This window comes from Chromatiales bacterium (assembly GCA_014323925.1).
Taxonomy (GTDB): Bacteria; Pseudomonadota; Gammaproteobacteria; order Poriferisulfidales; family Oxydemutatoraceae; genus SP5GCR1.
This window is the reverse complement of sequence record JACONC010000007.1, coordinates 1-57671: the sequence shown is the minus strand read 5'-3', so window position 1 is coordinate 57671 and position 57671 is coordinate 1. Positions and strand designations below refer to the sequence as shown.

Here is a 57671-nt window from a genome sequence, read left to right as displayed (position 1 = left end):
CACCCTTGAACAAGTCCCACTGGCGAACAAACGCGTGATGATGCGCGTTGATATGAATGTTCCTCTACACAATGGTGTGGTGAGTGACGATTTAAGAATTCGTGCCAACCTGCCTGATATACGCACCGCTTTAGAGGCACCGGCGGCGCTGATGCTAGTCTCTCATTTGGGACGGCCTGAAGCAGGTCAAGTGGATAGCGCATTTTCTTTACAGCCGGTTGCAGATCGCCTGTCGGAATTATTGGACAAAGCTGTGCCGGTAGTCACTGATTACCTAAGCGGTGTTGCGGTTGAACCGGGAGAGCTGGTGATGTGCGAGAATATCCGCTTTCAAGCTGGCGAGTTAAGCGACGACGACCAGCTGGCAACCGGCTTAGCTGAGCTTTGCGATGTTTATGTGATGAACGCTTTCGGCTGTGCACACCGCGCCCATGCATCAACGCACCAAGCGCTCGCCCATGCTAAAGTCGCTTGTGTAGGCACATTATTTGCCCAAGAAATAGCCGAAATTAGTAACCTATTAGATAACGATGCGGCAGACTATTCGCCTGACTTACGGCGAGTTGCAATCGTCGGTGGTGCTAAGATAGCAGGCAAGCTCGAGTTATTATCCGTTCTCTCGGAAAAAGTGGATACGCTGATCATAGGGGGTGGTATCGCAAATACTTTTATTGCAGCAATGGGCTACGACATAGGACAATCTTTATACGAAAAAGAGCTTATCTCCTTTGCGATTGATCTGCAGGATAGAATGACAGCAAAAAATAAACAATTATTATTGCCATCCGATGTAATATGTGCCAAAGAATTATCGCAACATGCGCACACAGTGTGCAAAGCTATAGACAACATAGAAAAAGACGAGATGATTTTAGATATTGGGGTGAAAACTCAAGCGACTTATGCCGATGCGATAGCGGCGGCTGATCTTATACTCTGGAACGGGCCGCCCGGTGCGTTTGAATACACACCCTTTGCCGCCGGCACTGGCGCAGTTGCCGACGCTATCCAAAAAACGAACGCGCATATCGTGGTCGGCGGTGGAGATACCTCGGCGGCGATTAAGAAATTTGAACTGCAACACGATAATATGTATATCTCTACCGGCGGTGGTGCTTTTCTACAATTTGTGTCGGGACAAGCATTACCGACATTGACAATGCTGGAAAGCAAAATGCAAAACAATCAAAGCGATGCTGCGGAGAATTAGAGATGACTGAAATTAACCCGAGTAATCATCAATCCAGAACGACCAAGATCATTACGACCTTAGGTCCCTCTACTGACAGCGAGGAAACGATTGTCGAACTGATTGACGCAGGTGTTGATGTCGTGCGCATGAATTTCTCGCACGGCGATGCCGAAGACCACCTGCGGCGTGCACAACTGGTGCGCAAAATTTCGCAGGAAAAGAAATATCATATTGGCATCCTCGGTGATTTGCAGGGTCCTAAAATAAGAATACAACGTTTCGTCAACGGACAGATAGAACTCAAAACCGGGCAACGATTTATATTGGATGCTAATTTAGATGCCAATGCCGGGAACGAGCAACAGGTAGGCGTGAGCTATGCCGAACTCTATAAAGATGTTAAAAAAGGAGATGAATTGTTGCTTGACGATGGGCGCATCACCTTAGAAATAGAAAAGTCAGAGGATTATAAAATCAGCACGATCGTCAAAGTCGGCGGCGTGTTATCCAATAATAAGGGAATTAACCGACGCGGCGGTGGCTTGTCCGCACAAACGATTACCGAAAAAGATAAAAAAGATATTAAACTTGCAACGCAAATAGGTGTTGATTATCTTGCCGTGTCGTTTCCTAAAAGCCCTGAGGATATGCTCTATGCAAAAAAGTTGATGCGACAAGCAGGCAATGACGCCGCGTTGATAGCTAAAATCGAACGCAGCGAAGCACTCGACTGTATAGAAGATATCATGGAGGTCGTAGACGGCGTGATGGTTGCTCGCGGCGATCTCAGTATAGAAATAGGAGATGCATTTTTAACCGCAGTGCAGAAAAAGCTCATCAACAAAGCGCGCGCCCACAACTGTATCGTTATCACCGCAACCGAAATGCTGCAATCTATGATAGACAGCAATGTCCCGACCCGTGCGGAAATATCAGATATTGCAAACGCTGTCTTGGATGGTTCCGATGCACTGATGCTGTCAGCAGAATCAGCCATCGGCAAGCATCCAGCACTGGCAGTCAAAACAATGAGCCGTATATGCCAAGGGGTTGAACAAGGCGGTATAGAACAGCACAACAATGAATATTTACTCAATCAACAAGTGGTTAAATTCGACCAAGCTATCGCACTGTCGGCAATTTATACCGCAACCCACTTAAATGTCTCGGCAATTGCAACGATGACCGAATCAGGTTCTACATCCAAGTGGCTGTCGCGCCTAATCTCTACCATACCTATTTATGCCCTCACCCGCCATGTTGAAACCTGCCGCAAAGTAACGCTTTATCGCGGGGTCTACCCAGTGTTATTAAAAGATGATAAAACCAAAGATCTCAATCTAGAGGTTATCAACGCGTTAAAGCCTTATCATCATTTTGATAAAGATGCGGTGATTATCATTACTAAAGGAGATAAAAAGGGACAACTCGGCGGCACCAATGGTATGAAAATTATTCGCGTCAATAGTGAAAATTGAAAAACTTTTTTAAATTCGTATAATCGCTGCTTATGAATTCAAAAATACTTCAAACAACGGCTCAAGCGATGGTCGCACCAGCAAAGGGGATTTTGGCGATGGACGAGAGCAAGCCGACCTGCGACAAGCGATTTGCAGCATTGGGTATTCCCACGACTGAGGAGAACCGAAAGAGCTACCGCAGTATGTTGGTCACCACCCCGGACATAGAACAACATATCTCCGCTGCTATTTTGTTTGATGAAACCATACGCCAGGAAACTAACGACGGTATCCCTTTTGCCAAACATTTAGAAGCGCGAGGCATCATACCCGGCATCAAAGTAGACCAAGGTGCCAAAGCACTCGCTGGCTACGAAGGCGAGAAAGTCACCGAAGGCTTGGATGGGCTAAGAGAACGACTGCAAGATTATGCCGCTATGGGTGCGCGTTTCGCAAAATGGCGGGCAGTTATCACCATCGGCGGTGATATGCCGTCTGCAGCGTGCATACAGGCAAATGCGCACGCCTTAGCACGCTACGCAGCACTATGCCAAGAGCAAGATATAGTACCAATCGTGGAACCCGAAGTATTGATGGACGGACACCACAGCATTGACGATTGCTATGAAGTGACCGAAAGCACACAGAATGAAGTATTCAGCCAACTACGCATGCAAGGCGTTCAACTCGACGGCATCGTTCTAAAACCTAATATGGTTATATCGGGAAGCGATTGCCCCGACCAAGCCGATGTTTATACGGTTGCCAACCGAACCCTCGCTTGCTTAAAATCTACCGTGCCGGCCATCGTGCCGGGCATCGCTTTTCTATCCGGCGGACAGAGCGACGATAAAGCAACGGCACATCTAGACGCAATCAACAGATTGGCTGATGCCGAAAACGCACCCTGGCGACTCACCTTCTCTTACGGCCGTGCTTTACAGCAACTGGCGATGAAACTGTGGGGAGAGTCGCAAAGCAGTGATGCTCAACAAGCATTTAGAAAACTGGCATACGCAAACGGCAAAGCATCGATCGGCATTTATCAAACTGCTTCCTAAGCTCTCGCTATTGAGGCATAGCGGCTAAGCCTGCTAAGCCTTGTCACATCACAGTTCGGACATGATCGACATTTTAATTGACTCTTCCCTTGCCGTATATGGCGAAGGGCAGTTAACATATTATTTATCAGTTGCGCGATCCCGGTGCTTGAGTATCTTGTCAACAATACCATAGTCAAGTGCTTCTTCGGCATTCATGAAATTATCGCGTTCGGTATCGCGACGAACTTTAGCAATACTCTGCCCACTGTGTTTGCCAAGTAATTGGTTTAATTTTTCTCGTGTTTTAATAATCTCTTTGGCGTGTATGTCGATATCGCTCGCTTGTCCTTGAAAAGCGCCCATCGGCTGGTGAATCATCACTTTGGAATGCGGCAACAAATAGCGTTTGCCGGGTGTGCCGCCAGCCAATAAGATAGCCGCCATACTTGCCGCTTGCCCTATACACAAAGTGTTGATCTGCGGGCGAGTAAACTGCATGGTATCGTAGATTGCCAGACCTGCCGTCACCGATCCACCCGGCGAGTTTATATAGAGAGAAATCTCCTTATCGGAGTTCTCCGACTCCAAAAATAATATCTGTGCAACGATTAAATTAGCCATTTGATCACCAATAGCACCGACAACAAAAATCACCCGTTCTTTGAGCAACCGCGAATATATATCGTACGAACGTTCACCGCGAGCAGTTTTTTCAACCACTATAGGCACTAAATTCAGTGCTGTCTGTTCACCATCTTTCATCTTTGCTCTCCTTTATCTTCCTAATGCTTGATCGGTTTTGCCGACTATATCGTAAAAAGAATACTGCTTCTCACTCGGATTAACTTTCTCTGCCAACAGCTCAACCACTTTATCCTCCAGCACCATCCCCTGTATCGATTGATAGGCCTCGGCATTGTTGTTATAGTAATTGGTTATTTTGCTAGGGTCTGCATAATCAGTAGCAAGTTCGGCAATTTTGACATCGCACTCTCGGCGACTCGCTTTTAAGCTATATTTATCCGCAAGGTGGATGAATATTACATTGAGACGAACTTGTTCAGTTGCATGCTTTTCAAAAAACTCTTCGGGCATCTGATTGCTGGCGGAATCTTTATTGGGATTGTTTTGCATCAGTCTCTCTTTCATTGCCGCGATGCGTTCTTTGAGCATAGCCGGAGGGATGTCTACCTGGTTATTTTCTATGACTGTATTCTTTATGTTGTCTGCATATAAATTCTTTAAATTGATATCTAGTTGCCGTTCCATGCCCTCTTTTAATAAGCGACGCAAAGTCTCCAAACCACCTTCTTTGATCTCGCAGGCTCTGAAAAAATCATCATTCAGTTCTGGCAAAATAGCCTCTTCCACCTGCTTGACATGCACTTTACACTTCTTGTCATCGGCATTTTCATCGCTATTCTCACCAATGCCAAAAGATTCCATCACGACCTCTCTGCGTTCACCAGCGCACACATTTTCTAATTGACTATCAAAGTTTTTACCCAAAAAATTTGATCCCAATACAATGCTCTTATCAACGAGAGGGTCTGGCACCACACCTTTTTCTGCAGGCATCTCAACATCCATCGTTAATCTATCGCCATCAGTAGCGCCTTCCGTTTTAGGTTGCCATTTTGCATGACTCTTGCGTAATCTTTCGACCATAATATCTATATCAGCTTCCACTATCTCGCATATCGGCTTCTCAGGCGCAAGACCGTCAATGTTTAACTGCATATCGGGTATCACCTCTATGTAGGCAGTGTAATGAATGCCTTTATCCTTATCAAATGCTATATCGTCAAACTCAGGGGTCGCCATTGGCTTAAAAGAATATTCCATAATCGCCTCTTGATAACTTTTAGCCATTAGGGTGTCTGCAACTTCTTTTTCTATATCGGCACCGTAATAGCGTTTGATTACATCTACCGGCACCTTGCCTGGTCTAAAACCTTTCACTTTAGCCGTCGTAGACAGCTTGCGGATTTTTAGATTAAGCTCGGCATTATAATCCTCCGCCGATATATCGATGTGGAGTTTGCGACCGAAAGTGTTTGTTTCTTCTACTCGACAGTTCATTGATCTATATATTGTTGCACGCTTATTATAGTCTTAAAAAATCCATCACTGATATGCGGAAGGAGAGACTCGAACTCTCAAGGGAATATCCCACTGGCACCTAAAGCCAGCGCGTCTACCAATTTCGCCACTTCCGCACGACATTCAACGCATGGTATTAAAATAGTCTATTATAATGGATTTGCCCAATTAAAATAATTAAGTCATGCGCCTGTTTTTGCTTTTTCTATTCTCCGTAGTAGCAGCGATTTTAATCAGCAGTTTAATCGCTACACCGTTATATCAATTATTCGGTGTCGACCGGTTAACCGATTTCGACAACTTCGGCAAACGGTTAGCAATGTTGGCAATTCTGTTGACGATTGTTGCAATCCTCAAATATAAAGGATTGCTACACTATAAAAATGTCGGTTGGTCGGTTGCATACCGAACACACAGCGGGAGTCAGTTGCTAGGCTACGGCTTTATCGTTGGTATATTAATGATGCTACCAGTTACACTGTTGTTTCATTTCTCGGAGCTACGAGTGCTAGATATATCGGGATTTGCTTGGTCTAGCTTTATCGCTAAACTTGCATCGCTATTGCTTGCTGCGTTTGCTGTTTCTTTAATAGAAGAAACTTTCTTCAGAGGTGTTTTGTTCGATGGTTTTTTGAGAGAAAAAAGACCGACGACTGCGCTATTTCTCTGCGCATTATTTTTCTCAGTGATACACTTCGCTCGCATCAAAGGAGCCGAACTACCAACCGATGCACCTTGGTACCACGGCTTGATAATACTCACCGATAGCATAGCCGACCACTGGCATAGCGATTATCTAGCCACTGCGGTGAGTTTATTTCTAGCGGGTGTATTGCTCGGCATAGTACGACTGAAGACAGCGAGCGTGTGGGCTTGCATAGGCATACACAGCGGCTGGATACTGACGCTTAAAGTAGATAAAAAACTCTCCGACTTCAACGCGCAATCGGATTGGAATTTTCTGGTCGGACCTTATGACTCTTATAACGGCTGGGCGACCAGTGCTTGGCTAGCGATTATTCTGGTCGTCTACGCCACCGTCACCGCGATGCGCAAAAAAGCTAGCGGTTGATAATATTGACTTTATAAAAATACCACCGTTTGCCGATTAGCTGCATCATTCGGTCGTCGCCACGATAACGTCGGCGCATTAATCGGTATACAAAATACGGAATGTTGAAAAAGATGAATGCTAATAAAATCATCACCAAGCCGACTGCGATTTTATATTCGTCAAGTAACGGAACTTCTGCCCACCACAACCCAAGCCCGACCAAGCCGATGACGGCAGCCAACGATAAAGTCAGGCAACGATTGTAGTAGTCGTGCTGATGTTTAATCTTCTGCAGTAATTCTATAGAATCCATCTCTAGGCATCGGCAGTCGGTTTAGTAGCCATCAAGGTTATCTGCAACTGCGTCAAGCAGGCGGTCAATAACGCTTTGGTGTAAGCATATGCAGCGGACTGTTTACTCGCCCTAGGACCGGCGATATTTAAGCGGTGCGGTTTGTAGTCACGAATAAAATCCAATAGCCTATCAACAGCAACCGAAAATCCCTGTGCATTGGCGTCAATCAATAACATCGGTTTGTGCGCTTGATGACAGAACTCAACCGTTAACTTGGTGCCACCTTCCAATTGGTCGAAATAAACGACTACGGTTGCATCACTATCCTCAACATTGCACTGCGTGCGCTGAGTATAATCGGTGGTGGCAGTTTCTTTTAGCGGATAGCGTGCGTCGATAGTACCGTCTTCGGCTAGTCTGCCTTGTGGGCACCATCCACCGCAAGGCACTTCCAATTCCATAGCAACATCCAAAGCGGCCCGATCAACACCGCTTTGCCCGCCTGAGATGATGCTTAAACTTTGCACTGGCTACTGTTATCACCGTTATCTATCTTGTTCTATCCGATGACGGTGATTCCTTATACGACATTCGCTTCTTAAACAATCTGGTAAGCCATAAAAATAAACCAGAGCATAAATACAATATGGATATGAGCAATAGAAACTTAGGAATATCTAAAGCGGCTATAATCAGCACACTGATCGCTGCCAACACGCCAACCAACGGCACTCTTCCTACTTCTATTTGCTTGAGACTGAAGTAGCTTAGGTTGCTGACCATCGCAATACCGCTGACAATGAGAATGACACAACTCATCGTTATCGCTTCGGCACCGCTGTAGCCAATGTCTTCGTATGCCCAGATAAAACTCATTATCAAAGCTGCTGCCGCTGGACAGGGCATTCCTCTGAAATACTTCTTTAGCGTATCTTGTTGTGCGTTGAAGCGCGCCAACCTTAAAACGGTTGCCGAGATATAAAAAAATACCGACAGCCAGCCTATCTTAGCGAGCAGCCAACCGGACTCATTAATATGAACAAACGACCACTGATAAACGATCAGCGCTGGGATGCAGCCGAATACGATGGCATCGGTTAGGCTATCCAGCTCAGCACCGAAACGACTAACCGTATTGGTCAAGCGAGCAATGTTGCCGTCTAATCCGTCGAGCAAAACACAGAGCAACCCGAAAATCGCCGCCGCTTCGTAATTGCCAGCATACGCTTTGGTCATCGCATAGACACCGCTGAACAATGAGGCCAGCGTAATCACACTAGGCAGTAGAAAAATACCTTTCTTTGATGCCTTGCCTTTGAATTCTTGCATTGTATTGAGAGTTAGTTTTTATCCTTATCGACCAACCGCTGATCGGCAATCCACGACATCATACTGCGTAAGGTCTTGCCGGTTTTTTCTATAGGATGCTCGGCTAGGCGGCGACGCATTGAAAAAAATACCGGCGCACCGGCTTTATTCTCGCTGATAAAATCTCGTGCAAACTCGCCACATCTAATCTCTTCTAGTATCTTTTTCATCGCTTGCTTGCTTTCCTCTCCTACGACACGCGGGCCGCGTGTAAAGCTACCGTATTCGGCAGTATTGGATATAGAATAATGCATATTGGCAATACCGCCTTCGTACATCAAATCAACGATTAACTTCATCTCGTGTAAACATTCAAAATAAGCCATTTCCGGAGCATAACCCGCTTCCACCAGAGTTTCAAAACCATTTTGTATCAGCTGAACTAAGCCACCGCACAGCACTGCCTGCTCGCCAAATAAATCAGTCTCAGTCTCCTCTTTGAAATTAGTCGCAATCACCCCGGCTCGCGCGCCACCAATCGCTGCGGCATAAGACAGCGCTAACTCCTTGGCGTGACCAGAATTATTCTGATGAACGGCTATCAAGGTTGGCACACCTTGTCCAGATAAATAGGTAGAGCGAACCAAATGCCCAGGACCTTTGGGCGCGGCCATAAAAACATCATGATGGGCTTGGGGTTTTATTTGTCCGAAGTGTATATTGAAACCATGTGCAAAAGCGAGCGCAGCATCGGCTTTTAAGTTGGGTGCTATGCTTTCTGCATAGAGGTCGGGTTGGAATTCATCGGGTACTAAAATCATCACTACATCGGCTACTGCAACCGCTCCTTCAACCGATTGACAATCCAAACCGGCAGCTTTAACTTTAGTTTCGGATGCCGAACCTTTGCGCAAACCAACGACTACATCAACACCTGATTCCTTAAGGTTGTTGGCGTGGGCGTGCCCCTGAGAGCCATAACCTAAAATCGCGACCTTGTTAGACTTTATTAAAGATAGATCTGCGTCTTTATCGTAATAGATTTTCATTGATTACCTCCTAATATATGTGCACTTCTGCTCAATGTGATCGCACCGGATCTGGCAACTTCCAGAATCCGATGATGCTGTGCTTTTGCTTTGTTTATGAAATTATCTATCTGCGAACCTGCTGCCATCATTTGTACCACGCAAAATTTATCCAAACATTCGATAACCTCGGCACCACAATCTTGCGCTAATTCATAGATAGTTTGAGTACGCTCTTCATTATTATCGTTGGCAATTTTAGCCAGCAACATTTCCCTTTCTACATGTTTCTCGCCGGAGAAGTCCGACACCTCTATTACATCAATCAGCTTGTGTAGCTGTTTGCCGATTTGCTCAGCGACTTTATCCTCGCCAGTGGTGACGATCGTCATGCGAGACAACGATTTATCAACCGTCGGAGCAACCGTTAACGACTCGATATTATATCCACGCGCCGAAAAAAGCCCCGAAACACGCGTTAACACACCCGATTCGTTAGCCAGCAAAATAGAGAATATGTGCCTTAGTGATGTGCTCATGCACGGTTATATTGCGCAATATATAAGGATAAATTTACAGTCATACTTTTTTCATCAAAAAATAAAACTTGCCGCTCTCTTCCTTAGATTCGAGCAACTCGTTGCCAGTCTGCTTGGAAAATGCTTCAAAATCTTTGACCGAACCAGCGTCGGTCGAAATGATATGTAATACTTTCCCTTGTTCCATCTTCGCCAACGCTTTTTTAGCATGCAATATCGGCAACGGACAATTCAAACCACTGGTATCCAACTCTTGATCAAATTCAGCCATACTCACCTCCATGTTGTAAAAAATAATATATTGTCCATATTATACGGGATAAAGCAAATTACTAGACTCGGATACACTGGGTGCAGGTACACAAAATGAGTCTTTTATAAAAAATTTAATTTACAAAAGCATGTTAGTCATAAAACTAATAATCGCAGTGTATATCCCTATTGCTATTACCAGATGCCATGTCAATCTAGCATCTTGTTTTGCTATAACCGCGTCTAGATAGTCTTTTGTCGGCAAGTCTTTTGTGCTGGTAACATCGGCAACTGCTTTTTCTATTTCCTCATCAGTCGCATCAGGTATCCGTTTTAATAAATTGTATAAAGTAATCCCCAACATTTCTATTTACTCTTTATGCTTTATGGCAAAATATACTATAACCTGCTCCAGTAAGTTTTGGAATCTTTTCTCTCAGCCCACGCAACCAAATCAAGCATCAATTAAAGCTAGTTTGGCATTATTTATTCTTTGAGCTTTGAGTGAAACATCCGAACTACAGCACTAAACCAAGCGTTGAACAGATGGGGACGAGCCAAAGCTCATCCGCATTACCGCACCATATTCAGGGTTGGCAAGATGCAAGTTGGTTCTCGCAAGTGGCGACAACCAATGCCTAACTTCTGATAAACTAGGCGTTGGCATATTACAATCTATATTTTTACCGCTCAAACAATGAATTTTACCGTCGTCGGTCTTGATCACCTTACCGCTCCATTTGCACTACGCGAGCGGTTGAGCCTGACGGAAGAGGCTATCCCGCATACACTGTCCGACCTTGAAAAGCAGCTGCGGATCAAACACGGGGTGGTACTATCGACCTGCAATCGCTGCGAAATTTATACGCAAACAAAGAGCGCAGAACAAATGCAACAGCTCAGCAAGTGGTTGTGTAGTTTAGGAGACATTGATTATGCCGATAACGCCGAGTATTTTTTTCAATTAGATGGAAGTGATGCAGTACGCCATTTATTCTCCGTAGCCAGTGGTCTTAAATCGGAGATTATAGGTGAACCGCAAATATTAGGGCAAGTCAAAACTGCGTATCGCATCGCGCTTGCCAACAAGCGTAGCGATGCCGAGTTGAATAAATTATTTGAACACGCACTATACACTGCAAAGCGAGTGCGCAGCGAGACCGCTCTGGGGCAATACAAAACCTCTTACGCATCGGTTGCAATAGCGGTAGCACAGAAAATATTTGCTGCGCTATCTACTCGACAGGCATTGATGATCGGCTCCGGTGATATGATCAAAGCAGCAGCAATACAGCTCAAAAACAGAAACATCGGCTCGTTAACCATCGCCGGTCGGTCACCCCAAAATACCCAAAGACTAGCATCTGAAATGGATGCGAACACGCTCTCTCTAGACAAGCTTGCGCCATCACTCCATCATTTTGACTTGATTATTAGTTGCACAGCGAGCAAGCGCACCATACTCGCTAGATCTGCAGTCGAGCAGGCGTTAAAGGCGCGCAAGCAGAACACAATTTGTATCATCGATCTGGCTTTGCCACGTGATATACAATCATCGGTCGGCGAACTTGAAAATGTCTATCTCTATAATTTAGATAACTTAAGCCGCATCATAGATATCAATAAAAACCACCGCTTGGATACCGTCACTGAAGCGCAAACAATCATCGCTACAGAAATAGAACACTTTATACGGTGGTGCAACACCAGACAGGCTGCACATTTGATCGCACGCCTGAAAACCGACACTGACGAACAAGCCGACGAGGTGTATAGAAAATCGCTTGAGTTAATCAGCCAAGGCAAAGAACCGACACATGCCCTAGAATATCTAAAGCATACGCTAAGTGCCAAACTGATGCATCGCACCATTGAAATGCTCAACCGAGCTGCCGAGTACGGCGATGCAGATTTGATTGAAACGGTCAGCCAATTGTACAGCAACGACGAAGATAAAAAATGAAAGCATCAATACTTAAAAAATTGGAAACTGTAGCCGAACACCATCGGCAAATAGCATTACAGCTTAGCAAACCAGAAGTGATGCAAAATCAGGAAAAATACAAAAAACTTGGACAAGAATATGCGCAGCTAGATCCGATAGTAAAACTCTATGCGACATACCAAGATACCGAAATTAAAATAACCGAAGCCGCAGAGTTACTCAACGAGCAAGACGAGGCACTGCGCATCGTCGCTCAGGATGAAATTGAACACCTACAACAAGAACAGGCGGTATCAGAAAACAAACTAATGCAGTTACTGATTCCACAAGATCCGCACGATCAAGCCGACATATTTTTAGAAATCCGTGCTGGCACTGGCGGCGACGAGGCGGCTATCTTCGCCGGGGATCTGTTTCGCATGTACAGTCGTTATGTGGAACGAAAGAGATGGCAAATTGAAATACTCAATTTGAGCGAAGGTGAACACGGTGGCTTCAAAGAAATTATCTCCAAAATCAAAGGCAAAGCAGTATACTCTCGCCTAAAATTTGAATCGGGTGCGCATCGCGTGCAGCGCGTGCCAGAGACCGAATCACAAGGACGCGTCCATACATCTGCGGCAACTGTTGCTGTGATGCCCGAAGCGCAGGAGATCGATCATATAGAAATAGATATGAGCGAAGTGCGCATAGACACATTCAGAGCATCGGGTGCAGGCGGACAACATGTCAATAAAACCGACTCAGCAATACGGCTCACACACCGCCCTAGTGGTATCGTTGTTGAATGTCAAGACGAACGATCTCAACATAAAAATAAAATGCGCGCTATCTCATTGCTGCAAGCCAAGCTATTGGATGCGGAAAGGCGTAAACAAGAACAAGAACATGCCGAAAACCGCCGCAACCTAGTCGGTAGCGGTGACCGTTCCGAGCGTATACGCACTTATAACTTCCCGCAAGGTCGGGTCACCGACCATCGCATCACTTTGACGCTATATCAGTTGTCGCAATTAATGGAAGGCGACTTGGATATGCTTATTACTCCCTTAGTCAACGAGCACCAAGCCGACCTGTTAACCGAACTCAGCAAAGAATAAACCCGATGGATATACAAAGCGCACAACGCTATACACGCCAAACACTTGCCCCATACTGCACCGACGACAGTGACTATCTATTAGCTTATAGCTTGGGCAAGGACCGTGCTTGGCTCTATGCGCATTCGGAATATAGGCTCGGCAGCAAACAAATCAGCCGCTTGAAGCAGCTGATAGAAAGGCGCAACGATGGCAAGCCGTTGGCTTATTTGAAAGGACAGCAAGAGTTTTATGGTCTCAATTTCTATGTCAATGAAGCGGTATTAATCCCTCGCCCAGAAACCGAAGTTGCAGTGGCTTATGCAATTGATTGGCTACCGCAGGGCGGCCGATTGTTGGATCTAGGTAGCGGCTGTGGCAACATTGCGATCGCGATTGCTTATCACCGTCCCGACCTACATATCGTGGCAAGCGATGTCTCGTTGCAAGCGCTGGATATTGCCCGAAAGAATATGCAGCTACACCGCTGCAATATCACTCTAAAGCACAGTGATTGGTACCAAAACATAGATGAGCATTTTGATTGGATTATTAGCAATCCGCCGTATATAGCCGCTGGTGATGTAGATGCCGATGATCGAGAGATTTCGGCTGAACCCGAACTTGCCCTATACGCCGAAGACAACGGCTGCGCCGCGTTAAAGGCAGTGATCGCAGGTGCCAGAAATCATCTTAAGCGGCAAGCGACATTGCTGATCGAACACAGCCCAAAACAAGCTACCATAACCGCACAACTCATGCAAAGCGCTGGCTTCACATCTGCGCATTGCTTAAAGGATATTGCAAGTCTCCAGCGTTACACGATTGGGCGATAAACTTGCCGAATTAAGATGGTGTGTTGGAAGATGGTTGTAGGGGGGCGCTAGGCCTTATAAGATATTTTTAAGATATTTTTCGACTAAAATCCTCTAGATATCTAGACTAAACGACCGCAGCAGTTCTTATATCTTTTACCGCTACCGCAAGGGCACATTTGATTGCGCCGAACCATAGTCGGTGAGCGCGGCGAGGTTTTTTTCTTATTCGCTTGTTCAACATAATCGATACCGCCTAGCGATGGTACGCGAAAGGAAAAAAATGTATTGCCATCACTATGCGACAAGCTACAATCCCCCAGAGAGATAATATCCATGCCGATGATACATCCAATATCGGGATGTGGCAACGGCTGACTTATCTCAGTCATCTCAACTTTAGCCATACGCACTCTATTCGGGAGATAAACATCAAGAACATAAAATAACTGTTGCTTATTGCGCTCTTCTTTGACGATTGCTTCAAGCGAGAGCTCTTCTATCAGGCGTCTGGATAATTGCGAGCGTACCGCACCAGTACTCCACATCACCCTACATTTGCGTCTGATAGGGCTATGATAGTTCCTATCACTCAGCGTTGCTGGGCTTAGCTCGACATCAAACATAATTGTCGGTAGCTTGCCGTCGGCTCGCACCGTAAACGACGAACTTTGCGGTTCTTGTTTTTGGCTTGCCTGAGGTTTATTGCCTTTAGTCTTTTGCTTCTGCATAATCGCTCAAAAATTTTTTCAGCCCAGTATCAGTCAACGGGTGCTTAAACATGGCTTCAAGCACACCATACGGACAAGTTGCGACATCGGCACCGACTTCGGCACACTGCTCTACATGTTGTAGGCTTCTAATTGACGCTGCTAATACTTGGGTAGTAAAACCGTAATATCCGACGACATCGCAAATCTGTTCTACCAGCTGCATGCCGTTACCAATTTGTCCAGCATCGTCTAACCGACCTATAAAAGGCGAAATATAAAAGGCTCCCGCTTTGGCTGCTAATAAGGCTTGCGAGACTGAGAATATCAATGTGCAATTGGTGCGTATGCCAGCTTCTTTGAGCGTGCCTATCGCTTTTATTCCGGCTTGTGTCATCGGCACTTTGACGACAATATTTGGACTGATGTTGGCTAATTCTCTACCTTCTTCAACCATCGCCGAATAATCAGTTGCAATGACTTCCGCCGACACATCGCCACCCACTAGGGCGCAGATTTTCTCATAATAATCGTGTACGCTTAGCTTATTTTGTCGAGCAATTTTGCTTTTTGCTAGCAAACTTGGGTTTGTAGTGACACCATCAACGATGCCGGTATCAACCGCTTGCTTAATTTCTTCTATATCTGCGCTGTCAATAAATAGCTTCATTGTTTGTCGTGGTCAGCCACCAAATCAAAGCGGACCGGATGTGTTGCTCTCAATGCACGCCTGCGTATAGGCGAGTGCCCCAACTGCTTGTGTCCGAATGCTGAAGGCATGCATTGTACACCATTTTGCAGATCTTCCAACGACGCGCCGCTAAAGCGACAATAAGAACTATCGGTCTCGTAAATCAACAACTCGGATAAGTTAGGCAAATAGTCTATCAATTGTTGCCAGATAAATGCACTCAATAGTTCCGTTGACGAGCGCCAGCTCAGTGTCGAGTCACTAAAATTGAGACTTTTATGATCGAGCTTTTTAATCACCCGTTCGGTAACAACCGCTTTAATATAACCGTAGTCCATCACGAAGCCGTTATATGGGTCTATCGAATCGCAGATAGTCACATGCAGGTTGTAGCGGCCACCGTGCAAATTGGCGCAGTTGCCAGTGTGGTCGGTGATAAAGTGAGCAGCATCAAATACCAATTCCTTGGTAACCGATGCCGGTGGTGTTTTTCGATAAAAACGCTCACGAGTACAAGGCATCTCGTCCAGTATTCTCTCAACAAGATGTAGCAACGCATTACTGTCGGCATGCGTTTCGCTACGCAATAGGACCTCCGTGCCACCTACCGCAGCCAATTTTATCAATCGAATCCCAAACGACTCATCCAATCGGCTGGCAATCCAATCGGCATAGCGGTCTTCACTATAGCGTAAAAATAGATAGCCACCGTGTAACTCGGCTTTAAGCGCAATAGTGATGGCAACGAATCTTAAAAAATTGTCACTGCTTAATTTTTTCAGTTCAGCTAGTTGATAATTATCCAGTGGGCGCGCCGGAGTTTTCAATCGGTTTAGTGCAACGACGCGATGGGTAGTGTCGTTGTAGATATATTCTTGTTTAAACTCAAAGCCGTAATCGGTCAGCGATAGTTGTAGCCAGAATAAAAAATCTAGTCGGCGCACTTCTCCGTTTATCAATAAAAAATTTGCATCACTTTTGAGCATACCACTTGCGGCGAGTGCAGCGAGGACCAATTTTGCGTCATCCGATGCCGCCTTTTTTTTATAGCTGTAAGCTGCTGGGTCATCCGTTTTATTTAATAGTGTCGGTGGCACGAGTATATCCAGCGGTAACTTATGGCGTAGTGCGTACTCGTGCAAGGTCAAACCGCAGCATTGCACTAAGTGTTCGTTATCTAAATAGGGAGTGTCTTTCCCACATTCTAAACATTGCATCGTATCAGCTCTTGTTAAATTATTTAGTTCATTATATCAGGCAACTATAAAATCAGTGCTGTTAATCGGCGCATACCACAACGACAAACCTAATCTTTGGTAAATATTTTTATAAATAAGATACATAGGTGGCGACATTTTCAATATTTTGCTATATCATAGCAGTTAGATATGAATGAACGCACATGACCAAAGATGTGAAAAAGAATAGCAAATCTAGTGACCAATTAATACACTGTTCTTTTTGCGGTAAAGATCAACGCGAAGTAGAAAAATTAATCGCCGGACCGTCGACATATATCTGCAACAAGTGTATAGAACTCTGTAACGATTTACTGGATGTAAAAGAAGAACCGCAAATAGTCGGTAGCAACAAACAAATCCCTAAGCCACAAGAAATTAAAAACACTCTAGACCAATATGTGATTGGTCAAGACCACGCCAAAAAGGTTTTATCGGTGGCGGTCTACAATCACTACAAACGTTTAAGCCAACCCGACAACGATAAATCAGTAGAAATTGCTAAGAGTAACATTCTGCTGATAGGACCGACTGGTTGCGGCAAGACCTTGCTTGCTCAAACGCTTGCCCGAATATTGAATGTACCCTTTGCCATCGCTGATGCGACCACCTTAACCGAAGCCGGTTATGTCGGGGAGGATGTGGAAAATATCATTTACAAACTTTTGCAAGCGTGCGACTACGACATAGAAAAAGCCGAACAAGGAATCGTCTATATTGACGAAATAGACAAAATCTCCCGCAAATCAGACAACCCTTCAATCACCCGCGATGTATCCGGCGAGGGCGTGCAACAAGCACTGCTTAAGTTGATAGAAGGCACCGTTGCAGGAATACCGCCGCACGGTGGGCGCAAACACCCGCAGCAAGACCTCGTACAAGTGAATACTCAAAATATACTATTCATCTGCGGCGGTGCGTTCGCTGGACTGGATCACATCATCCAGCAGCGTACTGATAAAAGCGGTATCGGTTTTGCAGCTAATATTCTTAGTGCTAGCGATGATCGGACACTGAGTGATCTATTAAATAAGGTGGAAGCTAGAGATTTGATCGGCTACGGCTTGATACCTGAGTTCGTTGGACGGCTGGCGGTGTTCTCGGTATTAGATGAGCTCGACGAAGAGACCCTGGTGCGCATATTAACCGAGCCTCGCAATGCCTTGGTGAAGCAGTATCAATATCTGTTTAGTATGGAAAATGTTGAGATAGATTTTCATCCTCAAGCACTCAATACGATTGCCCAGAGAGCGATGACAAAGTCTACTGGTGCGCGTGGCTTGCGCAATATTATAGAATCCATGTTGCTGAATACGATGTACGATTTACCGTCAATCGATGATGTCCAAAAAGTCGTCATTAATAAGAGCGTCGCCGCAGGTAAGACACCCCCATTATTAGTGCATAAAACATCGCCACAACGCAAGAAAGCAGGATAATTTACCTTGAAATATAGCCAATGGACCTTATAGTAAACTGAACATACGGAGTATTCTTATGAAAAGCAAAGTAAAAACTGAAATCCCCGACTTGATATTACCAGTTCTCCCGTTGCGCGATGTAGTGGTTTATCCGCACATGGTTATTCCGCTATTTATCGGGCGAAAAAAATCTATCAATGCAATTGAATTCTCTATGGAATGCAACAAACAAATTATGCTGATCACCCAAAAAGAAGCCGATACCGACAATCCTACAACTAAGGATATCTATACGGTCGGCACCATGGCGAATATCTTACAGTTGCTCAAGTTACCCGACGATACGATTAAACTGCTAGTAGAGGGTACCGAACGCGCCGAAGTTATTAGATATACTAAGGATAAAAAATTCATCGGCGCCGAGTTAAAGATACGAGAAACCACATCTAGTGCCAATGAAAAGAAAGTTGAAACCTTGGCGCGTCTGGTTTTGAATCAATTCAGCCAATATGTCAAACTCAACAAGAAAATACCATCTGAGGTGTTGCAAACACTCACCACAACCGAAACCTTAGATAGGCTCGCCTATACAATTGCCACACACACAACTTTAAGTATCGAGAATAAACAAAAGATTCTAGAAATCAACGACATCTACCAACAAATGGAATGTCTGATGACACTATTAGAAGAAGAACTGGATATTCTGAAAGTCGAAAAGCGCATCCGCGGTCGCGTGCAACAGCAAATGGAAAAAAGCCAACGAGAATATTACCTCAACGAGCAGATGAAGGCGATACAAAAAGAACTTGGTGATATAGACAATATAGACAGCGAAACACAAAATTATCGTAAAAACATCTCTAAAGCCAATATGCCAGCCGAGACTGAAAAGAAAGCGCTCGTAGAATTAGGGCGATTGAATATGATGGCACCGATGTCCTCCGAAGCAGCGGTCGTTCGTAATTATCTGGATTGGCTAATTGGCATGCCGTGGACTAAAAAATCTCGCACCAAAAGAAGTTTAGGTGAAGCTAGCAAAATTTTAGAAAAAAACCATTACGGTCTAGAAAAAGTCAAAGAGCGAATCATTGAGTATCTCGCCGTCCAACTCCGCACCAAGAAAGTGAAAGGTACGATACTATGTTTAGTCGGACCACCAGGTGTAGGTAAAACTTCTCTGGGTAAATCAATCGCCAGCGCAACTGGGCGTAAGTTTACCCGTATGTCTTTAGGTGGTGTGCGCGACGAAGCCGAGATCCGCGGACATCGCAGAACTTATATCGGTGCGCAGCCCGGCAAGTTCATCCAAAACCTATCAAAGATAGGCGTGCGTAATCCACTATTCCTGCTTGACGAGATTGACAAAATGTCTACTGATTTTAGAGGTGACCCCGCTTCTGCTCTGCTTGAGGTGCTAGACAGCGAACAAAACTCGACTTTCACCGACCACTATATAGAAGTTGAATTCGACCTCTCCGATGTGATGTTCGTTTGCACCGCAAATAGTTTGCTCATACCACCGGCGCTGCTCGATCGTATGGAAGTTATCAGAATCCCCGGCTATACCGAGGATGAAAAACTCAACATAGCCACCCAATATCTCATGCCAAAAGCAATGGCAGAAAACGGCTTGGCATCAAAGGAGATGCAAATATCGGAAAATGCGATACTCGATACCATACGCTACTATACCCGCGAAGCGGGGGTGCGTAACCTGGAAAGAGAAATTATGAAGATTTCTCGCAAAGTCGTCAAATCTTTAGTTTTGAGTAAAAACAAAGCCAAAAAAGCGACAAAAGTAGACAGCAAAGGCTTAGAGCAATACTTAGGCGTGCGAAAGTTCCGCTATGGTATAGCTGACGAAGAAAACCGTGTAGGTCAAGTCAATGGGCTGGCTTGGACTGAAGCGGGTGGAGAGCTACTCACGGTAGAAAGTGCAACGATGCCGGGTAAAGGTAGATTATCGCATACCGGACAGCTTGGTGATGTTATGAAGGAGTCGGTGCAAGCAGCCATGACGATTGTTAGAAGCCGTAGCGAAGTTTCCGGAGTTGCAGCTGATTTCCACGAAAAACACGATGTCCATGTACATATACCAGAAGGTGCTACACCTAAGGACGGGCCTAGCGCAGGTATTGCGGTTTGCACTGCAATTACATCGGCTATTACCAAGATACCGGTACGCTCTAATGTAGCGATGACTGGAGAAATTACACTGCGCGGTGAGGTTTTGGCTATCGGCGGGCTGAAAGAAAAACTTCTAGCTGCGCAAAGAGCACATATTAAAACCGTGATTATCCCTAAAGACAATGCTAAAGATCTAAAAGAGATCCCAAAAAATATAACTGCTAAATTAGATATACGCCCGCTACAATGGATAGACGAGGTGTTAAAAGAAGCCTTGACAGAAATGCCCGTGCCGACACAATACAAGGATAAATTAACCGAAAAAATTCCTGCTGGTAAAAGAATCCCCAGCAAAACTGGTCGGACAACTAGGGTTCATAGACATTAAAAAAACGGCGATAGATATAAAAATAAGAAAATTTCATCATATTCTCTTACTTTTTTAGATTTTTGTTGCTAAAATTAGCACTTATACTTCTATAGAATATCCTGATAGCAAACAAAACAGCCGGGATAGTTTCTATCTTCAAAATTATTTGTTAACCATCATTTATAAGGAGACTAAACGAAAATGAATAAATCTGAACTCGTCGATCAAATCGTAAGCAATACCAGCCTAACTAAAGCAGACGCAAGCAAGGCGTTAGATGCAACTATATCGGCAATCACCAATAGTTTGAAACAAGGACAATCTGTTACTATCGTAGGTTTCGGAACTTTTATGGTACGGGAAAGTAAAGCGCGTATGGGGCGTAATCCTCGGACCGGTGAAAGCATTCAAATTAGCGCTAGTAAAAGACCCTCTTTCAAAGCAGGTAAAGGATTAAAAGACAGCTTAAATTAATCTATCCTGACGGAGTAAGGGGTGCTTAGCTCAGTGGTAGAGCGTCGCCCTTACAAGGCGGAAGTCGGGGGTTCGAATCCCTCAGCACCCACCACTGGGTAACTGAGTGATTTCGTTATGCTATGGATACTAATGAATATACTAGTATCCATAGTCATAAAAAAGGAAAAGCAATTAACAGAACTGTTGGAGTGGTAGTTCAGCTGGTTAGAATACCGGCCTGTCACGCCGGGGGTCGCGGGTTCGAATCCCGTCCACTCCGCCATATCTTATCAACCGAATGATACTTTGATTGCTAATAGAAAATGCTGACGAAAATTAGAGATAAAGCGACTGGCTGGATTGCTTATGCAATCGTTATAGTAATCTCCATTCCTTTCGCACTATGGGGCATACAACAATACTTTGGCTTAGATAGTTCCCCTACCGCTATTGCGATAGACGATCAAGAAATTAGTGAGTTTCAATTTGAACAAGCAGTTATAGAGAAAAGAAGACAATTAGAACAAACTCAAGCTAATGTTAGGTTTGACGAAGATGAAATCAAAGATAGCGTCGTCAGTGAAATAGTCAGTCAGCAGTTGATGATCCTAGCAATCAACAAGTATAACCTGCAAGCTACCGACGGAGATCTCGCAGAGTTTATCAGGAACAGACCAGAATTCAGGCAAAACCAAAGTTTTGACGCAAACCTTTACAGGGATTTGCTCGCCCGTAGCGGCTATAGCGTAACCGATTATGAACGGATACAAAGAGAAGACCTAAAAAAAGAACTATTTATAGACATGCTACAAAGTAGTAGCTTTGTGTTACCCAGCGAACGCGAGCGCTACATACAGCTTGCAGATCAGAGTAGAAAAATACGCTACCTCACTATGAACTATAGCTACTTCGTTGAACCCGACAGCATAGACACTGACCAAGCGCAAGCACACTACGACGCCAATATGGAATTATATCAATCACCCTATAAGGCGAGATTTGATTACTTAGAAATAAGTATGGATAAACTAGAAGCCGAAGAGATTGTAACGCCTGATGAAGCTCGACAGTACTACGAGGAACGCGCCGGTGATTATCTTTATCCAGAGAAATTCGACTTGCGTCATATTCTCATATCTACCGATGAACGTAGCGCTGACGAAGCACGCTCACAAGCCGATGAATTATATCTAGAGCTTTTAGAAGGTGCTGACTTTGCAGACCTTGCCCGCACCTATTCCGACGATATCTTGACTGCCGAAAGCGGCGGCATCCTCCCTGAATTGACTGCCGACGAACTGGACAACGACGAAGTACGCGATGCGGTCTTGCAATTAGCTGAAGGAGAATACACCAATCCCATATCTACCCAATACGGCATCCAAATCTTTGAGTTGCTCAAACTCACTGAAGCCGAACAAAAACCATTTAAGAAAGTTCGCAAGGAATTAATCAGCGATATAAAATATCAAAGAGCTAGTATACGCTACGCCGGTTTGATTGAAAGATTAGACTTGCTTTTGTTTGAAGATGAGCCTGGCTTTTTCAGTACGGTGAGAGCGAATTTGGGCTACGAGAAGCAAAGCACTGGTTTCATAGATCTCAACAAGCAAGAGAGCATCCTGGCAGACCCAAGCATCAGAGCCACAGTAATCTCGGAAATAATACAAGGTGGAAGAACCAACACTGGATTAATAGAGGTAGAGCCAGGAAGAAGAGCTTTCTTCGTCGGTATAACGGGTACTCAACCCTCAGTACAATTATCGTTTGAAGATGCACTGCAAGATGTTATTACCAATCTGATACTACAACAAGCTTATAACAAAATTCGTGAAAACACTGCTCAGTGGATTCAAGAGATACAAGCTGGCAACACAGACTTAGATACTCTGGCTACCGAAAATCGCTGGACAGTTGAAGACCCCGGCTATATCAAACGCAATGAGACTTCGATACCTCGCCCTATCGTAGAGAAAAGTTTCTCAGCACTACCTTCTAGTGAACTTCCTCTATACCAATCTCTGCAGATGGATTTTAACTATAACAATGACCATGCTCTGATCGAGTTGCTTGATATTCAAGCAGGCAAAGAAACCTCTCAAACTACCGTCATATATTCGTTAAAAAATCGCGAAGCCGTTGCGCTATTGGAAAGCCTGCAAGACTTCCATGATGTGGAAATCAATGTAGGGAAAGACGAAGACGAAGAGGAAGAAAATGAAAGCACTGAGACAAGCAATGAGGAAGAAACCGACGAAAGCGTAAATACTGAGGAAGACAGCGAAACAGATACCGTCGAAGATGAAAGCACTCAGCAACGCAACGCAAGTAGCGATAGATAACAACAAGCAATGAAAGCACCAGCTTTACATATACAGATATTTATTGCGCTAGCACTTGCCGTAATCCTAGGCTCGCTGACTAATGAACAAACCGAATTATTCGGCGTTGTCATACACGACATACTAGATTTTTTCGGTAAGCTTTTCTTAAATGCCCTGAAAATGATTGTCGTACCGCTGATATTTTCTTCGATCATAGTCGGAGTTACGGGTGTTGCAGCCAAGAATAATTTCGCTCGTATGGGCGTCAAAATCATGGTCTACTATGTATTTACCAGTACTGTATCTATACTCGTAGGGCTCATGCTGGTTAATCTTATCCAGCCCGGATTGATCGATGACGGTCTTGCTAAACTGGGTGACCTATCCGCCGAGCACGATGCTGTCGTGCGTAGCTTAGAAAAACAAGAGGAAACGAGCTTATTTGGTATTTTTCTACGCATGATACCGACCAATATCGTCTTGGCAGCCGCCGAGGGACAGTTATTAGGCATCATATTCTTCGCCGCAGTATTTGGTATTTTTCTAGCTAGATTAAAAGCTAAATTACGATCCCCTATGTTGAATTTCTGGACCGCATTCAACGAGACTATGATGAAAATCACATTATGGATTATCAAATTCTCACCTTATGGCGTTTTTGCACTGGTCGGAAAAGTCGTTATGACATCGGGACTTGGGGTCTTTGTACTACTGCTACAATTTTTCCTAACCGTGCTAGGTGGACTAGCTATACATTTTCTAATAGTACTGCCGCTGATACTCTATCTCGTCGCAGGAGTAAATCCCTATTTATATTTAAGAGCTATGATGCCAGCAGTATTGATGGCATTTTCTACCGCCTCATCATCATCTACTCTGCCACTCACTATCAACTGTGCAAGAAATAGAGTGAAAGCCTCCAAAGAGGCTAGCAGTTTTGTATTACCTCTGGGGGCTACTATTAACATGGACGGCACCGCACTCTACGAATGTGTTGCAGTGATTTTTATCGCTCAAATGTACGGCGTAGATTTAAGCTTCACTGCCCAGTTTACGATAGTGGTGCTAGCACTAATGACCTCTATAGGTGTTGCTGGGGTGCCAGCTGCAAGCCTAGTTGCAATCACCCTGATTCTGACTGCACTTCAACTACCCATGGAAGGCATAGCATTGATACTTGCGGTAGACCGAGTGCTTGACATGTGCCGTACCAGCGTCAATGTTTATAGCGACTCCACTGCGGTCGCCGTGTTAGCAAGAAACGAACCGCTCAGGCCAGTTCGCGCCTAATATTAATGCGCCGTTGTAGCGCCATTCCCACCATGCATTTATGCACACCTCTAGCACGCAGCTATCTGCGGCTACCTTAGGCTACTATAGTATAGGGATTGATGATAGTGATTTTTACTGCACTGATAATTCTTGTCACCGCACTTGTCACTGCATAGGCACAAAGTGTAGAGTAGCTTAAGGTGTGCGGTGCATACCCAACAAATGATAGCCTGAATCTACATGTATCACTTCACCAGTTATAGCGCGTGCCATCTCGGAGCATAGAAATGCTGCCACATCGCCGACTTCTTCAATGCTTACATTGCGGCACAGTGGGGCATTCTTTTCTACATAATCCAGCATTTCGCGAAAGCCCGCAATACCGGAAGCAGCTAAAGTTTTTATCGGACCTGCAGAAATCGCATTGATGCGTATACCGTCCTTACCTAACCCTACTGCAAGATAGCGCACCGCTGCCTCCAAACTCGCTTTCGCCAATCCCATAACATTATAATTCGGCACCACCCGCTCGGCTCCTAGGTAGCTCAATGTTAACATTGCACCCTCACCACCTTTCATCATTGCTCTTGCGTGCTGCGCAAGAGCAACCAAGCTGTAGCAACTTATTTCGTGAGCGGTATTAAAGCCATCTCTGGTACTATGGTCAAGAAACTCACCGTTTAATTCTTCGCGTGGCGCATAAGCAATAGAATGCACCAATATATCTAGCTTTGGCCAGTTTTGTTTTAAGCTGCGAAACAACTCTTCTATCTCGGCGTCGTTCTGAACATCGCACGGCAGTATCATCTCGGCATTACATTCGGCAGCGAGCTTTTCGACTCTGCTTTTAAGTTTTTCGTTTTGGTACGCAAGCACAATGCGCGCCCCTTCGCGAGCAAGGCTACGAGTAATACCCCAGGCGATTGAATGTTTAGTCGCCACTCCAGTCAGTAACGCACATCTGCCATCTAGCATTCCCATTTTTAGCCTTTAGTCAGGGTCCTGGGCTATAGATAGAGTGATCTTGAAACCACATTTTCGCAACCTCACGAGCTGCCGCCATGCTTTTGATATCTTTATAAAACTCGTCGAGCAAATCGTAATCACCGTCAAACTTCCCGGCATAAACCGCAAAATTTATCTGTCCGTCCCAAGTAATCAATATATCGCTTTCTTTATCAAGGAAGAGAATAGCACCCTTCTCTACTATTTCACTAATATGCATACTACATCCCCCAAAAGCCGCAGAATATTCACTATTAAATAGCGAGTAACATACCATAATTACCAGCCAAACCCTAGTAGATTTACAAATCGTACGACTCCAGTAGCAGATTTATCACACTGTATAATAAACAACTAAGTTTTTAGCTTGCATCATGTATCTATATATACTACTTACCATTGCGACTATTGTCATCGGGTTGTTATTGATCCGTTGGATTAGACTACAACCTAAAGAAAATCGCTTACGTTATTATTTATATCTGATAGCTGCCCTACTCGTAGGTATGGCTGCCACTGGCAGACTACACTGGTTCGTTGCAGCTGGCGGAGTAGCGTTGCCTCTTCTAATAAAGCTATTTTCCTTTTTACGTTGGACACCCTTGCTCCTGGGTCTGTATCAAACGATAAAACGCGGCGGCGCCGGCTTCTCTAGACATAATTCGGCAAATGCCTCGCCAGAGATGGTGCAAAACTTACTCTACCGTTTAGCTTCACTCAACAATCAAGAAATGCGCAAGCTGATAGAAATTTTGAAACAACGAGACCCGCAGGCAGCGAGCTTCGTTGAAGCGTACTTCAATAGACGACCTCATAGCACGCAACAAGGTGGTGCGCCTAAAAATATCACTAGCAAAGAAGCATATAAAATTTTAGGTTTAGAAGCGGGTGCTTCGCGCGAGCAGATCACACAAGCACACCGTAAATTGATGCAAAAATTCCACCCTGACCGTGGCGGTACTCCTTATATGGCAGCAATGATCAACGATGCCAAGCGGATTTTGTTAGAGGAGCTATGAACGATGCGCTATCTTAAAAGAGCACTAGACTACCTATCAGCACGATATCACGGTATCAATGCATCGCACACCGTGGTGCGCGCCGCATCGTCGACCGACTATGGTGGAATGGGTGAGCGAGAAATACAAACTCGCTTGGAGATTCTGATAGATTTACCAAACAAAGATTTATCCGAACTATTTCAAACTGCAAAAGCACTCACCCACTTTGGCATGAGTGATCAACTACGTTTACTAGAGGCAGCCGAACAACTGAGCAATATATCAACCGAACTCACCCACGAGTTCTGCTGTAAAGCAGTTGTTGCGTTAAAAGATCTAAATGAGAAAAATTGGCAAGTGTGGGTTAACGATATCAAATCGCTTGCGCAACAGAAGAGTATCACTGAGGCGATAAAATATCTCGCGCAAACCGAGGATTATGTTTCATCGCTTCAACCTGAACCTAGCGCAGTAATGCTTGAGCAAGTACGCCCAGTGATAGAGCATTTAATTACCGGATACGGTGGTGCCAAACTGAAGGTCACAGCAGATAGCGAACTTTATACCGATACTACAACCCTCTATTTGCCTGAACAATATGCTGCTTTTAATAGCACCGATCAAAACTTCAGCTTTTATAAATTAGCGGCGACCTATCTTTGGGCACAAAGCTGGTTCGGCACCTGGCGTATAGATATACCGCAACTACTCTACGAACACCAAGACCCCGAACACGCAGTCGCCTCATTCCATGCTTTAGAGACTGTTCGCTTGACACACTGTCTAAAAAGTATGCTACCTGGCATTATACGATTGGAAAGTAAGCTCTACGGTACGCTTTGGCAACCACCCGACACACCTGCCTGGCAAGCTGCACAAACACGACTGGCGCAAGACAATGCCCGAGCCGAAGACAGCATCGCTTTAATAGATGAAGTTTACCAAGAGCAGCTTCCTAAACTATACCCTTGCCATGGCGTTTTCAGACCCAGTCGAGTCTATAAGGCGATTAAAACTCGTGTTGATGACAATCAAAAACATCTGGCGCAGATGCTCGACAAACTGCGTAGCCAGCTGCAAAAGCAAAATAAAATCCTACCTAAAACTTCCAGCCCGTTCACCTTGAAATTCTACGAACAAGCGCTAACACCTGATGAATACGGTTTCGTGCTGAACTTAGATGGTGAAGATATAGAGATTCCAGAGGACTTGCTTGAAATGTTTGAACAGCTAAGCCAAGATTTAGGCAAGATACCTGAACAGCTACTAGCAGAATCTGAATCCGAAAATGCAACCACTACCACCACTGACACTCCCACTGAGGCAACTGCCGGTGGCATCGCCGATTTGATGTTACCCGAATGGGATCATGCAGTACAGAAATATCGTAAAGATTGGTGCCATATTTATATCGCATCAACCGATGAAGGTGAGCCTGATTTTGTCAAGCAAACATTGAACAAACACTACGGCATAATCCGCCGCTTGCACCGCACCTTTGAAGCATTGCGCAACGACGATCGGCTATCGTATAAGCAAACTCACGGAGACGAAATAGACCTTGACGCGGTAGTTGAAAGTCTAGTAGATACACTGGCAATAAAATCGGAACTCAACGACCATATTTTCATTAAAACCAACAAAGAGGAACGTGATGTAGCAGTGTTGTTCCTAATAGACATGAGTGCCTCAACTCGCGGTTGGATTAATCGGCTTGAAAAAGAGGCCTTGCTGTTACTGTGCGAGTCATTACAGATTTTAGGTGACCGCTATGCCATCTACGGTTTTAACAGTCATACCCGTAAGCAGTGCAAAATCTACCCCATCAAACAAATAGATGAAGATTACAATGCTGCGGTACAAAAAAGAATTAGCGCACTCAAAGCCGAACTTTATACACGGATGGGTGCGGCGATTCGTTATATCGGAGAACACCTGCAACGCTATGATGCCAAAACCAAAATACTTATCGTGCTGTCCGATGGCAAGCCTGACGATGCCGACGGCTATCGCGATAGCTACGGCGTGGAAGATACTCGTAAAGCTCTGATTGAACTGCGTCGATGCGGCATACACTCGCACTGCATCACCATAGACAAAACAGGTCATGAATATCTACCTTATATGTATGGTCATACCCGCTTTTCAATTATCAACGATATAGAAAAATTACCGTACCGAATGGCTGAAATCTACCGTCAAATTACTTGCTGATCACTCAACGATGATAAAAACCGAATCGCAACGAATGGCAGTCGTAGAAGATGCTGTTATCCCGCAAGTCAATGCACTGGTGCGTAAACATCGCGGCACCATCTCCTTAGGACAAGGTGTTGTCTACTATCCACCACCACCCAATGTTATGCGAGTCGCTGAAAAAACGATGTCCGACAAAGCATACCATTTATATGGTCCGGTTGCAGGATTGGACGAACTGCAAACGGCATTAGCGGAAAAATTAAAAAGCAAAAATAATATCGTGCTAAACGACGAGCAATGCTTATACATAACCGCTGGTGCAAATATGGCGTTCAACGCCGTGGTGTTGGCATTGTGTGATGTAGGCGACGAAATCATCCTACTGGCACCCTATTATTTCAACCACAAAATGACCATAGAGATGTGTAACTGCAAAGCAGTGATAGCCGATACTGATGCAGACTATTACCCAGTGATAGCACATATAGAAGCTGCGATTACCGACAAAACCCGAGCGGTCGTTAGCATATCACCGAACAACCCCAGCGGACGCATCTACTCAGCACAGACACTCAGCGACATCAACGCGCTGTGCGCCGAACATCAGATCTATCATATCAGCGACGAGGCGTATGAGGAGTTCGTAGACCAGCAACATCCCCATTTCTCACCCGGTTCATTGCCCGACTCAGCCGCCCACACCATCTCCATGTTCTCCTTTTCCAAAAGTTACGGTCTCGCCTCGTGGCGCATAGGCTATGCCGTCGTGCCGCGCACACTGGAGACCGCCATCGACAAAGTACAAGACAATATATTAATATGCCCACCTACCATCTGCCAATTCGCCGCATTAGAATGCCTCAGATCGGCAACCGACTATATCAAAGCGCATATAAAACAGATCGCCTACAACCGTCAGCTATGTCAACAGATGCTAAACGAACTCACCCATCAAGAAATAATCACGCCTCCGATTACAGAAGGTGCACTCTACACCTTCGTTGCTTTACAAAACCGAGACTGCGACTTTGCCATGATCGAAAAGCTAATTACTGATTACCAAGTCGCTGTGATACCCGGCAATGCCTTCGGCGCACATTACAAACACTGCATCAGAATCTCGTATGGCGCACTGCCTGCTACGCAACTAACGGTAGGCTTGGAGCGATTGGTGAACGGACTCAACAGATTGGGACTATAGAATTTTATTATTACTCAGAGCATGATGATGCCTCATCCCTAATGGAGCAAAAGTAGTAGATATGTGCCGAGAGCTAGGTATAGTAGAGCAGACATTCTATAGATGCCGAGCGAAGTATAGTGGTATGGAGGTATCAGAGGCGAATCGTCTGAATACATTGGAATTTGAGAATAACAAGCTGAAGAAGATGGTAGCCGAATTGATAATGGATCCGTGCGAGCTTGAAGGAGGCATTATCAAAAAATTGGTAAAGCTAGGACATTGTCGTGAGTTAGCCAAAGCTCTGATGAAGAGCGTGTGGGCTAGTAAGCATCACCTGCAGTGTCTACTGTTATCGTAGCAGGTGCGCTGATAAAGATGAGCAGCTCAAGCAGCGACTACTCAAACATGCACAGACTTATCCTCGCTATGGCTATTTGATGTTGCACGGCTTATTAAAGAGAGAAAGGCTGATGGTGAATAAGAAACGAACCTATTGTCTGTATACACAGGCAAAACTCCAACTCAGGACTAAAAGACGCAAGAAACTGTATCATCCTCGTTGCATTATGCCAACACCGGCCACAGTGAATAAGCGTTTGTCAATGGATTTTATGCATGACTAACTGAGTGATGGTAGACGATTTCGCGTACTCAATAGAGTGGACGATTTCAGTTGCGAATACATCACTCAGATCTGTGATGTTTCAATCAGCACCATGCAGGTAGCACAATCTTTATCTCAATTTATAGACCTGCGTGGCAAACCAGACAGTATCGTTTGCGATAACGTTACCCAACTTACCTCGAAAGCTCTGTTTTACTGGGGACAGGGTCAGCAAGTGAAATTGACATATTTAGCTCAGCAAACCGACTCAAAATGCTTTTGTAGAAAGCTTTAATGGTAAGTTCCGAGACAGGTATATTTGCGGAGAAATTAGCATGAAAACTCTCTTTTAAGATAAACCTAAAAAAGGAGGAAGCTCAAACCAAAGCACAAATGTAAGGCAATTGCTAGATTTGTAGTAGGTGATAGAATAACAGACTTAAGTTGAAATTTCCCAGAATTTTATAGGACTAATCAATGACCATTAACTCTCACTTATCTTTTCCAACACAGCTTCCTTTGATTGGACATAAACTTGGCAATGAATTAATTTCTCAAAGACCTAAAGATGGGTATATAAATGCAACAGCTTTGTGTAAAGCCGCAGGAAAATCATTTTATGATTATGTACGATTAAACTCTACTAAAGATTTTTTGCAAGAATTATCTACCGAAACGGGAATTCCCGTTTCGGCACTATATCAAACACTTAAAGGAGGTAACCAACCAGAATTACAAGGAACATGGGTACATCCAGACGTGGCGACTCATCTTGCGCAATGGCTTTCTCCTAAATTTGCAGTGCAGGTATCAAAATGGGTTAGAGAGTGGCTAACAGGTCAGGTATCAGGTCATATGCCATACCATGTTAAAAGATATATAAAAAATAGGTCAAAAATACCACATACTCATTTCTCTATGCTGAATGAAATTTACTTGAACTTAATAGCACCTTTAGAAGAAGCTGGGTTTGTCATGCCAGATAAAATGATTCCTGATGCTTCCACTGGGAGAATGTTCTCAGGTTTTTTACGCAAAAAAGGAATACACCCAGAAAGTTTTCCTACATATAATCATGAATTCTCTGACAATAGAAAAGATGTTCAAGCACGGCTCTATCCTAATAAACACCTTGCTGACTTTAAAGACTATTTCAACAGAGAATGGCTACCTAAACATGCTCAGAAATACTTCAAACAGCGAGCTCCGGTAGCATTACCATATATAAAACTAATTACCCCGCTAGAATTACCACCCACGAATAAAAAATAGCTAATCTGTGAGCATGTCAACTATTTTGTGCTATTAAAAATAACTTATGTTATAAACTTACTTTTCCCATTCGATATGTCCGTTTATTCCATGCTTTTCATAAATTCTTAATATATCCAAACAAAACGCTTTAACTTCTTCATTATTTTTGTTTTTTGCAATTTCGTATAGACGGATAAACATTTTCTTTCCTGCTTCCGTTTGCCTTAAAGTTTTCTTCATCATATTATGATTTGAACACAATGTCTGCCCATTCTTTATAGTCGCCTTTCCACCTAATGCTTGGGGCACGATATGGTCGGCATGAAGTTCCTCAGTTCCCTTGCTATCGCAACCACAAATAACACATCTATAACCATCTCGTTCAAATATCTTCTCTTTTTGAGCAGGTGTAAAATCTTTTTGCACATTCCGCCTGACTACACTCGGAGTATAGCGATAAACTCCTTTTTTAACTTTTAACAACAAACCTTTCTGGAAAAGCGAACGGATGCCTCTATCGGGATCTCTAAAAACTTTAGAAGTTCGCTTTTTCCATTCCCTCGTCGCCCAGTCTACAACCTCCGGATGAGGGATATCCTTATTCGGGTTTTTCTTAAAAAACTCCATTAATAAATCAAGTTGAGATAAGGGTTTTAGCTGTTTTTTCCTTTTCGGCATTAAAATAAATTTCTTTGCTCTATATGCATTTCTTTACACAAACGTTTGATAGCAATATCGCAATAGCTCTTATCTATATCAACACCTATACCTTTGCGCTTATTCATGTAGGCGGCAAGCAATGTTGAACCGCTTCCCAAAAACGGGTCAAGAATCGTGTCGCCGACAAAACTAAACAATTTTATGCATCGCTTAGGGAGTTCTATAGGAAATGCAGCCGGATGGCCTCCTGCCCCTTTCTTGCTTTGACCGTTGAATGTCCAAACACCGTTTGTCCAATCCATAAACTCTTGCTTGGTTATATCATTTTCTTTTCGTATGTTATGCTTTTTCCAGCTATTTTTGTACAAAACTAAAATCACTTCAACAGGTGCAATCACATAAGGTGCGGAAGCAGACATCCACGACCCCCAAGCAGTCCTACGCGAGATATTGCCTTCGTTCCAAACAATCGTAGAATGGTAATTCCACCCTACTTTTTTCGCGATATTGGTGACATCAGCACAAACGGCTTGCTGCCCGCCTTTGTTTTTATCCAATGGAATATTCAAGCATAGTCGACCGTCATCCATTGCTAAGTCGTAACATCTCTTTAGCCAGACTTTGGTAAATTCTAAATATTCTTGATAACTTAAATCATCTTTATGCGCATGATAATGTATATCGACATTATAAGGTGGTGATGTGACTATTAAGTCAATCGACGACTTAGGTATTTTACTCGTTGTCAAAATATCATCGTTATAAATTAGAATATCATCACAATTGAAATAGCAAGACGGTGCTCTATATCGTCTACCACTTGTTTTTTTTCGTAAACTAACTTCTTGCATAAGGTCAACTCTGAATATTAAAAGACAGCGTTATTATACGCCACCACGAACTACCCTTATATCAGAATTCTGTCCCTAAAAAGCTAGTCACGATAGCTTTTGTATGGTGAAACGCACCACCTCTTTTCTAGGCATTTTCCGGAGTTTTAGCATATGTGTCATCTATACTATTACTACCTACGGCTTTAATAGCGCATTTTATAACGCTATTAGCGAACCTCATAGAACTCATATTTTTTGATTAAATTATAAATATAACTATAATAATTCCTATTTATGAAATAGGAGAGATTATGATTTATTCTGAATATAGCAAAAGGATAACTGCTTTAGGGCTCAACACTTTGCTGTGCTTTTCGGTACTGTGCAGTATTGCACAGGCCGAGGTCAACATTTACTCGGCAAGAGAAGAGGCATTGATCAAACCGATTCTTGAGGTGTTCAGCGAACAAACCGGCATCAAGACAAATTTGGTAACCGCTAAAGCCGATGCATTAATTGAAAGATTGCAGCGCGAAGGACAATATAGCCTTGCAGATCTATTGATAATGACCGATGTTGCGCGGTTGCATAGAGCTAAGCAAGCCGACTTGCTACAAGCAGTACAATCGGAAAAATTAATGCAGGCTGTGCCCTCCGCCTACAGAGATTCGGATGGACACTGGTTTGGTTTATCGCTACGCGCGAGGATTATTGCAGTGGTCAAAGACAAGGTTACTCTACAAACACAACCGACGCGCTACGAATCCTTGGCCGACGAACAATGGCGTGGGAATATCTGCATACGTTCGTCGACCAATGTATACAACCAATCGCTGATTGCATCTATGATCTATGCAGATGGTGAGGAAGCAACTTACGATTGGGCGCAGGCTCTGGTCGCCAATTTTGCCAGACCACCGGTCGGTGGCGATCGTGATCAAGTGCTAGCAGCAGCTGGTGGATTATGCGACATTGCGGTGTTGAACACTTATTATTTAGCCTACATGCTAAATAATACCGACCAAGAACAAAGCAGTGCTGCGCAAAAGATGCGGGTGATATGGCCTAACCAAGAAGACCGCGGTAGCCATGTCAATATCAGTGGTGGTGGCATCACCCGCAATGCTAAAAATAAGGATGAAGCGATACAATTGCTCGAGTTCCTAGTAGATGAGCAAGCGCAGCAATGGTATAGTCAAGTGAATTATGAATATCCGATACGCGACGATGTGCAAGTTGCCGATACACTGAAATCGTGGGGAGAGTTCAAAGCCGATAGTATTCAACTCGACAAGCTCGGCGAATTGAATGCAGCAGCAGTTAAGCTGATGGATAGAGCCGGTTGGCGATGACATACATCCTTAACCCTGGTAGTGGCTGACAATCCATTGATAAAATACCTTCAACGCCGACTTTTGATAAGTTCGTGCGATAGGATTTATATCCGGTTTATTGTCTGCTACTAGATATAACTTATAACCTACGCGTATATGTTTTTAATCAGTCAACGGCTACTGACACTACTGATAGTGTTGCCTATCGCCACGCTCTTTATTTCGTTTATAGCACCCGACACTGATGTTTGGCAGCATTTGCTAGAAACACAGTTATTTAATTACATTGGAAACTCGTTATTGCTTTGCGTCGGTGTCGCTATCGTCTCTTTAGTGATCGGCACGACGACGGCTTGTTTATGCGTGATGTTCCGTTTTCCAGGTCGCCGCTTTTTAGCCTGGGCAATGGTACTACCTCTCGCCTTTCCACCTTATATCGTCGCCTATACATACACCGGCATATTAGACTACGGCGGCTGGTTTAATAACTGGTGGCATTTGTCATTAGGATTTCCGGTGCTGCCAATACGGTCGCTGAGCGGAGCAATACTGGTGCTCAGCTTCGTGCTATATCCTTATGTATATCTGTTGGTCTATATGATTCTCATTTCTCAGTCCAGCAACTTGATTGATGTAGCACGTTTGGCCGGCTTACGCGCAAAACAAATTTTTTTCCGCTTGATACTGCCACTGGTACGACCGGCAGCAATTGCCGGAGTTGCACTCGTGGTGATGGAATCATTAGCAAATTATGCAACAGTCGAATATTTCGGTGTGCAAACACTCAGTGTAGGCATATTCAAAGTTTGGCTGGGATTGGGTAGCCTCACTGCAGCTGCACAGTTATCGCTTATCATACTAGTGTTCACCGTGCTGGTAGTTTCTATAGAAAAAGCAGCGAGGAAGCGCATCTCTTATTATAACCAAGGCTGTCATCCACCGTTGCAGGCGATCTATACTTTAACAGGTGCTAAAACCGTCGTTGCCTGGCTGATCTGCGGACTACCCATTACTCTGGGTTTTGCAATACCATTGCTACAACTCAGTGCGTGGACTTATCGTTACGGTACCGAAAAATTTGATAGCGAATATCTGCAACTGATGCTCAACTCACTCAGCTTGGGCTTTGCCACAGCTTTGATTGTGGTTTTTATTGCAGTTATTATGGCTTATGGGCAACGACTACACCCATCTTCTAAATGGCTATGGGTAGATAAGCTGGCAACATCGGGCTACGCTGTTCCCGGCGTCGTAATTGCCATCGGCGTATTGATCGTTATTACCACTGTTGAAGGTTTTGTCAATAAGGCTTCAACCGCCCTTGATTTTTCGGCGGTGGGTTTGTTTTTAAGTGGCACGGTGGTGGCACTGTTATTTGCTTATACGGTGCGTTTTATGACCCTCGGTTATAACACCATAGCAAGCAGCTTGACAAAGGTATCGCCTAATATAGACTATGCAGCAAGTTCGTGTGGAGCAAGCAAACTGCAGACTTTGCGCTTAATACATATTCCTTTAATACGGTCGGGATTATTCAGTGCTGCGTTGTTGATATTCGCTGATGTCGTTAAGGAATTACCGGCAACCTTGGTGTTAAGGCCTTTTGAGTTCAACACTTTGGCGGTGCGCACCTACGAGTTGGCTTCAACTGAGCGCATCAATGATATCGCCGTGCCTTCGCTGAGTATTGTTGCAATTAGTTTGATTTCGATTGTGCTAGTGGCACAACGGATCACGCCGTTTAGAAAATGAGATTATAGATATGCTCGAACTAAAAAATCTTAGCGTTGCGATTGATCAACAAACTATAGTCAAGGATGCTAGTTTGAGTATCGCCACAGGAAAAATAGGATGTCTACTCGGACCCAGCGGTAGCGGGAAAAGTACTTTGCTTCGATGTATTGCCGGCTTTCATCGTGCGGCATCGGGACAGGTCTATTTGGAAGATAAATTAATAGAAAGCCGCAACGAACGAGTTGCAGTAGAAGTGCGACGCATTGGGGTCATGTTTCAAGACTATGCGCTATTCCCGCATCTGACGGTTGCAGAGAATATCGGCTTCGGTATTCGTTCTATGGCGAGACGAGACTATAAAGTACGACTCAAGCGCATGCTCGTTTTAACCAAACTGAGTGCTTACTCAGACCAGTACCCCAACGAACTATCAGGCGGACAACAACAACGCGTGGCATTGGCACGCGCTCTAGCACCGCTGCCCAAGCTGCTATTATTAGACGAACCCTTTTCCAACATAGACAGCCAACTCAAGCTACAGATGGTGCAGGAAATAAGAGAGCTATTGGTTGATATGAATATCACCACACTGATGGTCAGTCACGACCAGAGCGAGTCGATGGCAATGTCCGATAGTCTGGGTTTGATGCTTGAAGGAAAGATATTGCAGTGGAGTAACACATACGATTTTTATCATCGCCCAGTATCCCGCCAAGTTGCAGCTTTTATAGGGATGGGTACGATGTTGCGCGGCGTCGTCACCGAACAACAGACGATTCAAACCACCCTCGGAGAATTATCGCCGCCGGCAAATACCACATTGCCACCCAATAAAGCAGTCGATGTGTTGATTCGCCCCGACGATATAATCCACGACGACGACAGCAACTTTCAAGCCACCATAGAAAAAAAGGAATTCAGGGGCGCACAGTTTTTATATTTACTACATCTGAAAAACGGCGATCGGGTTCAATGTTTCGCTCCCAGCCACCACAACCATCATATAGGTGAGAAAATTGGTATCCGCATAGACCTTGAGCATGTCGTATGCTTTCCGGTCAACTAGCATAACACCTCTCGCAAACCGTCCTTATAGCAGATTGTTTATGTTGCTATACTCGGCAATGTCTTCGATTGACACCGCAAATACTTCATCGGAGTCGCTACCCCACTTTGTCCGTTGATAAACTGACAACCAGCGCAGAGCAATATAAAAAACTCAGGCAAGTAGTATTTACACTGGATTGTCTATCTCTATATAGCGGTGCGTTATATCAAAATGCTCGGCTAGATGCTCGCCTAAGGCTTGCACGCCATAGCGCTCAGTTGCGTGGTGTCCGGCAGCATAATAGTGTATGCCCTCTTCTCTTGCGATATGCACCGTCCGCTCCGAAATCTCACCGCTGATATAGGCATCCAAACCCAAACGAACTGCCTCTTCTATACAGTCTTGCGCAGCTCCAGTGCACAGCCCTACGGTTTCAATCGTCGCGCGACCCCCTGCTATCAGCTGTGGTGGTCTAGATAACACTCGTTCTATCTTGTCTGCAAACTTATCGGCATCGCATGGTGCTATCGTACCGTATCTCGCTAACGGCACACCGTTGTAATCGCCGAAACAGCCTTGTAAAGAAATGCCCAAGTGTTTTGCCAGTTGTACATTATTGCCAACCACATCGTGCGCATCCAGTGGAATATGATAGGCGAGCAATCCGACACCACTGGACAGCAAAGTACGCAATCGTCTCGCTTTCATGCCTGATATGGTCGGTTCCTCGTTGCGCCAGAAATAGCCGTGATGCACTAATATCGCATCACCGTCTTCCGCTATCGCTGCATCTATTAAAGCCTGCGATGCAGTGACTCCAGAGATCAACAGACGAATCGGACGCTGACTTTCAACTTGTAATCCGTTCGGACTATAGTCTTTGAAATGTCCGACCTCTAAGTAGCGGTCTGTGTAAGCACTGATATCGCTTAACGATGTCATGATGCGGTAATACGGCTACGAGCGGCGGCGGCGTGAGCATGCAGACCTTCGGCTTCAGCAAGCGGCTCGGCTATGGTAGCGAGATACGATGCCGCCTTTGCATCGCACTGCATGATGCCAGTGCGTTTTTGAAAATCGTAAACTCCCAGTGGGGAAGAGAAACGTGCACTACCGGCAGTCGGCAGGACATGGTTGGAGCCGGCACAATAATCTCCCAATACCTCACAACTATAGGAACCTAGAAAGACAGCGCCAGCATTTTTTATGCTGTCTAGCCATCGTTCAGCATCAACCACTGCAAGTTCCAAGTGCTCTGCGGCAATGATGTTTGCTATCTGCATCGCTTGTTGCAGATCATCAACCTTGACCAACAAACCGTTGCGATTGAGTGCTGCCTCAATAACCTTACGGCGTGCCATAGTCGGCAACAAGCGATCAATCTCAGCCTTGACTTGATTCAGATAGTCAGCATCAGGACATAATAATATTGACCGTGCTTGCTCATCGTGTTCGGCTTGCGAGAATAAATCCAGTGCGATCCACGATGGTTGCGTAGAACCGTCGGCTATTACCAAAATCTCCGACGGACCGGCAACCATATCTATACCGACTTTGCCGAACACTTGCCGTTTGGCTTCGTTAACATACGCATTACCGGGGCCGACTATCTTAACAACCGGAGCGATACTCTGTGTGCCGTAGGCTAGCACTGCGATGGCCTGTGCGCCACCAATAGTATACGCTTCATCTATACTCATCAACTGTAGGGCACACATCACAAAAGGGTTGAGCTCTCCACCGCAAGCAGGTAGCATTGCAACAATACGCTCAACACCAGCAACCTGCGCAGGAATCGCGTTCATCAAAACCGATGATGGATAGGCGGCTTTACCGCCTGGAATATAAAGTCCTACTGAGTCAATTGCGCTCACCTTTTGCCCTAGGCGAACACCAAATTCGTCGACGAATTCCCAATCTTGCACAAGCTGTCGTTCAGCATAGCGGCGTATGCGCTCGGCTGCTTTGCTTAAAGCTGCAGACCATTCGGGTGCGACGGTTGCCGCAGCCTGCGCACGCTGGTCTTCAGTAATACGTAAGGCGGCAACTGAGGTGGCTTTGCGTTTATCGAATCGTTCCGTATATTCCAATACTGCAGCATCGCCACGGGTGCGCACTTGATCGATAATCGCACGCACCGCATCGTCAATATCGGCAGTGCCGAGTTGCGCCTGTGCTATATAATCTCTAATTTGCTCGGAGAAAGTGTCTGCGGATGCATCCAGCTGCCGCAAGGTCAAAGCCATTAAGTCCTTCCTGCTTGCACCGCAGCGGCAAGCGTTGCCAGCACCTGTGCAGTATCCTCCCAACCCATACACGCATCAGTAATGCTTTGCCCATAAACCAATCCCTGCCTATCCAATGTACCGTCTTTATTAAATTTGAGATCTTGCCGCCCCTCCACCAAGTGGCTCTCAATCATCACACCCATAATACGCCGTTCACCAGCCTGTAGTTGCTCAGCGACATTGTTAGCAACGATTATCTGTTCTCGATATTTTTTATTGCTGTTGGCATGGCTGAAGTCTATCATCAGCTTTCTCGCTTGCTTGCCTTCGACAAGCAACTGTGATGCATAGTCAACGCTATCGCTGTCGTAGTTCGATTTACCGCCGCCACCGCGCATAATAATATGACAATCTTGATTGCCAGCCGTTGAAAAAATAGCCGAATGCCCACCTTTGGTAACTGATAAAAAGTGATGCGGTTGCGATGCTGAGCGCATCGCATCTACAGCTATTTGTATATTGCCGTTGGTACCGTTCTTAAATCCGACCGGACACGACAAACCAGAAGCCAACTCGCGGTGGGTTTGGCTCTCCGTAGTACGCGCACCTATAGCGCCCCAGGCGATTAAATCCGAAATATATTGAGGGCTGATTAAATCCAGATATTCGGTAGCAGCCGATATACCTCTAGCGTTCAAATCGAGTAGCAGGCGACGGGCAACCTCTAGACCTTTATTGATATGGAAGCTGTTGTCTAAATCAGGATCGTTAATCAACCCCTTCCAACCTACGGTGGTACGTGGTTTCTCAAAATAAACACGCATCACGATATGCAGGCTGTCTTGGTATTGCGCTATCAACGGTTGCAAGCGATCGGCATATTCAAGTGCGGCTCTGGTATCGTGAACCGAGCAAGGACCGGCGATGACCAGTAAACGATGATCTTTATTGTGTAAAATATCTTTGATCGTCTTCCTAGAATGATAAACACATTCTGACACTGCGTCAGTGATCGCTAAACGGCTTATCAAATCTCTCGGCGCTACCAGATCTTTGATTACTTTAATTCTTAAATCATCAGTTTCGTATTTCATAAGCTTTACTATATAACGCTAACCATTGAGATAGTAGATGTCAGCACACATTAGTTATTTGTTCAACCAAATTCTTAACCGTGCGATCCTTTATTTTCATTGCAGTTCTATTCGCAATCAAGCGAGCACTAATATCTTTGATGGTCTCAAACTCCTGTAAACCGTTAGCAGCTAAAGTTTTGCCGCTGTCAACCAAATCAACGATTAAATCAGCCAATCCTAAAATCGGTGCCATTTCCATCGAACCGTATAGCTTTATTATACCAACCTGCTTATTGCACTGAGCAAAATACCTTCTCGCCGATAGACAATATTTAGTGGCTACGCGGGGACGATATTTCAACTTTTGTGGTGATGGCAAACCGGCAACTGATAGGCGACATTTTCCTATACCCAAATCGTACAGTTCGTAAATACCTCTGCTGTCTTCCTCCATTAACATATCCTTGCCGACAATGCCTAAATCAGCAGCACCATATTCGACATAAGTAACCACATCAGCAGCACGTAGTATTACGAACTCAATATTTTTATCTTTACTGTTCAATATTAACCTGCGATCATCGTTCGGATTCGCTACCATCTCCAAACCGGCGCGTTCAAGCAACGGTATGCTCTCTTTGAGCAAGCGACCTTTCGCAAGTGCAATTCTACATTCTTCCATCACTCTCCAGCCTATGAGATACGGTTAATATTTGCACCCAGTCGATCGAGTTTTTCCTCAATATGCTCGTAGCCTCTATCGATATGATAGATGCGATCCACTGTGGTTTCACCTTCGGCAACCAAGCCGGCGAGTATCAAAGATGCCGAAGCTCGCAAATCGGTTGCCATCACTTGAGCACCTATCAATTTATCACAACCTTTGATATATGCAGAATTTCCCCGCACATTAATATCTGCTCCCATACGCTGCATCTCCTGCACATGCATAAAACGATTTTCAAAGACCGTCTCAGTGACAATGCTGTTGCCTTCAGAGATCATATTCAAACTTGTAAACTGAGCTTGCATATCAGTAGGAAAATCAGGATACGGTGCGGTTTTTATATCAACACTTTTAGGACGTTTGCCACGCATATCCAACTCTATATATTGGTCTCCAGTGTTGATCTCAGCACCGCATTGTTCGAGCTTCACCAGTATCGCCTCGAGTATTTTACTGGTAATATTTTCTATTCTGATTTTACCGCCAGTAGCAGCAGTGCCGACTAAGAAAGTACCAGCCTCTATGCGATCCGGCAATACATTGAATTTACAACCTTTGAGGTACCGGCAACCGCGAACAGTGATGGTATCGGTACCCTCCCCTTCTATATCGGCTCCCATTTTCCGCAAACAAACCGCCAAGTCAACGACTTCAGGCTCAAGTGCAGCATTCTTTATCGTCGTTACACCCTCAGCTAAGGTGGCTGCCATCAGCAAGTTCTCAGTACCGGTCACGGTAATGCTGGGTAACACTATATTGGCACCTTTGAGCTTAGCGGCAGTCGCTTCTATATAGCCTTTGCTGATCTTGATATCTGCCCCCATCTTGCGCAGACCCTCAATGTGTATATCGACCGGCCGAGAACCTATAGCACAACCGCCAGGCAACGATACTTTGGCGCGCCCGTGACGCGCTAACATAGGTCCTAAAACGAGTATAGATGCGCGCATGGTTTTGACGACTTCGTAAGGTGCAATATATTCTTTAATAGTGGCAGCGTTGACTTTGATATTCATCGCCTCGTTTATGACAACCGATATTCCCATTTGGCGTAGCAAGCTGATAGTGGTCGTTACATCGTGCAAATGCGGAACATTGCCTATATACATACCGTCATCGGTTAACAAAGTCGCAGCCAGCACCGGTAACACTGCGTTCTTAGCACCAGAAACTTTAATGGTACCTTGCAGCGGCTGCTTGCGCCCCTGTATATATAATTTCTGCATAACTAGATTTAGCCCAGTATTCTAAAGGCTGGCCGCATCCCCTGCGAGGCGCGTTATCAATGCATCCAATCCCTTATCTTTTATTTCTATATCAAAGTTCTGTCTAAACTGCTTACCTACACTCAGCCCGTCGACGATCAAATCAAAAACGACCCACCTATCTTCCTTAAATAGCATCGCATAGTTAATTGAAACAGGTGCTTGTCCACCGACAAAAAATAACATCGTCCTTACTATTTGGTAGCGCGTCTGCTTGGTAGTATCAGGCAATGGGTAATCAATTTTTTCTACATTAGAAAGCAACAACAAAGATTTTCCATAACTGCGCACCATCGTACGGCGTAAGGCATTGGTAAACATCAAGCGCTGCGTCTCAGATGCACTATTCCAGTGTCCGCCCAGTGTCAATTTACCGAATAGCTCCATATCCACTGAGCTGACAATACGCTCATCTATCAGATCATATAATTTCTCAGTATCCTCCCTATAAACAGCATCGTTGATTTTAATCTCAGAGACTACATCATCTATCAAAACTGACAAAAAATCTCTGGCATCGGCATACGACTGGGCACCGACTGGTTGCATCAGCAAAACCAGCAATAAGAAAAACACCACACCTTGCTTGCGGCAGGCATCAAAATCACAATAATAATTCATAGCGGTTTATTATATATGATATGGATAATCGTTAGCAAAATGATACTTACCAGAGGCAACTGGGGAAAACCTTAACCGCCTATATAAGACATCTCTATCTTGGGCAGCGCGGTTGTTTGTGCGCTACGCAGTTCAGAGTAGCGAACTGTGCGTTGGCTCCATAAATCAATGATATAGTGCTTGATTTGCTCGTCCGAATATCCCTCGTTAAGCAGTTGACGCAAATCATGACCGCGGGTAGCAAAAAGACAAGTATATAGCTTCCCTTCAGCAGATAAACGCAGGCGCGTACAACTTCTGCAAAAGGGCTGTGAAACTGATGTTATAAAACCTATCTCTCCTTGCCCATCTTTATATCGCCAGCGCTTAGCAACCTCTCCGCGATAGTTCGCATCAACTGCCGCAATGGGAAATTGCTCATTGATTAGCTTAATCAAGGATTGCGCTGGCACAACTTGTTCGAGTTTCCAACGGTTGCTGTTGCCTACATCCATGTATTCTATCAAGCGGAGAATGTAGTCGTGTCCTCTAAAATGGCGCACCATAGCTAAAACTTGGTCATCGTTACTACCTTTGATAACAACCATATTGATCTTGATAGGTTTGAAGCCGGCAGCTCTGGCGTGGTCAATATTCTCTAGAATTCTATCAACCGGAAAAGCGACATTGTTCATCCCAGTAAAAGCATCATTGTCCAAGGCATCCAAGCTCACCGTGAGCCGATTTAAGCCGGCAGTCTTTAGCAGACGCGCTTTATCGGCAGTCAATAACGATGCGTTGGTGGTTAGGCTGATGTCTTCAATCCCTTTTATTTGTGCGATCATTTTGATTAACACTTCTATACGCTGCCTTGCCAACGGCTCGCCACCGGTGATGCGCACTTTCACGACGCCAAGTTCAGCAAATAGGCGCACAACGCGAATCAATTGTTCAAAGGACAATAATTCATCACGCCGCATAAACTTATAGTGTGTTCCGTATACTTCCTTAGGCATACAATAAGTACAGCGAAAATTACAGCGGTCGGTAACTGAGATTCTAAGATCTCGCAGTGGCCTATTCAATTGATCTTTTAATATCATCGCTACTATATATCCTCAATTCAGCTAAATAAATCGAACTTGCACTTTGCTGTCTCCGCCAACACCTAAAAAATCGCCGCTCTCATTGTATAACCTAAAACAACCACCTGACGGCAACCCCTGCGTGTATAAGCCGTGCCTAAAACATCTCTCTGCCGACGCATCCATTACATAAGCATCGTAGTTCGCATAAATCCTATCTGATTTTATCAAATATTGCGATTTTGCCGGCGGATTAGGTGGCAAATCATCGAGCGAGATTGCAGATTTTATGTTAAAAGTGCCGATAGCAGTACGTTTTAATTTGCCGGTGTAGGCAACCGTGCCAAGTGCTTTTGCTATATCTTCAACCAAAGTGCGTATATAAGTGCCCTTTGAACACTGCACGGCGAAGCTAAAACCGTCGGCGTCAATTTGCTTGAGTGTTAAAGATTGAATATAAACAGTGCGTTTTTTTCGCGGCACCGAAACATTGGCGCGTGCCAATTTATATAAGCGTTGACCGTGATGTTTGAGTGCCGAATACATAGGTGGAGTTTGTTCTATCTGACCACTGAAATCGCTAAATATACGATTTAGAGTCTGCGCTTGTGGGATGACAAAGTCTTGGCGCTCTACCACCGCACCTTCTCGATCACCGGTTGCAGTGCGTATGCCTAAGTTGGCATAAACCTCATAATGTTTGTCCTGTCCGATTATATAACTGAGTGTGCGAGTGGCCTTGCCTAGGGCGATAATTAATAACCCTTCTGCACAAGGATCTAAAGTGCCGGCATGGCCAGCCTTTTTGACACCCAGACGATCCTTCACTTTTTTAACTGCCCAAAAGGAACTTATCCCACTTGGTTTGTAAAGCAGTAGTAAGCTATTATCTATTGCCGACATGGCATGGAGTGTGAACTTCGCGCATGAGTTTATAGACCAACGATATTTTTAGCGCGTCTAGCTCGACCATAAAACTATCATCTCAGCAAGTGCTTTACGATTATCAGCAACATATGCGTGCATGCTCGGTTTGCTGACGCTACTTGACTAGCGGTGGATTTCTTTTAGTATCTGTTCTATGCGATTACCATGCTGGTATGAATTATCTATCTTAAAACTCAGCTTAGGAATAAACCGCAGTGCCAGCTTTGATGACAAATGACTCCTGATAAAGCCACCGGCAGCGGTGACGACTTTGAGCATTTGCTTCTCGTCTTCGTGCGAAGGTATTAAAATATAAACTCTTGCGTGCGAACAGTTTTTACTCACCTCAACATCGGTTACGGAAAGACAATTTAGGCGTGCGTCATTTATTTTGCTACGCATCAACATGGTTATCTCTCTCTTGAGCAGACCGGCCATCTGTAGAGGGCGATATGATACGGTAGCCATTATAATGTCCTGCGCACTTCAGTGCGCTGAAAAACTTCTATTTGATCTCCCAATTTCACATCGTTATAGTCTTTAATCGCAATCCCACACTCTAAACCTTCTTTAGCTTCGTTCACATCATCCTTAAAGCGGCGCAAAGACTCAAGCTGCCCCTCAAAAACTACTACATTGTCTCGCACTACACGAATCGGATTACCTCGCCGTACCGTACCCTCTATCACTTGACAACCGGCAACTACGCCGAGGGCTGATGATCTAAAAGTATCTTTTACTTGCGCAATACCGATTATCTCTTCTTTAATAGAAGGTTCTAACATACCTCCGACCATCTCAGTGATACTCTCCAGTAACTCGTAGATAACGCTACAGTACTGTATCGTAACATATTGCTTTTCGGCTTCTCTGCGCGCCTGCGCATCGGCACGGACATTGAAGCCTAAAACCAGTGCTTTAGATGCTGCCGCCAAGTTGATATCAGAAACATTAATACCGCCGACACCAGTAAATAATATATCAACCTTCACTTCGTCTGTAGGAATTTTAGATAAGCTGTCTTGTATGGCTTCGGCAGTACCTCGAGTATCCGCTTTGAGTAGGATATTAATAGACTGAACGGTTTTGCCAGCATCTTGCATAAAGTTTTCCATATGCACTATCGAAGTGCGTGCTAGTTGTTGTTTATCGCGTTGTTTTTGACGGCGTAGATCGGCAATTTCCTTTGCTCTGCGTTCGCTCTCGACGACTATGAACTCGTCGCCTGCCGACGGCGCACCAGAAAGCCCTAGCATCCCAGCCGGTATTGAAGGGCTTGCTTTACCCAACAAGCGACCGTTTTCATCCAACAACGCCCGCACGCGACCGAATTCGGTACCGGCCAATAAAATATCACCCTTATTCAAAACACCCTGTTGTACTAATATCGTTGCAATGACACCGCGTCCCTTATCCAAGGTTGCCTCGATCACCGTACCTCGCGCAAAACCTGATAGCGGTGCTTTGAGTTCCATAATTTCGGCTTGTAATAAAATTGCATCCAATAGTTCGTCTATACCTTGCCCAGTTTTAGACGAAACCTCGACGAATATACTATCTCCCCCCCACGATTCCGAAACGATGTCGTGTTTGGCAAGTTCTGATTTTATTTTCTCCTTATCCGTGCCTTCCTTATCTATTTTAGTCAGTGCGATAATGACTGGAATTTTAGCTGCCCGCGCATGCTTGATAGCCTCTATGGTTTGCGGCATCACACCGTCATCGGCTGCCACGACCAAAACTGCAATATCAGTCACCTCAGTGCCACGGGCGCGCATTGCAGAGAAGGCAGCATGGCCAGGTGTGTCCAAGAAAGTAATCACACCTTTATCAGTCTGTGCATGATAAGCGGCCAAATGCTGAGTGATACCACCGGCTTCGCTACTGTGCACTTTAGTATCACGTATATAGTCCAATAGCGATGTTTTACCGTGATCTACATGTCCCATTACCACCACCACTGGTGGGCGAGCAACTTTCTCTAGATTTTCATCGTCCACGCTATCAACCAACTTCGCTTCGGCATCGCTTTGTCTCTCGGCAACTGCCCGATGTCCTAATTCTTCTACTATCAGCACCGCAGTATCTTGATCCAAGGACTGATTGATAGTTGTCATAATACCCATACCCATCATCTTTTTGATAAGTTCAGCACTTTTAATAGCCAAACCTTGCGCCAAATCGGTTACCGATATATGCTCAGGGATTACTAATTCCCGCTTTACCTGCTGAGTCGGTTTTTCAAAACCATGCTTTTGAGATGGCACGACTTTAAGCGACTGTAGGTTTTGCCTTTTAGTTATTCGTTTACCACTTTTATCAGTGGCAATGCTTAACTGTTTGCGCTTTGCTTTTTGTTCCTGTTTTTGTTCCTGTTTTTGTTCCTGGTTATCGCTTGGCTCGACCTTGTTATCCGATTTCACTTCAGGTGGTGGGGTTTCAACAGTAGCAGCAGACTTCGCCTTAGTTTCTGGGGTCGATTTAGCTTTAAGTTTGACGACCTTTTTGCTTTCATCGCGGTCTGCGGTGTCAGGTATCGTCAGTTGGACTGCTTTTTTTCTGACTGTCTTAGTCTCCGGGGTATTATCAACGGCTACTGGTTTGGACGCTTTAGTGCGAGTAATTTTCTTAGGCTTTGGTGGCTTAGTCTGTTTACGAGTTTCTACCGTGATCGTATTAGCCTTGCGACCTTGCACGGTATGTACTTGCGTAGTGCTACGCTGGACGCGAGACACCTTTTTGCCTTTGCGAATATATTCAACGACCTGCATCTTTTCCTCGTGCGAAATAGTATCACTTGCCTTCTTGCCGGTAATCCCCACCTCTTTGAGGATACTAAGTATTTCGGCCGGTGATTTCTTCGCGACCTCCGAAAATTTTTTAACTGTTACTGCTTCGCTCATCTTTTATTCGTTTTCAACATTTTGAAACCAGGGAATTCTAGCCTCCATAATTAAATCAGCCGCTTTATCTTTATCTATACCTTCTATTTTTATTAGGTCGTCTACCGCCTGCTCAGCTAATTGTTCACGATTATTAATGCCATTTTGTCGTAGTATTAAAAACAATGCTTCATCGACATTTTCTAAATCGATTAATTCGTTGCTCGCGCTATCATCGTCGCCATCTTCGTCGGATATTGCCATCGCAAACAAAGCATCGCTCGCACGACTTTTTAAGTCGTCTACCAGCTGCTGGTCAAACTCCTTAATTGCAAGCAACTTTTCAGTTTCGGCATATGCGATATCCTCCATACTGTCTAAGCCTTCATCAACTAGAATTTCGGCAACCTCTTTATCAACATCCAATTTTTCATTAAATAGTTTAATGACATCTTGCATTTCACTTTCTTTTTTATCTTCAGCAACTTTTGTTGAAATAACATTGAGCTTCCAATTCAAAAGTTGGCTCGCTAAACGTACATTTTGTCCACCGCGACCTATTACTTGAGAAAGTTTCTCCTCTTCGACTACGATATCTACTTGCTTGAGGTCTTCTTCTATTACGATAGAATTGATCGTAGCGGGCGCCATCACATTGACCACATATTTACCGAAATCTTCATCCCAAGGAATAATGTCTATGCGCTCTCCGGCTAATTCGTTGGATACCGTTTGCACCCGAGCACCACGCATGCCTACACAGGCTCCCACTGGGTCCAAGCGTGAGTCTTTAGAATATACCGCAATCTTCGCGCGCAGCCCTGGGTCTCGCGATGCGCCTTTAATTTCTATTAGTCCCTGTGCTACTTCCGGAACCTCCAACTCAAATAGCTTGATTAAAAAATCAGGGACGGTACGCGACATAATCAACTGCGGACCGTGCATGTCTTCGCGTACTTCCTTTAAGTAAGCACGCACTCGGTTGCCGGGGCGAATCGTATCGCGCGGAATTAACTCGTTACGAGGTATAAAACCTTCACCGTTATTTCCCAAGTCTATATAGAGCCCGCTATGATCTTCGTTCTTAGCATTACCCATAATTAAAGTTCCCACTTTATCTTTATACAAAGATACCGTGCGCGTACGCTCAGCTTCGCGTAACTTTTGTACGATAACTTGTCTAGCAGTGTATGCGGAAATACGTCCAAAAGGAACATTATCAACCTGTCTTTCCAAATAATCGCCGGGGTTCAACGACTCGTCTTCCTTACGCGCCGAACTCAGCAGTATTTGATAATCCGAAGATGAAAACTCGACATCATCATCGTCAACAACCTGCCATCGCCGGTAGGTGTTATATGATCCGGTTTGGCGATCTATCTCTACGCAAATATCTAAATGGCTATCGTATTTCTTACGAGCGGCAACTGCTAAAGCGGCTTCTAAAGCCTTGAATACATCTTCGGCAGCTACATTTTTTTCGTTTTGTACAGCTTCTACTACTCGTAAAATCTCTTTATTTTCCATAGCTATGTCCTCGTTCAGAGTTATGTTAATCTTCGCAAAGTAATTGTCCTTGCTTAATAGCATTGTGCGGAATATCAATCGACCCTTGTTCAGTTTTTAGGGTGATGAATCTACTATTCGCAGCCTCTAAAAGACCGGTAAAATTCTTTCTATTATTTACAGCCATATAGCTTTTCACTTTTATTTTAGCTCCTATATATAGTTCATAATGCTCGTTATTGAGCAACAGTCTATCTATGCCGGGCGACGAAACCTCTAAGGTGTACGATCGCTCAATTAAATCTTCAACATCCAATATACCACTCAACTGATTGCTAACCGCAGAACAATCATCAAGCGTCACACCAGTGGGATGGTCTATATACACCTGCAACAGCGAATGCGCACGGTGCTGTTGCACCCGCAGACCCCAGTAAATATAACCCATTTTTTCAACTACCGGTTTTAGGATCTCCGATAAATCCGTAGCACTATCCATATCGCTCCTTCAGACAATCTACGCCCGACTGATACGCATATAATAAAAAAGCTCCCAGTGAGGAGCTTATAAAAGTCAACCTATGTTCAAATAACAGTTCATATTATATGAAAAATCGGCTTAAAACGCAAAGCAAACAACCTTTGCATTACAAAGCCTGCGTATTGACCAATCATCCGAAATATCTACACTTGCTGATTTAAGCGATTGGAGAACAAACGCAGAGAATAGGATCGTCACTGGGTGACACTTGGTCTCGCCCCTACCTCTTAACGAAAACCTCACATGAAAGGGTAGCATAGCACCCAAAGTGAACACTGCAATTAGCCACCGAGCGTTATTAATTAATTTAGATAAAGGATCTATCTTTGCTTTAGACGATCTGTAAGATCTAGAATAGAACTTATAAATCTGAGTACAGAAACTCCGGCTATTACTATAATAAACAATAGCCCTAATATGGAAACAAGGTGACTATCAAGGTAGTTCCCCAATACTACAATTCCTATACTAATACCTCCCAGTATTAATATTACCAGTGTATCAATAAAACTTATGCTATCTGCATTGCTGCTAAATTGTCGCTCCTTCAATTCAGCCTCCATAATTCCTTAGGTTTGATGCTACTTTATTTATTATATGATGTATATAATTTAATTACTATACAGCGCGTATCACCGGAGGTTGCGCGATCAGATCAGTGGGTGGGTTTAGCGATATCCTGTATAATTTAGCCACAATGTGTGGTATTGCCGGTGAGTTTTATTTTGGGGGGCGGAAGGCAGATGCCGATAACTTGCGGAAGATGCTCGCGCATATTAGTTTTCGCGGTCCCGACAGTCAGCGGATTTGGTGCCACGAAAATGTAGGTCTTGCGCATGCGCGACTGGCAATTATTGACCTATCAGAGAGCGGCAATCAACCGATGAGCGATGACGCGCTCGGCTTGCAACTGGTATTCAACGGTGTCATTTATAATTATAAAACGCTGCGAGCACAACTGAAGGCTTATGGCTATCGCTTTTTCAGCACCAGCGACAGTGAGGTCATATTAAAAGCCTATCACCGTTGGCAAGCAGCGTGCGTTGAGCGGTTAGATGGTATCTTTGCTTTTGCAGTCTGGGATAAGTATCGGAACACACTTTTGCTGGCACGCGACCGCTTAGGCATCAAGCCGCTTTATTATGCACGCACCGCCGATTGTTTGCGCTTTGCATCCAATCCGCAGGCGCTATTGTCAACCGATGGAATAGACACACAGATTGACGCGCTGTCGTTGCATCACCATCTCAGTTTGCACGCGGTAGTGCCAGCACCGCGCACATTGCTGCGCGGCATACGCAAACTGGAACCGGCACATACTATGTCAATCGATGACTCGGGCAATTCGACTAAGCGCTGCTATTGGTCTTTGCCCGAACAGATACAGCCGATGGTGATGTCAGAAAACGAGTGGCTGGAATTGATTGAAAGCGAGCTATTGAACGCGGTTAAGAAACGCTTTGAGATAGCTGATGTAGATGTTGGTGTGCTACTATCGGGTGGTCTGGACTCGAGTCTTTTGGTCGCACTGCTCGCTAAATTGAACATCTCCGATATCAACACCTATACGATAGGCTTTGATAGCAAAGGCAAAGAATTTGGCGACGAGTTCGTATATTCCGATATGGTTGTCAAATATTTCGACACCCAACACCATCGCTTTAGCGTATCCGATACTCAATTATACAGTCGCCTCGGCGAAGCAATTGCAAAGATGGCTGAACCGATGCCTGCCCAAGATTGCATCGCCTTCTACTTACTCGCCGAGCAAGTCGCTGCAGACATTAAAGTTGTGCAAAGCGGACAAGGTGCTGACGAAGTATTCGGCGGCTATTTCTGGTATCCTAAAATGCACCAGGCAAACGGATCGGCTATAGAACGATTCAAGCCGTACTACTTCGATCGCAGCCACAAAGAATATCTAGACACCGTAACGCGGCGATGGCATATACACGACAACACCTCGGCATTGGTCGAAAGCCGCCTTAGACAAATTAATCAACCCGAATTTCTGAATACTGTTTTGTGTTTTGATATCGGCACATTAATCGTTGACGACCCAGTCAAGCGGGTAGACAATATGATGATGGCTTGGGGGATAGAAGCGAGAGTGCCGTTTTTGGACCAACATCTAGTTGAGCGTGCTTGCGCGATGCCGGCGACACTCAAACTCAGAGACGGCGGCAAATACTGCTTGAAAAAAATTGCCCGCCGCTATCTACCCGTTGAAATTATAGAGCGTAAAAAAGGCTATTTCCCAGTTCCTGCCTTAAAATATATACAGGGAATATTTTTTGAAATGATGTGCGACACCTTAAACTCTAGAGCTTGCCGAGAGCGAGACTTATTTGAACATAGTTACATAAACCACTTGCTAAACTCTGCAGAAGATCAATTGACCCCGATACAAGGCAACAAACTCTGGCATTGTGCGCTACTTGAAATGTGGCTGCAAACGCATGTTGATAAACATAGCCTACCAGCAAACCAGGCAGAATGATGCGTGCCCTATACACTGCTGAGCAGAGTAGAAAAATAGATCAAATGCTCATTGAGCAAACACCCGTGGACGGCTACGAGTTGATGCAACGGGCTGGGCGAGCTTGCTTTGGTCAACTGATTGCGAGATGGCCGGACGCGCGTAATATCATCATCTATACGGGTGTCGGTAATAACGGTGGCGACGGTTATGTCATCGCCGAGTTATTCCACCGCATCGGAAGGAATGTAAAGATTTGTCAATTCGGCGATACAGATCACATCAAAGGCGATGCATTAAAAGCGCGTCGCGTGTATCTAGCAGCGGGTGGCAAAACAATCACAGCAACCGAAGTAGACAAAGCCGATGTGATCGTTGATGCGATCTTCGGTAGCGGTCTCAATAGAGACTTATCGGAGCAAGCGGTCAACTGGATTAATCGCATCAATAGCCATAGCGCACCGGTGCTGGCAGTGGATATTCCTTCGGGTTTAGATGCCGACCGCGGGTGTGTGCGACCAGTCGCAGTCAATGCCGATATCACGGTCAGCTTTATCACCCGCAAACGCGGCATGTATACTGCTGCCGGCAAAGATTATTGCGGACAGATTTTTTTTTCCAACTTACAATGTTTAGCGGACATCATTAGCCAGATACAACCCGACTGTCAACTACTCAACCATGCAGAGGCACTAAAATGGCTGCCACCCAGATCGTCCGACACGCATAAAAAGGACTTCGGACATGTTCTGCTCATAGGTGGCAATTATGGTATGGCTGGAGCAATCGGCTTGGCTGCTAAAGCCGCTTTGTATAGCGGTGCTGGCTTGGTCAGTGTGCTCACGAGAGGGCAGCATACTGCGATTGCGACTGCGCTATGCCCACCGCTGATGGTACACGATGCGGAAAATTCGAAAGCAATGAAAAAACTGATACGAGACTGTAACATGATCGTCGTAGGACCGGGATTAGGTAACGACGATTGGGCACTTGCGCTGCTGTCCGAAGCCTTAGACAGCAATAAACCGCTGGTCGTGGATGCCGATGCCTTGCATCTATTAGCCGAAGAGCCGCTGGCAGCAGAGCGCTGGATACTCACCCCGCATCCCGGCGAAGCGGCGCATCTATTGAACAAGACAACCAGTGAAATACAAAGCAATCGCTTTGCCGCGGCGCAAGAGATACAAAATCGCTACCACGGTGTCTGCGTGCTAAAAGGCGCTGGTACGATCGTTAGCAGTAACACCCAAACGACAGTGTGCGAAGGCGGTAACCCGGGCATGTCCAGTGCTGGCATGGGCGATGTGCTCAGCGGCATTATTGCATCACTACAAGGGCAAGGTATGACGCAAGAAAAAGCTGCCCTGCTCGGAACCTGTGCGCACGCCCGCGCTGGCGATCTTGCTGCTGCCGACTTGCCACGCGGTTTGAGTGCCGATGTCGTCATCAATTATTTGCCCAGCGTAGTGAATGGAAGTTCTGCCAAAACTAGCTACCATGCCTAATTTGCACATTAAAGATGCCGCCGCTATGCAGCAATTGGGTATATGCTTGGCAAATTATGTGCGCCCGGCAACCTCGTTATGGCTGCAGGGACCGTTGGGTGCTGGCAAAACAACCTTATGTCAAGGGATCCTCTATGGTCTAGGCTACACGCAAGCGGTAAAAAGCCCTACCTTTACGCTGGTTAATAGTTATACTATAGGACGATTGATCGTTCATCACTTTGATTTTTATCGCATATCCGATGCTTATGAATTCGATCTGATCGGCGGTCGTGATTATTTTAGCGACGATGCTTTTTGCATTATTGAATGGCCAGAACATGCCGCAACACTGCTACCGCAACCGACGCTATGTATCAATTTGGAGATTGACGATTTATCGCGTAATGCCCTAATAGATAATAATACGCAATATCCCCTAAAGAAAATAATTGAAGATTTTAAAAAATGATTGAGGATTTTAAGTCTTGAAAAAATACTTCAGAAATAAAAGCATTTGTTTTTTATATTTATGCGCATGGCTCTGCCTATATCCACTCACTTCATACTCAGCAGAATTACGCGACATACAAATCAGCGAAGCTAATCAGAGCACCCTTATCTCGCTCGGCTTTGATAGCCGTCCGCGATATAAAACCTTAATTCTCGGCAACCCACCTCGCTTGGTCATCGATCTATTTGATACGGTGCGCGGCGCAAGGTTAGCAGACGCCAATATGCAAAACACATTTATCAAAAATGTACGCTTAGCAGCCAAAGAAGGTGGAAACTATAGAATAGTCTTCGACCTTGTTGCCGGTATACAAAGTACATCGTTGCAGACGCTACCAGCCGATGCCTCGCACTTGATGTTCAAGCTAAACTATCCGAACTGGTTCAGTAGCCAACCTCGCACCCCCGGGCAGATTAACCAACTGCAACCAGTCAGCACACCGCAACCGGTCAGCACACCGCAACCAGTGAGAACACCGCAACCGGTCAGCACACCGCAACCAGCCAGCACACCACAACCAGTGAGCACACCGCAACCGGTCAGCGCACCACAACCGGTCAGCGCACCACAACCGGTCAGCACACCGCAACCGGTCAGCAAACCGCAACCAATCGCCGCTGAGACTACAAGACAGATAGATAAAACCCAGCTACGCGATGCTCTGATTATGATCGACCCTGGGCACGGCGGTAAAGACCCCGGCGCCATCGGCGTATCAAACAGCAGGGAAAAAGACATCGTGCTAGCAACCGCAATTATCCTACAACGCATGCTCAACCAAGAATACGGTATCAAAGCATTACTAACGCGGAACGACGACCGCTTCATAGATTTAAGAAAAAGACTACAAGCCGCACGCATCCATCGGGCAGATCTGTTTATTTCATTGCACGCTGATGCTTTTCATCACGATAATGTGCGCGGCGCATCAGTCTATGTGCTATCCGATAAAGGCGCCTCCAGCGAAGCGGCGCGTATACTTGCACAACGCGAGAACAAAGCAGTGGTAGGCGGTGTTAACCTTGACGATAAAGACAACCTCCTCGCCTCGATACTACTAGATTTATCGCAGAACGCAGCGATGGAACGCGCCAATTTACTGGGGCAGCGCATCCTTACTGCCTTTGGCGGCAATGTTAGAAGTCAGCAAATAGAATCAGCAGCGTTCCTCGTCCTAAAATCCCCCGATGTCCCATCAGTGCTAGTAGAGCTCGGCTATCTCACCCATAAAGAAGAAGAAAAACTATTGAGACAACCAGATTATCAAGCAAAACTTGCGCAGAATATCGTATCGGGCATTAAAAATTACCTCAACGACTACGCCTCCGCCGATATGATCCTTGCGCATACGACAGTGCGAGATTACACAGTCGTCAAAGGCAACACCTTATTCTCTATTGCCAAAAAATTCAACAGCAAAGTTGAAAGTATCAAAAAGCTCTCAAGGCTTAGTTCGGACACTATATATGTAGGACAAGTACTAAAAGTGCCAATGGCAAAATAGTTTTTCTTAATTCAAACTTGCACAGTTTAGATTACAGCCTCTAAGTAGATCCTAGCAACTATTTTTTGTATCTTGATACTCAATATCAAATCTATTTTCGTACCTGATAGCTAGTCGGTTCATCGTCGGTATCCAGTTCCGTATCAGCATCGTCCGAGGGCTTGTCAACACTTCATCCCGTTGTAGCTTCAGAGAATAAAGCCTGCTTTTGCAACAGCTCAGCATTAAACTTTGGCTTTTCAAGCATTGCATATGCCCGAGTGTTTAGCTTACAGCAAATAGACCGAATCTAACTATATCTGGGCTTACAAACAAAGTATGAGTGCCATCTGTCGGCCAATTCCGACCGTCTGTCGGAAAAGCTACATCGCCGACCTAAAAACCGATTAGCTTATATGTTGCTATCAATAATATTGTTGCTAAAAATCACTCAACATATAAGGAGAAATATCTAATGTCCAAAAAAATGGCAAAAAAAACACCCAAAAAAACTATGGGGTTAAAGCTAACTCAAGACATTATATTTAAGATTTTCTTCTCAAGGAACGAGCAGGTCTTGATGTCATTACTGAGGAGCTTTCTGCCTATTCCTGATAACATCTCCGATGTCATCATTCTAAACCCTGAGGCTAAAGACAAAGATGATCAAACACCTGCATCCAAGCCGACCGATGCTCTGGACTGCGAACCACACGCAATACTACCCGAGAAATCAGATGAAAAGCAAGTCATATTGGATTTGCGAGTCAGGCTCAGTAGTGGTGAGAATATCAATGTTGAGATGCAATCGGTCTTCAGCAAATACCTGCAGGAAAGGATCTTATTTTACTGGACTAGACTCTATAGTCAGGGCTTAAAGAGAGGGAAGGATTACGACCAAGTCGCACCAGCCTATTCTTTGATATTCACGACCTACTCGATGTTGGAAAAAAAATTTAAGGGTAGTATTAATTCTTTTTCTATCCGCTCGGACGAGTACCCTCATGATAGATTGAATAAAAATTTAAGGATTGTGACCGCCGAGTTAAATAAACTGCCAAGCGATTACAAGCAATTGATTGATTTAAGAGAGAAATGGTGTTATCTTTTAAGTCATTCCGAAGCAATAACGGAAGCGGAATACCATTATTTATCAAAAGACGAGGAACTTAAGATGGCACTAGAACACTTGAATAGATTGTCGGAAGATGAGAGGTTAGAGCAAGTAGCTTTATCCCGTGACCTATCGGAGATGACACAGTATTTACACGAAAAAGGACTGCGAGAGGAAGGC

General features: G+C 44.8%; 54 protein-coding genes, 3 tRNA genes and 1 pseudogene (1 of these 58 running past the window's edge). 29 read left to right on the top strand and 29 right to left on the bottom strand.

Going from position 1 to position 57671, the window contains the following annotated elements:
• The 3 genes in view from GDA45_04530 to GDA45_04520 are tightly spaced (at most 32 nt apart) and all read left to right on the top strand, a layout consistent with a single transcriptional unit that may run on beyond the window.
• Nucleotides 1-1210, top strand: partial view of a phosphoglycerate kinase gene (locus tag GDA45_04530; protein MBC6414183.1) — the 3' portion only. It extends 11 nt beyond the left edge of the window; only the last 1210 of its 1221 coding nucleotides appear in the window; its start codon lies beyond the left edge, outside the window; its stop codon occupies nt 1208-1210.
• Nucleotides 1211-1212: 2 nt separating this feature from the next.
• Nucleotides 1213-2670 carry a pyruvate kinase gene (gene pyk, locus GDA45_04525; GenBank protein ID MBC6414182.1) on the top strand — a complete coding sequence of 486 codons (1458 nt, stop codon included), beginning with the start codon at nt 1213-1215 and terminating at the stop codon, nt 2668-2670.
• A 32-nt stretch (nt 2671-2702) separates the two neighbouring features.
• Nucleotides 2703-3713 carry a fructose-bisphosphate aldolase class I gene (locus GDA45_04520; protein MBC6414181.1) on the top strand — a complete coding sequence of 337 codons (1011 nt, stop codon included), beginning with the start codon at nt 2703-2705 and terminating at the stop codon, nt 3711-3713.
• A 120-nt stretch (nt 3714-3833) separates the two neighbouring features.
• On the opposite strand, the gene clpP is transcribed toward GDA45_04520, so the two are convergent.
• The 3 genes from clpP to GDA45_04505 form a co-directional block, all read right to left on the bottom strand.
• Nucleotides 3834-4457, bottom strand: coding sequence for an ATP-dependent Clp endopeptidase proteolytic subunit ClpP (gene clpP / locus GDA45_04515; protein ID MBC6414180.1), 624 nt, complete (start codon nt 4455-4457; stop codon nt 3834-3836).
• A gap of 12 nt (nt 4458-4469) precedes the next feature.
• Nucleotides 4470-5777, bottom strand: coding sequence for a trigger factor (locus GDA45_04510; protein MBC6414179.1), 1308 nt, complete (start codon nt 5775-5777; stop codon nt 4470-4472).
• Between the two features lie 54 nt (nt 5778-5831).
• Nucleotides 5832-5914: transfer RNA gene (locus GDA45_04505), tRNA-Leu, on the bottom strand.
• A gap of 68 nt (nt 5915-5982) precedes the next feature.
• On the opposite strand from GDA45_04505, the gene GDA45_04500 reads away from it, so the two are divergent.
• Entirely contained in the window at nt 5983-6870 is an 888-nt protein-coding gene (locus GDA45_04500; GenBank protein MBC6414178.1) for a CPBP family intramembrane metalloprotease, read from the top strand.
• Here GDA45_04500 and GDA45_04495 read toward each other — a convergent pair.
• The 7 genes from GDA45_04495 to GDA45_04465 form a co-directional block, all read right to left on the bottom strand.
• On the bottom strand, nt 6860-7165 hold the full coding sequence (locus tag GDA45_04495; protein MBC6414177.1) for a hypothetical protein: 306 nt from the start codon (nt 7163-7165) through the stop codon (nt 6860-6862). The two genes, GDA45_04500 and GDA45_04495, sit on opposite strands and share 11 nt — an antisense overlap.
• Before the next feature lie 2 nt (nt 7166-7167).
• The gene (locus tag GDA45_04490) at nt 7168-7674 is read right to left on the bottom strand and encodes a putative molybdenum carrier protein (GenBank protein ID MBC6414176.1); all 507 of its coding nucleotides are present in this window, start codon (nt 7672-7674) and stop codon (nt 7168-7170) included.
• A gap of 22 nt (nt 7675-7696) precedes the next feature.
• Nucleotides 7697-8476 carry a phosphatidylcholine/phosphatidylserine synthase gene (locus GDA45_04485; GenBank protein ID MBC6414175.1) on the bottom strand — a complete coding sequence of 260 codons (780 nt, stop codon included), beginning with the start codon at nt 8474-8476 and terminating at the stop codon, nt 7697-7699.
• 11 nt (nt 8477-8487) lie between these two features.
• Nucleotides 8488-9504 carry a ketol-acid reductoisomerase gene (gene ilvC / locus GDA45_04480; protein MBC6414174.1) on the bottom strand — a complete coding sequence of 339 codons (1017 nt, stop codon included), beginning with the start codon at nt 9502-9504 and terminating at the stop codon, nt 8488-8490.
• Nucleotides 9501-10022, bottom strand: coding sequence for an acetolactate synthase small subunit (gene ilvN / locus GDA45_04475; protein ID MBC6414173.1), 522 nt, complete (start codon nt 10020-10022; stop codon nt 9501-9503). Before ilvN ends, ilvC begins: the two co-directional genes overlap by 4 nt.
• A gap of 40 nt (nt 10023-10062) precedes the next feature.
• Nucleotides 10063-10293 carry a sulfurtransferase TusA family protein gene (locus GDA45_04470; protein ID MBC6414172.1) on the bottom strand — a complete coding sequence of 77 codons (231 nt, stop codon included), beginning with the start codon at nt 10291-10293 and terminating at the stop codon, nt 10063-10065.
• 120 nt (nt 10294-10413) lie between these two features.
• Nucleotides 10414-10638, bottom strand: a complete 225-nt coding sequence (locus tag GDA45_04465; GenBank protein ID MBC6414171.1) for a hypothetical protein — start codon at nt 10636-10638, stop codon at nt 10414-10416.
• A gap of 333 nt (nt 10639-10971) precedes the next feature.
• Here GDA45_04465 and GDA45_04460 point away from each other — a divergent pair, with 333 nt between their 5' ends.
• The 3 genes from GDA45_04460 to prmC are packed head-to-tail and all read left to right on the top strand — an operon-like array spanning nt 10972 to nt 14134.
• Nucleotides 10972-12237, top strand: a complete 1266-nt coding sequence (locus GDA45_04460) for a glutamyl-tRNA reductase (protein MBC6414170.1) — start codon at nt 10972-10974, stop codon at nt 12235-12237.
• Nucleotides 12234-13319: a peptide chain release factor 1 gene (prfA, locus tag GDA45_04455; GenBank protein MBC6414169.1), complete on the top strand. Its 1086-nt coding sequence runs from the start codon at nt 12234-12236 to the stop codon at nt 13317-13319. Before GDA45_04460 ends, prfA begins: the two co-directional genes overlap by 4 nt.
• A gap of 5 nt (nt 13320-13324) precedes the next feature.
• Nucleotides 13325-14134, top strand: a complete 810-nt coding sequence (gene prmC / locus GDA45_04450; GenBank protein MBC6414168.1) for a peptide chain release factor N(5)-glutamine methyltransferase — start codon at nt 13325-13327, stop codon at nt 14132-14134.
• 101 nt (nt 14135-14235) lie between these two features.
• On the opposite strand, the gene GDA45_04445 is transcribed toward prmC, so the two are convergent.
• Genes GDA45_04445 through GDA45_04435 form a run of 3 tightly spaced genes read right to left on the bottom strand, consistent with a single transcriptional unit; the run spans nt 14236 to nt 16731 of the window.
• Nucleotides 14236-14844, bottom strand: coding sequence for an SEC-C domain-containing protein (locus tag GDA45_04445; GenBank protein MBC6414167.1), 609 nt, complete (start codon nt 14842-14844; stop codon nt 14236-14238).
• Nucleotides 14825-15493: a fructose-6-phosphate aldolase gene (gene fsa, locus GDA45_04440; protein MBC6414166.1), complete on the bottom strand. Its 669-nt coding sequence runs from the start codon at nt 15491-15493 to the stop codon at nt 14825-14827. Before fsa ends, GDA45_04445 begins: the two co-directional genes overlap by 20 nt.
• Nucleotides 15490-16731, bottom strand: a complete 1242-nt coding sequence (locus tag GDA45_04435; GenBank protein ID MBC6414165.1) for a 6-carboxytetrahydropterin synthase — start codon at nt 16729-16731, stop codon at nt 15490-15492. The genes fsa and GDA45_04435 overlap by 4 nt, the downstream gene beginning before the upstream one ends.
• A gap of 185 nt (nt 16732-16916) precedes the next feature.
• Here GDA45_04435 and clpX point away from each other — a divergent pair, with 185 nt between their 5' ends.
• The 7 genes from clpX (at nt 16917) to GDA45_04400 (ending at nt 24743) form a co-directional block, all read left to right on the top strand.
• Nucleotides 16917-18191 carry an ATP-dependent Clp protease ATP-binding subunit ClpX gene (gene clpX / locus GDA45_04430; GenBank protein ID MBC6414164.1) on the top strand — a complete coding sequence of 425 codons (1275 nt, stop codon included), beginning with the start codon at nt 16917-16919 and terminating at the stop codon, nt 18189-18191.
• 58 nt (nt 18192-18249) lie between these two features.
• Nucleotides 18250-20691 (top strand): endopeptidase La, encoded by a 2442-nt coding sequence (lon, locus tag GDA45_04425; protein ID MBC6414163.1) that lies wholly within the window; start codon nt 18250-18252, stop codon nt 20689-20691.
• Between the two features lie 183 nt (nt 20692-20874).
• Nucleotides 20875-21147 carry an HU family DNA-binding protein gene (locus GDA45_04420; protein MBC6414162.1) on the top strand — a complete coding sequence of 91 codons (273 nt, stop codon included), beginning with the start codon at nt 20875-20877 and terminating at the stop codon, nt 21145-21147.
• 19 nt (nt 21148-21166) lie between these two features.
• Nucleotides 21167-21241, top strand: a tRNA-Val gene (locus GDA45_04415).
• A gap of 94 nt (nt 21242-21335) precedes the next feature.
• A tRNA-Asp gene (locus GDA45_04410) sits at nt 21336-21412 on the top strand.
• A 40-nt stretch (nt 21413-21452) separates the two neighbouring features.
• Nucleotides 21453-23471, top strand: a complete 2019-nt coding sequence (locus GDA45_04405) for a SurA N-terminal domain-containing protein (protein ID MBC6414161.1) — start codon at nt 21453-21455, stop codon at nt 23469-23471.
• Between the two features lie 9 nt (nt 23472-23480).
• A complete protein-coding gene (locus tag GDA45_04400) occupies nt 23481-24743 on the top strand; it encodes a dicarboxylate/amino acid:cation symporter (GenBank protein ID MBC6414160.1) in 1263 nt (420 codons plus the stop codon).
• A gap of 177 nt (nt 24744-24920) precedes the next feature.
• Here GDA45_04400 and GDA45_04395 read toward each other — a convergent pair whose 3' ends face one another.
• Together GDA45_04395 and GDA45_04390 are read right to left on the bottom strand one after the other, a co-directional pair.
• Complete coding sequence (locus GDA45_04395; GenBank protein MBC6414159.1) at nt 24921-25706, bottom strand: enoyl-ACP reductase; 786 nt, start codon at nt 25704-25706, stop codon at nt 24921-24923.
• A gap of 13 nt (nt 25707-25719) precedes the next feature.
• Nucleotides 25720-25950: a hypothetical protein gene (locus GDA45_04390; protein MBC6414158.1), complete on the bottom strand. Its 231-nt coding sequence runs from the start codon at nt 25948-25950 to the stop codon at nt 25720-25722.
• A 154-nt stretch (nt 25951-26104) separates the two neighbouring features.
• Between GDA45_04390 and GDA45_04385 the strand changes: the two genes are divergently transcribed.
• The 7 genes and pseudogenes from GDA45_04385 (at nt 26105) to GDA45_04355 (ending at nt 31989) form a co-directional block, all read left to right on the top strand.
• Entirely contained in the window at nt 26105-26749 is a 645-nt protein-coding gene (locus GDA45_04385) for a DnaJ domain-containing protein (GenBank protein MBC6414157.1), read from the top strand.
• Nucleotides 26750-26752: 3 nt separating this feature from the next.
• Nucleotides 26753-28945, top strand: coding sequence for a VWA domain-containing protein (locus tag GDA45_04380; GenBank protein ID MBC6414156.1), 2193 nt, complete (start codon nt 26753-26755; stop codon nt 28943-28945).
• A gap of 10 nt (nt 28946-28955) precedes the next feature.
• Nucleotides 28956-30131: a pyridoxal phosphate-dependent aminotransferase gene (locus tag GDA45_04375; protein ID MBC6414155.1), complete on the top strand. Its 1176-nt coding sequence runs from the start codon at nt 28956-28958 to the stop codon at nt 30129-30131.
• A 61-nt stretch (nt 30132-30192) separates the two neighbouring features.
• Complete coding sequence (locus GDA45_04370; protein ID MBC6414154.1) at nt 30193-30471, top strand: transposase; 279 nt, start codon at nt 30193-30195, stop codon at nt 30469-30471.
• Nucleotides 30443-30736 (top strand): transposase, encoded by a 294-nt coding sequence (locus GDA45_04365; GenBank protein ID MBC6414153.1) that lies wholly within the window; start codon nt 30443-30445, stop codon nt 30734-30736. Before GDA45_04370 ends, GDA45_04365 begins: the two co-directional genes overlap by 29 nt.
• Nucleotides 30737-30977: 241 nt before the next feature.
• Nucleotides 30978-31070, top strand: a pseudogene (locus tag GDA45_04360) (transposase).
• Nucleotides 31071-31194: 124 nt separating this feature from the next.
• Complete coding sequence (locus GDA45_04355) at nt 31195-31989, top strand: KilA-N domain-containing protein (GenBank protein MBC6414152.1); 795 nt, start codon at nt 31195-31197, stop codon at nt 31987-31989.
• A 57-nt stretch (nt 31990-32046) separates the two neighbouring features.
• Here GDA45_04355 and GDA45_04350 read toward each other — a convergent pair whose 3' ends face one another.
• Nucleotides 32047-32649 (bottom strand): HNH endonuclease, encoded by a 603-nt coding sequence (locus tag GDA45_04350; GenBank protein ID MBC6414151.1) that lies wholly within the window; start codon nt 32647-32649, stop codon nt 32047-32049.
• Nucleotides 32649-33482, bottom strand: coding sequence for a site-specific DNA-methyltransferase (locus GDA45_04345; protein MBC6414150.1), 834 nt, complete (start codon nt 33480-33482; stop codon nt 32649-32651). The genes GDA45_04350 and GDA45_04345 overlap by 1 nt, the downstream gene beginning before the upstream one ends.
• A gap of 293 nt (nt 33483-33775) precedes the next feature.
• On the opposite strand from GDA45_04345, the gene GDA45_04340 reads away from it, so the two are divergent.
• The 3 genes from GDA45_04340 to GDA45_04330 all read left to right on the top strand — a co-directional run bounded on the left by GDA45_04340 (nt 33776) and on the right by GDA45_04330 (nt 37598).
• Nucleotides 33776-34816 (top strand): Fe(3+) ABC transporter substrate-binding protein, encoded by a 1041-nt coding sequence (locus tag GDA45_04340; protein ID MBC6414149.1) that lies wholly within the window; start codon nt 33776-33778, stop codon nt 34814-34816.
• A gap of 138 nt (nt 34817-34954) precedes the next feature.
• Nucleotides 34955-36550, top strand: coding sequence for an iron ABC transporter permease (locus GDA45_04335; GenBank protein ID MBC6414148.1), 1596 nt, complete (start codon nt 34955-34957; stop codon nt 36548-36550).
• 10 nt (nt 36551-36560) lie between these two features.
• Nucleotides 36561-37598, top strand: a complete 1038-nt coding sequence (locus GDA45_04330) for an ABC transporter ATP-binding protein (protein MBC6414147.1) — start codon at nt 36561-36563, stop codon at nt 37596-37598.
• A gap of 168 nt (nt 37599-37766) precedes the next feature.
• On the opposite strand, the gene GDA45_04325 is transcribed toward GDA45_04330, so the two are convergent.
• The 12 genes from GDA45_04325 to GDA45_04270 form a co-directional block, all read right to left on the bottom strand.
• Entirely contained in the window at nt 37767-38522 is a 756-nt protein-coding gene (locus GDA45_04325; GenBank protein ID MBC6414146.1) for a Nif3-like dinuclear metal center hexameric protein, read from the bottom strand.
• Nucleotides 38519-39826 carry a histidinol dehydrogenase gene (hisD, locus tag GDA45_04320; GenBank protein MBC6414145.1) on the bottom strand — a complete coding sequence of 436 codons (1308 nt, stop codon included), beginning with the start codon at nt 39824-39826 and terminating at the stop codon, nt 38519-38521. The genes GDA45_04325 and hisD overlap by 4 nt, the downstream gene beginning before the upstream one ends.
• Nucleotides 39826-40902, bottom strand: coding sequence for a 3-deoxy-7-phosphoheptulonate synthase (locus GDA45_04315; GenBank protein MBC6414144.1), 1077 nt, complete (start codon nt 40900-40902; stop codon nt 39826-39828). Before GDA45_04315 ends, hisD begins: the two co-directional genes overlap by 1 nt.
• A gap of 40 nt (nt 40903-40942) precedes the next feature.
• Nucleotides 40943-41566 carry an ATP phosphoribosyltransferase gene (locus GDA45_04310; GenBank protein MBC6414143.1) on the bottom strand — a complete coding sequence of 208 codons (624 nt, stop codon included), beginning with the start codon at nt 41564-41566 and terminating at the stop codon, nt 40943-40945.
• Between the two features lie 11 nt (nt 41567-41577).
• Nucleotides 41578-42837, bottom strand: coding sequence for a UDP-N-acetylglucosamine 1-carboxyvinyltransferase (murA, locus tag GDA45_04305; protein MBC6414142.1), 1260 nt, complete (start codon nt 42835-42837; stop codon nt 41578-41580).
• 21 nt (nt 42838-42858) lie between these two features.
• A complete protein-coding gene (locus GDA45_04300) occupies nt 42859-43497 on the bottom strand; it encodes an ABC transporter substrate-binding protein (protein MBC6414141.1) in 639 nt (212 codons plus the stop codon).
• A 71-nt stretch (nt 43498-43568) separates the two neighbouring features.
• Entirely contained in the window at nt 43569-44579 is a 1011-nt protein-coding gene (gene moaA, locus GDA45_04295) for a GTP 3',8-cyclase MoaA (protein MBC6414140.1), read from the bottom strand.
• Nucleotides 44580-44603: 24 nt separating this feature from the next.
• Complete coding sequence (truB, locus tag GDA45_04290) at nt 44604-45464, bottom strand: tRNA pseudouridine(55) synthase TruB (GenBank protein ID MBC6414139.1); 861 nt, start codon at nt 45462-45464, stop codon at nt 44604-44606.
• 147 nt (nt 45465-45611) lie between these two features.
• Nucleotides 45612-45956 carry a 30S ribosome-binding factor RbfA gene (gene rbfA / locus GDA45_04285; GenBank protein MBC6414138.1) on the bottom strand — a complete coding sequence of 115 codons (345 nt, stop codon included), beginning with the start codon at nt 45954-45956 and terminating at the stop codon, nt 45612-45614.
• A complete protein-coding gene (infB, locus tag GDA45_04280; protein ID MBC6414137.1) occupies nt 45956-48391 on the bottom strand; it encodes a translation initiation factor IF-2 in 2436 nt (811 codons plus the stop codon). Before infB ends, rbfA begins: the two co-directional genes overlap by 1 nt.
• Nucleotides 48392-48394: 3 nt before the next feature.
• Nucleotides 48395-49897 (bottom strand): transcription termination/antitermination protein NusA, encoded by a 1503-nt coding sequence (nusA, locus tag GDA45_04275; protein ID MBC6414136.1) that lies wholly within the window; start codon nt 49895-49897, stop codon nt 48395-48397.
• A gap of 25 nt (nt 49898-49922) precedes the next feature.
• Entirely contained in the window at nt 49923-50375 is a 453-nt protein-coding gene (locus tag GDA45_04270) for a ribosome maturation factor RimP (GenBank protein ID MBC6414135.1), read from the bottom strand.
• A 739-nt stretch (nt 50376-51114) separates the two neighbouring features.
• Here GDA45_04270 and GDA45_04265 point away from each other — a divergent pair.
• The 5 genes from GDA45_04265 to GDA45_04245 form a co-directional block, all read left to right on the top strand.
• Entirely contained in the window at nt 51115-52917 is a 1803-nt protein-coding gene (locus GDA45_04265) for an N-acetylglutaminylglutamine amidotransferase (GenBank protein MBC6414134.1), read from the top strand.
• Complete coding sequence (locus tag GDA45_04260) at nt 52914-54401, top strand: NAD(P)H-hydrate dehydratase (protein ID MBC6414133.1); 1488 nt, start codon at nt 52914-52916, stop codon at nt 54399-54401. Before GDA45_04265 ends, GDA45_04260 begins: the two co-directional genes overlap by 4 nt.
• Nucleotides 54394-54852 carry a tRNA (adenosine(37)-N6)-threonylcarbamoyltransferase complex ATPase subunit type 1 TsaE gene (gene tsaE, locus GDA45_04255; protein ID MBC6414132.1) on the top strand — a complete coding sequence of 153 codons (459 nt, stop codon included), beginning with the start codon at nt 54394-54396 and terminating at the stop codon, nt 54850-54852. The genes GDA45_04260 and tsaE overlap by 8 nt, the downstream gene beginning before the upstream one ends.
• 16 nt (nt 54853-54868) lie before the next feature.
• Nucleotides 54869-56398 (top strand): N-acetylmuramoyl-L-alanine amidase, encoded by a 1530-nt coding sequence (locus GDA45_04250; protein ID MBC6414131.1) that lies wholly within the window; start codon nt 54869-54871, stop codon nt 56396-56398.
• 454 nt (nt 56399-56852) lie between these two features.
• Nucleotides 56853-57671 (top strand): Rpn family recombination-promoting nuclease/putative transposase (locus GDA45_04245; GenBank protein MBC6414130.1); only part of this gene is annotated, 819 nt, incomplete at its 3' end.

Excerpts from the sequence above, each read along its gene's own strand:
- pyk (MBC6414182.1), top strand. The coding sequence starts at position 1,213 with ATGACTGAAATTAACCCGAGTAATCATCAATCCAGAACGACCAAGATC.
- GDA45_04520 (MBC6414181.1), top strand. The coding sequence starts at position 2,703 with ATGAATTCAAAAATACTTCAAACAACGGCTCAAGCGATGGTCGCACCA.
- clpP (MBC6414180.1), bottom strand. The coding sequence starts at position 4,457 with ATGAAAGATGGTGAACAGACAGCACTGAATTTAGTGCCTATAGTGGTT.
- GDA45_04510 (MBC6414179.1), bottom strand. The coding sequence starts at position 5,777 with ATGAACTGTCGAGTAGAAGAAACAAACACTTTCGGTCGCAAACTCCAC.
- GDA45_04500 (MBC6414178.1), top strand. The coding sequence starts at position 5,983 with ATGCGCCTGTTTTTGCTTTTTCTATTCTCCGTAGTAGCAGCGATTTTA.
- GDA45_04495 (MBC6414177.1), bottom strand. The coding sequence starts at position 7,165 with ATGGATTCTATAGAATTACTGCAGAAGATTAAACATCAGCACGACTAC.
- GDA45_04485 (MBC6414175.1), bottom strand. The coding sequence starts at position 8,476 with ATGCAAGAATTCAAAGGCAAGGCATCAAAGAAAGGTATTTTTCTACTG.
- ilvC (MBC6414174.1), bottom strand. The coding sequence starts at position 9,504 with ATGAAAATCTATTACGATAAAGACGCAGATCTATCTTTAATAAAGTCT.
- ilvN (MBC6414173.1), bottom strand. The coding sequence starts at position 10,022 with ATGAGCACATCACTAAGGCACATATTCTCTATTTTGCTGGCTAACGAA.
- GDA45_04470 (MBC6414172.1), bottom strand. The coding sequence starts at position 10,293 with ATGGCTGAATTTGATCAAGAGTTGGATACCAGTGGTTTGAATTGTCCG.
- GDA45_04465 (MBC6414171.1), bottom strand. The coding sequence starts at position 10,638 with ATGTTGGGGATTACTTTATACAATTTATTAAAACGGATACCTGATGCG.
- GDA45_04460 (MBC6414170.1), top strand. The coding sequence starts at position 10,972 with ATGAATTTTACCGTCGTCGGTCTTGATCACCTTACCGCTCCATTTGCA.
- prfA (MBC6414169.1), top strand. The coding sequence starts at position 12,234 with ATGAAAGCATCAATACTTAAAAAATTGGAAACTGTAGCCGAACACCAT.
- prmC (MBC6414168.1), top strand. The coding sequence starts at position 13,325 with ATGGATATACAAAGCGCACAACGCTATACACGCCAAACACTTGCCCCA.
- GDA45_04445 (MBC6414167.1), bottom strand. The coding sequence starts at position 14,844 with ATGCAGAAGCAAAAGACTAAAGGCAATAAACCTCAGGCAAGCCAAAAA.
- fsa (MBC6414166.1), bottom strand. The coding sequence starts at position 15,493 with ATGAAGCTATTTATTGACAGCGCAGATATAGAAGAAATTAAGCAAGCG.
- GDA45_04435 (MBC6414165.1), bottom strand. The coding sequence starts at position 16,731 with ATGCAATGTTTAGAATGTGGGAAAGACACTCCCTATTTAGATAACGAA.
- clpX (MBC6414164.1), top strand. The coding sequence starts at position 16,917 with ATGACCAAAGATGTGAAAAAGAATAGCAAATCTAGTGACCAATTAATA.
- lon (MBC6414163.1), top strand. The coding sequence starts at position 18,250 with ATGAAAAGCAAAGTAAAAACTGAAATCCCCGACTTGATATTACCAGTT.
- GDA45_04420 (MBC6414162.1), top strand. The coding sequence starts at position 20,875 with ATGAATAAATCTGAACTCGTCGATCAAATCGTAAGCAATACCAGCCTA.
- GDA45_04405 (MBC6414161.1), top strand. The coding sequence starts at position 21,453 with ATGCTGACGAAAATTAGAGATAAAGCGACTGGCTGGATTGCTTATGCA.
- GDA45_04400 (MBC6414160.1), top strand. The coding sequence starts at position 23,481 with ATGAAAGCACCAGCTTTACATATACAGATATTTATTGCGCTAGCACTT.
- GDA45_04395 (MBC6414159.1), bottom strand. The coding sequence starts at position 25,706 with ATGGGAATGCTAGATGGCAGATGTGCGTTACTGACTGGAGTGGCGACT.
- GDA45_04390 (MBC6414158.1), bottom strand. The coding sequence starts at position 25,950 with ATGCATATTAGTGAAATAGTAGAGAAGGGTGCTATTCTCTTCCTTGAT.
- GDA45_04385 (MBC6414157.1), top strand. The coding sequence starts at position 26,105 with ATGTATCTATATATACTACTTACCATTGCGACTATTGTCATCGGGTTG.
- GDA45_04380 (MBC6414156.1), top strand. The coding sequence starts at position 26,753 with ATGCGCTATCTTAAAAGAGCACTAGACTACCTATCAGCACGATATCAC.
- GDA45_04375 (MBC6414155.1), top strand. The coding sequence starts at position 28,956 with ATGATAAAAACCGAATCGCAACGAATGGCAGTCGTAGAAGATGCTGTT.
- GDA45_04370 (MBC6414154.1), top strand. The coding sequence starts at position 30,193 with ATGTGCCGAGAGCTAGGTATAGTAGAGCAGACATTCTATAGATGCCGA.
- GDA45_04355 (MBC6414152.1), top strand. The coding sequence starts at position 31,195 with ATGACCATTAACTCTCACTTATCTTTTCCAACACAGCTTCCTTTGATT.
- GDA45_04350 (MBC6414151.1), bottom strand. The coding sequence starts at position 32,649 with ATGCCGAAAAGGAAAAAACAGCTAAAACCCTTATCTCAACTTGATTTA.
- GDA45_04345 (MBC6414150.1), bottom strand. The coding sequence starts at position 33,482 with ATGCAAGAAGTTAGTTTACGAAAAAAAACAAGTGGTAGACGATATAGA.
- GDA45_04340 (MBC6414149.1), top strand. The coding sequence starts at position 33,776 with ATGATTTATTCTGAATATAGCAAAAGGATAACTGCTTTAGGGCTCAAC.
- GDA45_04335 (MBC6414148.1), top strand. The coding sequence starts at position 34,955 with ATGTTTTTAATCAGTCAACGGCTACTGACACTACTGATAGTGTTGCCT.
- GDA45_04330 (MBC6414147.1), top strand. The coding sequence starts at position 36,561 with ATGCTCGAACTAAAAAATCTTAGCGTTGCGATTGATCAACAAACTATA.
- GDA45_04325 (MBC6414146.1), bottom strand. The coding sequence starts at position 38,522 with ATGACATCGTTAAGCGATATCAGTGCTTACACAGACCGCTACTTAGAG.
- hisD (MBC6414145.1), bottom strand. The coding sequence starts at position 39,826 with ATGGCTTTGACCTTGCGGCAGCTGGATGCATCCGCAGACACTTTCTCC.
- GDA45_04315 (MBC6414144.1), bottom strand. The coding sequence starts at position 40,902 with ATGAAATACGAAACTGATGATTTAAGAATTAAAGTAATCAAAGATCTG.
- GDA45_04310 (MBC6414143.1), bottom strand. The coding sequence starts at position 41,566 with ATGGAAGAATGTAGAATTGCACTTGCGAAAGGTCGCTTGCTCAAAGAG.
- murA (MBC6414142.1), bottom strand. The coding sequence starts at position 42,837 with ATGCAGAAATTATATATACAGGGGCGCAAGCAGCCGCTGCAAGGTACC.
- GDA45_04300 (MBC6414141.1), bottom strand. The coding sequence starts at position 43,497 with ATGAATTATTATTGTGATTTTGATGCCTGCCGCAAGCAAGGTGTGGTG.
- moaA (MBC6414140.1), bottom strand. The coding sequence starts at position 44,579 with ATGATATTAAAAGATCAATTGAATAGGCCACTGCGAGATCTTAGAATC.
- truB (MBC6414139.1), bottom strand. The coding sequence starts at position 45,464 with ATGTCGGCAATAGATAATAGCTTACTACTGCTTTACAAACCAAGTGGG.
- rbfA (MBC6414138.1), bottom strand. The coding sequence starts at position 45,956 with ATGGCTACCGTATCATATCGCCCTCTACAGATGGCCGGTCTGCTCAAG.
- infB (MBC6414137.1), bottom strand. The coding sequence starts at position 48,391 with ATGAGCGAAGCAGTAACAGTTAAAAAATTTTCGGAGGTCGCGAAGAAA.
- nusA (MBC6414136.1), bottom strand. The coding sequence starts at position 49,897 with ATGGAAAATAAAGAGATTTTACGAGTAGTAGAAGCTGTACAAAACGAA.
- GDA45_04270 (MBC6414135.1), bottom strand. The coding sequence starts at position 50,375 with ATGGATAGTGCTACGGATTTATCGGAGATCCTAAAACCGGTAGTTGAA.
- GDA45_04265 (MBC6414134.1), top strand. The coding sequence starts at position 51,115 with ATGTGTGGTATTGCCGGTGAGTTTTATTTTGGGGGGCGGAAGGCAGAT.
- GDA45_04260 (MBC6414133.1), top strand. The coding sequence starts at position 52,914 with ATGATGCGTGCCCTATACACTGCTGAGCAGAGTAGAAAAATAGATCAA.
- tsaE (MBC6414132.1), top strand. The coding sequence starts at position 54,394 with ATGCCTAATTTGCACATTAAAGATGCCGCCGCTATGCAGCAATTGGGT.